Genomic DNA, 48,004 nt, shown 5'->3' on the forward strand with positions numbered 1-48,004 from the left:
CGTCTACGCCGACGCCCTCACCGGGCCCCTTGGCACACCACCTTGGTGGACGCCACTCAGGGCGAACGGGTCGAGGTCATCGGTGAGCGCACCGAGACCTCGTCGACCTGGGTCAACCCGGACGGGACGCTGACGACCGGACAGGCGCAGGCGCCGATCTGGGTGCGGACCGGCGACGGAGACGGGACGACGTCATCGGACTGGGTCGAGGTCGATCTGACCCTGGAGGTGCAGCCCGAGGGGACCGTCGCTCCGAAGGCCCATCCCGCTCATCTCGAACTGGCAGGCGGCGGGACGCCCGCGGACGGCGAACTCCTGTCCATGTCCGGTGAGGCTGGGGAGTCCGTCGGTCTCGCCTGGACGCAGCAGCTGCCCACCCCGCGCTTGGAGGGGCCCCGGGCGGTCTACCCGGAAGTCCAGCCCGGGGTCGATCTGGTGGTCGAGGCCACGCGCAGCGGCTACGAGCAGTACTACGTGCTCACGGAGCGGCCGGAGCCAGGACGGGTGCCGGACCTCTCGCTGACGGTCATCGGTGAGGGCGTCACGGCGACGGAGACCGATGACGGGGGAGTCGCCTTCACGGGGGACACCGGTGAGGTCGTGGGATCCAGCGGCGCTCCCCAGGTGTGGGACGCAGGCGTCGATGGAGAGCGCCTGCACCCCATCACGGAGCCGTGGACGGAGGAAGACGACCAGCCGCTCACCGCCCTCGCGCCCCTGCCGGACTGGGGAGCTGAGGAGGCGGCCGAGGAGCGGCCGAGCGAGCCGACCACCGCAGGCGACGCCCAGACCCTGGTCGACCTCGGTACACCGGGAGAGCCGCCGGCCTTGCCGAGTGGCAGCGAGACCGAGGTCACCGACGCCCCGGGGCAGGTCGACTCCCCGGCGTCGGCTGATGCCGGCGGCAGCACCACGCTGGTGCTGACTGATGCCGCAGTGGTCACCTCTCCGCACTCCGTGGAGGTCGCACTCACCCCGGACACGGCTTTCCTGGCGGACGCAGAGACCCAGTACCCGGTGGTCGTGGACCCGGAGTACCGCTGGGAGTGGGGATTCGACACCTGGGTGCAAACCGGGTTCAGCAGCGACCAGTCCGGCAGTACGGAACTGCGGCTCGGCACCTACGACGGAGGCGCCACCGTCGCGCGGTCGTTCATGAACTTCGACCTCTCGGGCATCCGCAACAAGACGATCCTGCAGGCCAGCCTCAACCTGTACGAATGGCACGCGTGGTCGTGCCAGGCGCGCAACTGGGAGGTCTGGGACACCGCCCCAGCCACCACCGCCGCACGCATCAACGCCCAGCCGGGCTGGTTCAACCGACAGAGCACCTCGGGCCAGACCAAGGGCGGTAACGGCTGTGATGACGGCTGGGTGGCAGCGGATCTGACCAAACTCGTGCAGACGTGGTCCAGCACCGGTTACACCACGGTGGGCGTGGGGGTGAAGGCGGAGAACGAACGGGACTCCTACGGCTGGAAGAAGTTCAACTCGGCCGAGGCGGGTTGGGGCGTCCCCACGCTGTACGTCAACTGGAACACCCCACCCGGTCCGTCCGACGGACTCGCCGTCAGCAACACGGTGAACAAGGACGGCAGGTGGACGTCGTCCGTCACGCCTCGCCTGTCGGGCACCGTCCACGACGCCGATGGGTCCACCAACGCGTTGTTCGAGCTGTGGCGGGTCGGTGGGCAGGTCATCTGGAGTCAGTGGGTCAACAACGTGCGGGACGGCCAGGTCGCCTTTGTCGACGTCCCACCGGGTGTGTTGGCGGACGGGGGTTCCTACTCGTTCCTGCTGCACACCCATGACGGTCTCCAATGGAACACCGCGACGTCGGCGTGGGCCGACTTCCGGGTCGACACGGCAGCACCGGGCGCGCCCCCGATCACGTCGACGGACTATCCGAGCGACGGCACGTGGCACAAGTCCGAGTACTCCGCGGGGATGTTCACCGCGACGCTGAAGACGTCTGATCCCAGCCTGGTCGGCTTCGAGTGGGGCCTGGACCAGGCGCCCGGACGGCGCTCACCCCTGCAACCGGCAACGTCACCACGTTCTCGGTGACCCCGACCACCAACGGGGTGCACGTCCTGCAGGTCCGCTCCGTGGACAGGGCCGGCAACCGGTCGTCCATCGTCAAGTACGCCTTCAACGTGGGCCGAGCGGGCCTGACCTCTCCTGTCGAGGGCAGCCAGGTGGTGCGCCGGGTCAAGCTCTCGGTCACGGGCGAGCAGGTGTTCGAGTACGTCAAGTTCGCCTACCGCCGGGGCCCCGACGCTGCGACGAGCCAGGACATCGCGCTGGCTGACCTGACCCGGGCGAACGGCACCCCCCTCTCCGCGCCCTGGACCAAGATCAGCGATCTGGGCGACTACGCCAGCTGGGACGTGAGTTCGACGCTCGGCCATGTCCCTGGTCCCGTCCAGGTACAGGCGATCGTCTCCGCCGATGCCGATGGAGCCGGCGCCTACAAGTCGGCCTGGGTCACCGTGACCGTGTCGCCCGATGCAGACGACGCGGCGACGACGGAGATCGGGCCCGGGTCGGCCAACCTGCTGACCGGCGACTACACCTTGTCGAGCACCGATGTCGACGAGTTCGGCTTGGCACTCGGCCGCGCGGCCTCCTCGCGGGACCCCCGGTCCGGCTTCGAGCCCCAGCAGGAGCTGCTGTCAGCAGCGCAGGAGACCATCGCTAGCGTCAGCGGTCTGAGCAGCAACGGCGTCACCCACGCACGGGTGACCGGGCGGGGGCACGGCGGTTCAGAACCCACGAAGTCGGTGCTGGACTCCTTGCGGCTGGTGACGGACGGCAGCACGGCGGATTCGTTCGTGGAGATCGCGCCCGCCAACGGGCAGCTACGCCCCGGTGCCACATACCGCGCGGACGCGTGGATCTACGTTCCTGGATCGACCGGTCTCGCCCCGGTGTCGCCACGTGGGCTGCGGGTGGTCGGTTTCTACCTGGATGCCAACAACGTCTATCGCGAGGTCCGCTCCAACGCACCCGTCAAGACCGACACCTGGCAGCAGCTGTCGGTGGACATGGAGGTCCCGGCCGACGCAAAGGGGGCACCGTTCTTCCGGTTGTACAGCGGCTTCGGGACCTCCGGCGTCGAGGTGTTCTACGACGACGTGTCCGTGCGCGAGATCTGGGCTCCGCTGGGGCCCCAGTGGAGCCTGGGCACGGCCGACGCAGCAGCGGACACCGGTTACACGCGCATCAGCCAGCCGCAGCCGGACGTGGCCACGTTGCACCTGTCCGGCGGCGGTGAGGTCTGGTTCACGGCTTCCGGCGACGGCCGGTGGTGGCCGGAGCCCGGTGCCGAGTCGCTGACCCTGACGTCCGTCGACGCGAGTACATGGCGGGTCACCGAGCTCGACGGGACCGTCAGCGAGTTCGTCCGCCAGGCCGCAGCGACCGACTGGAGCCTCGCGACCACGTCCCCGCCTGCGTCGGCCGGCCAGACACGGCTCTTGTACGGCAACGTGAACGGGCGGCTGCGGCTCACCCGTCTGATCGCCCCGATCGAGCCTGGGGTCGACGGCTAGCCGGTCAACAAGACGGCGTGTACCACCGCAGTGCCCGCGGCCGGGTGCGAGGTGATGCAGCTGGTCTACGTCGGTGACCCAGGTGCACCGGGTGCTCCCGCCACTGCGACGGCGTTCGGCAACCACGCCGACCGCCTGGTCGAGGTGAAGCTGTGGTCGACCGCCCCGGGTGCCGCCGTCACGGATGCGGTCAGCGCAGTCCGGTACGCGTATGACGACAAGGGGCGGCTCCGAGAGGTCTGGGACCCGCGGATCACTCCGGCACTGAAGACGGCATACGACTACGACCCTGACGGGCGCGTCGTCCAGCTCGGCAGTCCGGGGGAGCTGCCCTGGAAGTTCCGCTACGGCACCGGCGGAGCCAACTCGACCGTGGGCAACGGCGATCTGGTCGACCGCAGTTCCGGGCGGCTGCTCAGCGTCTCCCGTGCCTCGCTGCAGCCGGGGACCCTCGACGAGGTCGGTCCGGACACCACCAGCACTGTCGTCTACGCCGTCCCGACCACCCGTTCCGCCGGCGGCCCGTACGACCTGAACCCGGCCGCCTTGGCCACCTGGGCGCAGACCCGCGGGCCGACCGATGCCACAGCCGTGTTCGGGCCGGAGGACGTCCCCTCGGTCACGACCGCCTCGGCCACCACGCCGGGGAAGGACGGCTACCGAGCCGCCACGGTCCACTACCTCGACGCCTCTGGACGCGAGGTCAACACGGCGTCTCCGGCGGGTGCCGACGCGCCGGTGGCCGGCTTCATCGACACCTCCGAGCACGACCGTTTCGGCAACGTCGTCCGCTCGCTCGACGCCACCAACCGGCTGCTGTCGCTCGGGTTGCTCCCGTCAGCGGCAACGGACCTCGCCGCGCTGAACCTCACCCAGGCCGACACCGCGACGCGGGCGATGGCCCTCTCGTCGCTGTCCACCTACGGGCCTGAAGGGCTCGACCTCCTGCGTAGTCGTGGCCCACTGCTGCGGCTGGCGATCGGCAACGACCCGAACGACGTGCGGTTGGTGCACGACCTCAGCACCTACGTCTACGACGAGGGAAAGCCGGACGGCGCCGCATATCACCTGACGACCACCGAGACCGAGGGCGTGCTGATCGCCGGCACGGTGCCGGAGCAACTGGCCGACGTCGTGGTCACCAAGAACGTGTACGACCCGATCGACGGCAAGCCGGCTCGCGAGGGCACCTCCGGCTGGGTGCACAAGCAGCCCACCCAGGTGATCGTCGACGCCGGCCCTGGTGGCGCCAACGTCACCGCGAAGGTGCGGTACGACGCACAGGGTCGCGCCGTGGAGTCCCGTAAGGCCGGGTCCACCGGCACGGACGCCGGGACGACGCTCACCGTCTACTACTCGGCTGCTGCCAATGCGCAGTTCCCCGAGTGCGGCGGCAAGCCTGGCATCGCTGGGTTGGCGTGCCGCACCTGCAGCGCCGGCCCCGCCACCGGGCAGGACGCCGGCCGGATGGCGACGCAGCTACCGGTCAAGACGGTCAGCTACAACCGTTACGGCTCGATCGCTTCGGTCACCGAGTCCGCTGCCGGCCCGGTGAACGGCGCGTCCGTCACCCAGTCCCGCACAACCACCACGGCCTACGACGATGCCGACCGCGTGGTCTCGGTCGAGATCGCCGGCACCGGGATGAGCGCCCCGGCGCTGGGCAAGACGGTCAGCACCTACGACCCGACCAACGGCGACGTGGTGCGGATGTCCACGACGAAGCCCGACGGCTCGGTCAGCAAGGTGGAGAAGACCTTCGACCGGCTCGGCCGGATGACCCGGTACGCCGACGCCGCCGGTGGTGTGACCACCAGCGTCTTCGATCGGTTCGGCAAGCCGACCAAGGTCAGCGACAGCATCGGGACGACGACGTCCTTCACCTACGATCGGTCGATCGAGCCCCGCGGGTTCGTCACGTCGGTGCAGGACTCGGTGGCCGGCACCCTCTCGGCGGTCTACGGGCCCGACGGTCAGCTGACCAGCCAGTCGCTCCCTGGCGGGTGCGCTTGGACGTGGGGTACGACGCCAACCAGTCGCCGGTCACCCGCACGTACAAGCGGGCCAGTGACGACGTCGTCATCGCCACGTCGTCGGTGGTGGAGAACGGGGCCGGGCAGTGGATCAGCTCCACGACGTCCGCATCGACCAAGAACTACGCCTACGACCGGCTCGGTCGACTGACCGATGTCCGGGACACCACCCTGGGCGCCGGCGTCTGCACGGCCCGGCAGTACGGCTACAACGAGCGGGCCGAACGGACGTCGCTGCGTACCGCGGTGTCACCGACGTCGGCATGCGCGGACCCGGCGTCTCCGGAGGCCGCGGCGGTCACCTACGCCTACGACACCGCCGACCGCCTGGTCACCGAGTCGGTCAACGGTGGGGCATGGGTCTACGACCCGCTGGGCCGGATCACCGGCGCCCCGGTGCGGGGCAGCCCGGGCGCGCGGGTGGCCAACACCTTCTACGCCAACGACCTGGTCGCCTCGCAGACGATCGAGGGGGTGGCCCGGCAGACCTGGTCGCTGGACCCGCTGCAGCGCTTCTCCTCCTACACGTCCGAGTCCTGGGCCGCGGGTGCGGACGGGGTGCCGGCCTGGCAGCAGGCGGTCACCAAGGTCAACCACTACGACTCGGACTCGGACTCCCCGGCGTGGATCGCCGAGGACGCCTCGCTGCCCGATGCGATCACCCGATTCGTCGACGGGCTGGACGGCAACCTGGCGGTGCAGACCGGCAAGTCCGGTGCCCGGGTGCTGCAGCTGATCGACCTGCACGGCGACGTGATGACCACCGTCCCGATCCGGGACGGCGAGGGCGCCGCGGACTGGACCGGGCTGCGGCACCAGGCGGCGGACGAGTTCGGCAACGCCACCGACCTGACCACCGGTGCGGCGGTGGTCACGAACGGGGCGGCGCCGGGTAAGGACGGCCGCTACGGCTGGTTGGGTGGCAAGCAGCGATCGGCTGACGCGCTGGCCGGTGTGCTGCTCATGGGGGTGCGGCTCTACGACCCGGGGACGGGTCGGTTCTGGTCGGTCGACCCCATCCCCGGTGGCAATGCCACCGCTTACGACTACTGCACCGCTGACCCGGTCAACTGCACAGACCTGGATGGACGCTGGTCCTGGAAGGGGGTGCTGAAAAAGGTCGCCATCGTCGCCGAAGTTGCGTCCATGATCCCGGGGCCGGTCGGCTCGATAGCGGCCGGCATCTCCGCTGGCGCATACGCTGCGGCCGGCAACAGGAAGATGGCGATCGCTATGGGGATCGCGGTCGGTGCCGCCTTCGTGGGAGGTGGGGCCGCAATCGCGGTGTTAAAGTACGGTAAGCGAGCCACCGAGACCGCCGGACGCATTAACAAGTCAGCCAAGCGAGCTTATGCCAAAAAGCTGTCAGTCAGCTTGAACTCTGGTAGAGCGAGCGTTTTCAAGACGGTGGCGTCAGGACGCTGGCGGTACGACTTAGTTGGACGTGGGCATCGAGGAGTGGCCACGCCGCACAAGACGTTCGCAACAAGAAATAGTCGAGACCCCAGCGGATTTGATTCCGGTCGTGCGAGTCGTATTGCCAAGCCGATGACATGGCGGGACCTAGTCGGCGCCAGGAAGCAACTGAAGAAGCATGGACCAACTCCCAAGAGGAAGCGATGATAATGAGTCAAAGTCCTACCTTCGTTGGGATGCACCCCTGGCCGGAGAGTCAGGAAATTGTTGGCATCGTGACAGGCCCCAGCGCCGTGCACGTCGATCTGGACGACGAATACTCCGTGCAGGGGTTCTGTCGTGACTACGTGGACAGGGCCCTAGTGATCCGTTTCGCATCTCGAGGGGGTTCGACCGTCGCAAAGGAGGCCGCTTTAACCTTCGACTCGGTTGAGAACTTCACAGTCGAGCATGTCAATGAGCCAGCCGAGGAAGCGGACTCGTTCTACGGAGCCGCGTGGCAATCGGTCGGTGACAGGGCGAGCTTTCGAGTCGCTATCGGGCTCGCCATTCTCTGGTTCAACGCATCAGGTGCGTCGTGGTCGACCAGGGAGTAGCAGTAGATCTGAAAATGTCTCACCATCCTCAGGACGGCAGAATCGGCCGGCGCGTCAGTCCAAAGGATCGTTTCTGTTGTCTGACGTATTGCCGCTGTCGGCGAGCTGTCCGCCTTGGCGGCGCTCAATGCTGTGTCGATTGAGGTACAGATGGCGCGGCTGTTCAAAGCCCACGTCTACGGCTTGGGCTACTGGGTAGGTCGGGTGGGCCGGTGCCGCGTTGGGGGCGTTGGCCGCCAAGCGCGGGAAACTGGACAGTGGCTCGACTGGACCGCTAGCCCTGAAGCGGCCCCGTACCTACCCGGCGGCTGCTGGCGGTCGTGTGGAGATCGGCGGATTCACCTCTTGTTGTTGCTTCGGTATCGACGGACCGGAGCTCTGGTCGCCGCCAAAGAGCGGCGAACCCTTGGGGTCACTGGAGCATGCTCGACACGGCAGGCAAGCTGCGATGAGAAGTTGACTCGATCGAACTGGTGCCTCGACTTCCTGCGCTCGACCCCAACCGCCAGCGGTTAGGAGACACGCCCTAGGGGCGCGTTCTCGGCTGAGCGCTCGAACCCCTGCGCCTGATCAGCGAGCCGGAGGTCGGCGGGGGAGTGCGGTCGTATGCTGGCACTCGGTCCGCGCGAGTGCCAGGCACCTGCCCTGGGCAGCCACCGCCGACCACGTCGATCCGGTACGGGAGGTGTCAGCCGTGGCGCACGACGACCGGCGCCTGCGGGTGCTGCGGGCGATCGTCCAGGACTACGTCTCCACCAACGACCCGGTGGGGAGCAAGGCCCTGGCCGCCCGCTACGACCTCGGGGTGAGCCCAGCCACGATCCGCAACGACATGGCGGTGCTGGAGGAGGAGGGCTACATCACCCAGCCGCACACCAGTGCCGGCCGGGTGCCCACCGACAAGGGCTACCGCTTCTTCGTCGACCGGCTCAGCGCGATCAAGCCGCTGTCGGCCGCCGAGCGCAAGGCGATCGAGAAGTTCCTCGACGGCGCCGTCGACCTGCACGACGTGCTGGGCCGCAGCGTCCGGCTGCTGGCCCAGCTGACCCGCCAGGTCGCCGTCGTCCAGTACCCGACGCTGGCGCGCAGCGCCGTCCGGCACCTGGAGCTGGTGCCGCTGTCGACGTCCCGGCTGCTGATGGTGCTGATCACCGACACCGGCCGGGTCGAGCAGCGCGTGGTGGAGGTGCCGGTCGACACCGAGGCCGACACGGTCGCCGAGCTGCGCACCCTGCTCAACGCCGCCTTCACCGGCGCGAAGCTGGGCGAGGCCAGCGACAAGGTCGGCGACCTGGTCGACGCCTCCGCGCCGCACCTGCGCCCGCTGGTCGCCGCGGTGAGCGCGACGCTGCTGGAGACGCTGGTCGAGCCCTCGGAGGACCGGCTGGTCATCGGCGGGACGGCGAACCTCGCGCAGGGCAGCGCGCTGGACTTCCCCGGCACCTTCCGCCCGCTGCTGGAGGCGCTGGAAGAACAGGTGGTCGTCCTGCGGTTGATGGCCGAGGTGGGGCCCAGCACGGTGACGGTGAGCATCGGTGAGGAGAACGAGCACGAGGCGCTGACCGCCGCGTCGTTCGTCTCCGTGGGCTACGGGTCCGGCGACCAGGCGCTCGGTGGCCTGGGTGTCGTCGGCCCCACCCGGATGGACTACGCAGGGAACATCGCCGCGGTACGAGCCGTGGCCCGCTACGTCGGCCACCTGTTGGCCGAGAGCTGAGGACTGAGAACGCTTCATGGCAACCGACTACTACGGCGTGCTGGGCCTTGCCCAGGGAGCCAGCGACACCGAGATCAAGCGCGCCTACCGCAAGATGGCCCGCGACCTGCACCCCGACGTCAACCCGGAACCGGGCGCGAAGGAGAAGTTCGGGGAGGTCAGCCGGGCCTACGAGGCGCTGACCGACCCGGAGAAGCGGCGGATCATCGACCTGGGTGGTGACCCCTACGACACCAACGGCGGCCGGGGGGGCAGCCCCTTCGGCAACGCCGCGGGCTTCGGCGGGCTCGGCGACATCATGGACGCCTTCTTCGGCGGGGGCGCCGGCCGCGGGCCGCGGGGCCGCACCCGCGAGGGCGAGGACGCGCTGATCCGAGTCGACCTGGACCTCGACGAGACCGTCTTCGGCACCACGACGGAGGTCACCGTCGACACCGCGATCCTCTGCGACGCCTGCACCGGTGCCGGCACCGCCCCCGGCACGCACCCGGAGACCTGCTCCACCTGCAACGGCCGCGGCGAGGTGCAGAGCGTGCAGCGCTCCTTCCTCGGCCAGGTCATCGCCAGCCGCCCGTGCCCCACCTGCCAGGCCACCGGCCAGGTCATCCCCAACCCGTGCCCCAAGTGCGCCGGTGACGGGCGGGTGCGCTCCCGCCGCACCATCCCGGTCAAGGTCCCGGCCGGCGTCGAGGACGGCATGCGCATCCGGCTGGCCGGTTACGGCGAGGTCGGCCCCGGCGGCGGCCCCGCCGGTGACCTGTACGTCGAGGTGCGTGAGCGCCCGCACGACGTGTTCACCCGCGACGGCGAGGACCTGCACTGCCGGGTCACCCTGCCGATGACCGCGGCGGCGCTGGGCACCACGCTCAAGCTCGAGACCCTCGACGGCAACGAGGACCTCACCATCAAGGCCGGCACCCAGTCCGGCACCGTGCTCACGCTGCGGGCACACGGCGCCCCGCGGCTGCGCGGCACCGGCCGGGGCAACCTGCTCGTGCACCTCGACGTGCAGACGCCCACCCGGATCGACGGCCGTCAGCAGGAGCTGCTGCGCGAGCTCGCCGGGCTGCGCGGTGAGGACCTCACCGACGGCAACAGCGCGAACCACGGTGGCCTGTTCACCCGGGTGCGCGACGCCTTCAACGGCCGATGAGTCAGGCCCCGGACGCACTCGCAGCCGACGGCGCCCCCCTCTTCCTGCTCGACGAGCTGCCGGACGGCGACGTCCTCACCGTGGACGGCGCCGAGGGTCGGCACGCCGTCGACGTGCTGCGGCTCGGCGCCGGTGAGCGGGTGCGGGTGAGTGACGGGCAGGGGCTGCTGGTCGAGGGCTCCGTGCTCGCGGCCGCGGGGTCGGCGTTGCAGGTCCAGGTGCTCGCCCGGCACGACGTCCCCGCGCCGCAGCCGGAGTTCGTGCTGGTGCAGGCGCTGCCCAAGGGCGACCGGGGTCCGCTCGCCGTCGACCTGGCCACCGAGCTGGGCGTCGACCGGATCGTGCCGTGGACCGCAGCCCGCTGCGTCACCCGGTGGCGGGACGACCGGATCGACAAGGGCCTGGCCAAGTGGCGCTCGGCCGCCCGGGCCGCGACCAAGCAGGCACGCCGGCCGCGGGTGCCCGAGGTGACCGAGCCGATGAGCACCCGCCAGGTCTGCGGCATGCTCGCCGACGTCGACCTGGCCCTGGTGCTGCACGAGCAGGCCCGCCAGCCGTTCGCGCAGCTCGAGGTGCCGGCGACCGGGTCGATCGCCGTCATCGTCGGCCCCGAGGGCGGGCTGACCGACGGCGAGGTGGTCGCCTTCCGGGCGGCCGGCGCGCAGTCGGTGCGCCTGGGCGCCGAGGTGCTGCGGACGTCGACCGCCGGCGCCGCCGTGCTCGCCGCCCTGTCCGCCCGCACCCGCTGGCGGTAGCGGGCGTGTCGATCATCGGCGAATGGCTGCTCGACACGCCGAAGTGGGCAGCCGAACGCCGATGATCAACTCCTGAGGGCGGAGCGGGCGCGGGCGCTGACCAGGTCGACCGCGGCGGTCAGCAGCACGAGTGCCACCAGCACGGTGGTCACCGCGCCCCAGTCGAAGGCGGCCACCCGGCTGGCCAGCAGGGCTCCCAGCCCGCCCGCGCCCAGCAGCCCGACCAGCACGGTGTCCCGGATGGCCACCTCCCAGCGGTACAGCGCGAACGCCAGCAGCGGCCCGGTCGCCGCCGGGAGCACCCCGTACAGCCAGCCACCCACCGGCCCGGCACCCAGCGCGGTGAGCGCCGCCCGGGGCCGCGGGTCCAGCTCCTCGGTCGCCTCCGCCGCCAGCCGCCCCAGCACGCCGAGCGTGTAGACACCGAGCGCCAGCGCCCCGGGGAGGATCCCGGGCAGCAGCACGAACAGCAGCACCAGCGCCCACACCGGCGGCGGCACGGCCCGCAGCAGCAGCAGGGCGAGCCGGACGACGGACCCGGCCAGCCGACGTCCGGCTGACGCGCGGGCCGGGCGGGCGGCCACCCCGGCCAGCAGCACCGCCCCGACGGTGGCGACGGCGATCGCGATCACCGACATCTGCACCGTGTCGACCGCGGCCGACGCGACCGCGGAGAGCAGCGGCCGGTCGACGTCCGGCGGCCAGGCAGCCGCGAGCACGTAGCGCAGCTGCTCGCCGGTGCGGTCGGAGACCAGCGTGGCCGGTGAGATCGCCAGGTACCACCACGACCAGACGACTCCGGCCAACGTGCCCAGCACGGCGGCGCTCAGAGCCGGGTCCCGGCGCAGCCGGTCCCCGGACGAGCGGGGCGCGGCCACCCGGCGCCGCACCGCACGGCCGCCGACGTCGGCGAGCAGGCACAGCAGCGCCAGCGCGTACACGCAGGACCACACCTGCTCCCAGCGCAGCGAGCTGAACGACAGCAGCAACTGGTAGCCCAGCCCACCGGCGCCGATCAGCCCGAGCACCACGGCCGACCGGACCGCGCACTCCAGCCGGTAGAACGAGTACGACAGCAGCCCGCCCGACGCCGGGGGCAGCAGCCCGTACAGCGCGGCCGTCGTCCGGCCGGCACCCGCGGCGAGCAGGGCCGAGTACCCGCTGCGCGGCACCTCGTCGAGCAGGTCGGCGAAGACCTTTGCGGTCACCGCCCCGTACGGGACGCCGATCGCCAGCACCCCGACCCACGGGTCCAGCCCCAGCAGGTTGACCAGCAGCAGCCCCCACACCGCCTCGTGCAGCCCTCGCGGGACGGCGAGCGCCCCGCGGGACAGCGTCCAGCCCAGCCGGCGTCGTCCCCAGGTGGTGCGGGCGACCGCCACCGCGCCGACCGCGCCCAGCAGCACCGCCAGCGCCGCCCCGAGCGCGGCGTAGGCGACGGTGACCAGCACCGAGTCGGCGAGCACCCGGAGGAACGGGCCGTCGAGGGCGGGGGAGAGCGCGGCGGCGGCGAACCGGCCGAACTGCCCGGTGCCGGCCGGGTTGACCACGTCGCCGGCGAACGCACCCGCGCCGGCCAGTGACCACGCCACCACGGCGAGCGCACCGAGTCCCCACGCCCAGCGGGTCCGCGCCCGGTGCAGCCGGGGGGCCACCCGGGGCCGGTCCTGGACGGCGGTCACCGCGGGGCGCCGTAGAAGTCGGCCAGGTCCCCGACCGTGAGCGCGGCCGCGGGTGCGTCGAGCACCACCCGCCCCTCGACCAGCCCGACCACCCGGGTGCAGTGCCGCAGCGCCAGCGCCGGGTCGTGCAGGGAGGCGATCAGCGCGCCGCCCCGCTCGGTGGCCAGCCCGGCGAGCAGGCCGAGGGCGCGCTCGGCCAGCACCGGGTCCAGCGCCGAGGCCGGCTCGTCGGCGAGCACCAGCTCGGGCTGCTGCACCAGCAACCGGGCGAGCGCCACTCGCTGCCGCTGGCCGCCGGAGAGCCGCTCGGTGCGCTCGAACACCCGGTCGGCCAGCCCCACCCGGTCCAGCGCCGCGAGCACCTCGGGCAGCCCCTGCGGGCGCACCAGCGACCACGCCGCCCGCCACGCGGGCCAGCTGGACAGCCGCCCGGCGTTCACGTTGTGCACCACCCGCAGTTGACCGACCAGCTCCAGGTGCTGGTGGACCGTGCCGACCCGGGCCCGCAGCTGCTGCTGGGCCCGGCCGCGCAGCGCCGCGACCTCCTCCCCGAGCACCTGCACGGAGCCCGCGGTGGGCAGGACCGAGCCGTTGACCAACCCGAGCAGCGTCGACTTGCCGGCGCCGGAGGGCCCGACCAGCGCCACCCGCTGGCCGGCGTCGACGGTGAGGTCGACACCGGCCAGCGCGCGGGTGCTGCCGTAGCGGACCTCGACGCCGTCCAGCCGGAGGACGGCGCTCAGCTGATCAGCCCCAGGTCGCGGCCGACCGCCTCGATCTGGTCGTAGTTCGACGCCTCGGTCGGGATGAACGCCCCGGCGCCGAACAGCTCCAGCACCTCGTCCCCGGCGGGCAGGCCGGTGAAGTACTCGAGCAGCCGTCCGGGCAGGTCCGGGCCGAGCCGCTCCACCGCCTCCGGGCTGAGCAGCCAGTGGTAGTCGTGGTACTCCGGGGTGCGGGCGTACTGGACCACCGCCGCGGGGTCGACGGTGCCGTCCTCGACGCGGGACCGCCACACCTGCTCGTTGAGCACCCCGGCCTGGTAGCTGCCCGAGGAGACCAGCGAGATGGTCGCGTCGTGCGAGCCGGAGAACCCGGGGCCGCCGGGGAAGCCCTGTGGGTCGACGTCCTGCTCGGACAGGAAGTACGCGGGCATCAGCCGGCCGGACGTCGACGTCTCGCTGCCGTAGGTGAACCGCAGGTCGGCCAGCGGGCCGAGGTCGTCGGCCGGGGTCAGCCCGGTGCCGGTGTTGACGATGAACACCGAGGTGAACGACTCGTCGATGTCGCGCTGGGCGATCGGCTCGGCGCCGGGGGTCTGCAGCCGGGCCTGCACGCCGGTGAGCCCGCCGAACCAGACCAGGTCGAGGTCACCGGTGCGGAAGAGGGAGACGGCGGCGCCGTAGTCGGTGACCGGCTGGTGGTCGACGTCCAGGTCGAGTGCGGCGGACATCGAGTCGGCGAGCGTGCTGTACAGCCGTTGCAGGACCTCGGGGTCCTGGTCGGGGATGGCGCCGATGGTCAGCGAGCCGCGGCTGCCGGTCGAGCCCCCGGACAATGACTCGGGGGAGTCCCGGCTGCAGGCGGCGAGCCCGGCGGCGAGGACGGCGGCGCTCCCGGCGAGGAAGCCGCGCCTGTTCAGTGCGTGTTCTCCGAAGCCACCCGACCGGACGGCGCGACGACTGCTCACTACGTCCTCGGATGGGGCTGGGGTGCGGACACGGGAGACCTCCAGGGGAGAGGGACGAGGCGGACCGGCCCATCGTCGCCCACGCCGTCCTCCCGGGCCGCGCCCACCACCAGAATGGCCATTTCGGTGGTCGGGTGGCGGGGCCTAGGGTCGGGCCGGTGAGCGAGCCGAGGAACGAGTGCCTGTTCTGCCGGATGGTGGCCGGGGAGATCCCGCCGGACGTCGTCCGGGAGACCGACCGCACGCTCGCCTTCCGGGACATCAACCCGCAGGCGCCCACCCACGTGCTGGTGATCCCGAAGGAGCACCACGCCACCCTCGGTGCGCTGGCCGGCGCCGACCCCGAGCTCACCGCCGAGCTGGTCGCGGCCGCACACGCCGTCGCCGTCCAGGAGGGCCTCGTGACGGCGGACGCGCCCGAGCCCGGCTACCGCGTCGTGGCCAACACCGGGCCGCAGGCCGGGCAGACGGTCCACCACGTGCACCTGCACGTGCTCGGCGGCCGCGGCCTGGGCTGGCCGCCCGGCTGAGGCCGCTCGGGCCTGCCAGAGTGGCGGTGTGTCCGAGACCACTGCCCCCGTCCGGCTCGAGCGGGACGGCGACGTCGCCGTCGTCGTCCTGGACAACCCTCCGCTGAACCTGTTCGACCAGGCGGTGTTCGACGCCTGGGAACGGGTGACCGGCCAGCTGGTCGAGCTCACCGATCCTGCGCGGCCCGACCGGGCCCGTGCGGTGCTGGTGGAGGCGCGTGGCCGGGTCGTCTCCGCCGGTGTCGACGTGCACCTGTTCGCCGAGATCGCCGAGGGCCCGGACGCCGTCGCCCGCGGCGGGGCGCTGTGGGCCCGGCTGCTGCGCACGGTGCAGACGCTGGAGGGCCTCCCGGTGCCGACCGTCTTCGCCGCCCACGGCCTGACCCTGACCGCGGCGTTCGAGATCTCACTGGCCTGCGACGTGCTGCTCGCCGCGGAGAGCGCGTCCTTCGGTCTGGTGGAGATCGTCGTCGGGCTCACGCCGTCGATGGGCGGGCCGCAGCGGCTGGCCGAGCGGGCCGGCCCGGCGCGGGCCCGGGAGCTCGTGTTCACCGGTGAGCGCTACCCGGCCGCGGTCCTGGAGCGCTGGAACGTGGTCAACCGCGTCCTGCCCGACGACGGCTTCCCCGAGGCGGCCCGGGAGTACGCGCGCCGGATCGCCGCCGGCCCCACCGTCGCGCACGCGGCGACCAAGCGGCTGGTCGCCACGGCGGTGCGGCACGGCGTACCCGCGGCGGACGACGTCGTACCGGCCGTCTCGGGGCTGCTGTTCGGCACCGAGGACCTGCGCGGGGCCGTGGCGTCCTTCCTCACCGACGGCCCGGGGAGGGCCCGCTACACCGGCCGCTGATCCCCGGCCGATGTGGAGCCGCGCCTCAGAAGGGTCTGCGCGGGTACGCTGGACCGGGTCACAACCCCCGTCGCAGGAAGGCAGGGTCGAGCGTTCTTGCCCGACACCTCACCAGACGCCGTACCGGAGACCATCGCGTCCTCCCGTGAGCTCTCCGCGCGTGCCGCGGGAGCCGGCGTCCCGGAACCGGCCGTACCGGCCGAGGTCCGCACCTCCATCACCGTCCCCGACAGCGTCTCCATGGTGGCCCTCCTGGGCTCCGGGGACGAGCTCCTCCGCCTGGTCGAGACCGAGCTCGCCGCCGACGTGCACGTCCGCGGCAACGAGATCGGGATCACCGGCCAGCCGGCGGACAACGCCTTCGCCGTCCGGGTCTTCGACGAGCTGATCGCCCTGCTGGCGACCGGCCAGGCGCTGCGGCCGGACTCGGTCCGCCGGGTCGTCGGCATGCTCCGCGCCGGCGGCTCCGAGCGCCCCGCGGACGTGCTCAGCCTCGACATCATCAGCCGCCGGGGTCGCACCATCCGGCCGAAGACGCTGAACCAGAAGCGGTACGTCGACGCCATCGACGACCACAGCGTGATCTTCGGGATCGGCCCGGCCGGCACCGGCAAGACCTACCTGGCGATGGCCAAGGCCGTGCAGGCGCTGACCACCAAGCAGGTCAACCGGATCATCCTGACCCGTCCGGCGGTGGAGGCCGGTGAGCGGCTGGGCTACCTGCCGGGCTCGCTGTCGGAGAAGATCGACCCCTACCTGCGGCCGCTGTACGACGCGCTGCACGACATGGTCGACCCGGAGTCGATCCCGCGGCTGATGCAGGCCGGCACCATCGAGGTCGCCCCGCTGGCCTACATGCGCGGCCGCACGCTCAACGACGCGTTCGTCATCCTCGACGAGGCACAGAACACCACCGCCGAGCAGATGAAGATGTTCCTCACCCGGCTGGGGTTCGGCTCCAAGATGGTCGTCACCGGCGACGTCACCCAGGTCGACCTGCCCGGGGGTGCGCAGAGCGGCCTGCGGATCGTGCGGGAGATCCTCGAGGGCATCGACGACGTCCACTTCTCCACGCTGACCAGCTCCGACGTCGTCCGGCACCGGCTGGTCGGCGACATCGTCGACGCCTACGAGCGCTGGGACGCCACCCGGCAGCCGCCGGCGCCGGCGGCCGGCTCCCGTCCGGCCCGGCACGGCCGTCCCCAGACCCGGCAGCAGGGGAGCTGAGCGTGCCCGTCGAGGTCGCCAACGAGTCCGAGATCTCCGTCGACGAAGGAGCGCTGGCCGGCGTCTGCCGCTACGTGCTCGACGCCATGGAGGTCAGCCCGCTGGCCGAGCTGTCGGTGCTCTGCGTCGACGGCGACTACATGGCCACCCTGCACGAGCGGTGGATGGGGGAGAAGGGCCCGACCGACGTGCTGGCCTTCCCGATGGACGAGCTGGACACCGCCCGTCCCGACGACCCCGACCCCGGTCCGGCGCTCCTCGGTGACGTGGTGCTGTGCCCGGCCGTCGCCGTCCGGCAGGCCCGCGCCGCCGGTCACTCGATGGCCGACGAGCTGCTCCTGCTGGCCACCCACGGCGTGCTCCACCTGTTGGGCTACGACCACATGGAGCCCGACGAGGAGAAGGAGATGTTCGGCCTGCAGTCCAAGCTCCTCGAGGGCTGGCGCGCCACTCCGCGGGAGTCGGTGACCGGCGAGCCGATGGAGCCGGAGACCCGATGAGCTCGACCGCGATCGTCCTGCTGGGGATCGCCGTCGTCCTGGTCCTCGTCGCCGGCGTCTTCGCCGCACTGGACGCCGCGTTGCAGCGGCTGTCCAAGGCCGCGGTGGAGGAGCTGCGGCGGGACGGGACCAAGCGGGCGGGCCCGCTGGCGCAGGTCATGGAGGACCGGGCCCGGCACGTGGCCCTGCTGCTGCTGCTGCGGATCGCCTGCGAGACGGCCGCGACCGTCATCGTCGCGGTCATCCTCGACGGGTTGTTCGACGGCGTGGCACTGGGCGTGCTGACCGCCATCGCGGTGATGACGGTGGTCAGCTACGTGCTCATCGGGGTCGGCCCGCGGACGCTGGGCCGGCAGCACGCCTACAACATCGCGCTGTCCGCGGCCTCGCTGATCCGGCTGCTGGGCCGGCTGCTCGGCCCGATCGCCACGCTGCTGATCCTCATCGGCAACGCGATCACCCCCGGCAAGGGCTACCGCGACGGCCCGTTCAGCAGCGAGGTCGAGCTCCGCGAGCTGGTCGACATGGCCGAGGAGCGCGGCGTCGTCGAGTCCGGCGAGCGCAACATGATCCACGGCGTCTTCGAGCTCGGCGACACCATCGCCCGCGAGGTGATGGTGCCCCGGCCGGACGTGGTCTGGATCGAGCGCGGCAAGACCCTCCGGCAGGCGCTGGCGCTGTGCCTGCGCAGCGGCTTCAGCCGGCTCCCGGTCATCGGCGAGAACGTCGACGACATCATCGGCGTGGTCTTCCTCAAGGACCTGGTGCGTCGCACCCAGGGCTCCTCGGACGCCCGGGCCAGCGAGCCGAAGGTCGAGGACCTGCTGCGCCCGGCCACCTTCGTGCCGGAGTCCAAGCCGGTGGACGAGCTGCTCCGCGAGATGCAGGCCTCCCGGGCCCACATGGCCGTCGTCGTCGACGAGTACGGGGGCTTCGCCGGGCTGGTCACGATCGAGGACATCCTCGAGGAGATCGTCGGCGAGATCGACGACGAGCACGACACCGTCCAGCGCCCGCCGATCGAGGAGCTGGAGGACGGCTCGGTGCGGATCACCGCCCGGCTCCCCGTGGAGGACCTCGCCGACCTGTTCCGCGTCGAGCTCCCCGACGACGACGGGGTCGAGACCGTCGGCGGCCTGCTGGCCCGGGAGATCGGCATGGTGCCGATCGAGGGCTCGGCCGCCGAGGTCGGTGGCCTGCAGCTGGTCGCCGAGAGCACCGGCGGGCGGCGCAACCAGATCGACACGATCTTGGTCAACCGGGTGCCCGAGCCGAGCGCGGAGGAAGCGGACGACGAGCCCGCCCGGGAACCCGAACCGGCGGCCGTGGAAAGCTGAGAAAGGACCCTCCCGCCCCCCACCGCTCGCAAGCTCGCGTCGGGCCCCTGCGGAAGGGCCAGACCGACGGACAGGAGAGCGATCCGGTGGCTGAGCTGGACCCCGAGGACGCCAAGCTGATCACGCTGGCCCGCTCCGCCCGGAGCCGCACCGGCGCGGCCGAGGGCGCCGCGGTGCGCGACACGGACGGGCGCACCTACCTCGCCGCCACCGTGGCGCTGCCCTCGCTGCAGCTGTCCGCGCTGCAGGCCGCCGTCGCCGCCGCGGTCTCCAGCGGTGTCGACGGGCTCGAGGCGGCCGCCGTCGTCAGCGCTGCCGAGGCCGTCGAGGAGGCCGGGCTGGCCGCCGTCCACGACCTGACCGCGGCGGCGCCGGTCCTGCTCGCCGGGCCCGACGGGGTGCTCCGCACCACCACCTGACCCGGCGTCCTGGCTGGACGGATGTGTCGAAGGGTGTAGCCGAGCTACACCTTTCGGGGCGCGGAGATCGGCCCGATCTGGACCAGGGTGGGGCTGTGTCCGTGACACAGCGATCGTCCCTGCTCCGCGCCGTCCCCCTGCTCTGGGCGGAGACCCGGCCGGTGGTGCAGGCGGTCTTCGCGCTGCGGTACACCGTCGGGGCCGTCGTCGGGGTGGCCGGTGCCGGCGCACTGCGGCCGGCGGTCGTGATCGGTGCGCTGGCCTGGTCGCTGCTGGTGATGAGCATCTACCTGGTCAACGGGGTCTCCGACCTGCTCGGCGACCGGGCCAACGGCAGCACCCGGCCGCTGGCCTCCGGCCGGGTCGAGGCGCGGGTCGCGGTGCGGACGGCGTGGGCGCTGGCCGTCGCCGGCCTGCTGTTGGCGGCCTGCTCGGGCGTGCTCGCACTGCTGGCCTGCGCGGTGGCGATGACCGTGCTCGGCTGGGCGTACAGCGTCGGACCGCGGCCGCTGAAGCACAGCGTGGCCGGTACCACGGTGGCCGCGATCGGGGGCGGCCTGCTCAGCTACGGCGCCGGCGTGGCCGCGGCCGGTGGGGGCCTGTCGGCCCCGTACGCAGCGGTCTTCCTGCTCCTGTCGGCGTGGATGGCCGTCGCCGGTGCGTCCAAGGACCTCGGTGACCGGGAGGGGGACCGCCTGGCCGGGCGACGTACCTTGCCCGTCGTGGCCGGACACCGCACCGCCGTCCGGGGGATCGCCGGCGGTTCGCTGCTGCTGGGGCTGACCGCGCTCGCGTTCGCCGGGGTCTGGCCGCAGCTGCTCGCGCCGGCTGCCGCCGTGTGCCTGGGTGGCGAGGTCGTCGCCGTGCTGGCGCTGCTGACGCCGGAGGGTGGCCCGCGACCGCTCCGGCGTCGGCCCTACCGTGCCTTCATGGTCACCCAGTACCTGGCCAACCCGCTCGTCGTCGTCAGCGTGCTGCTGTGACCGCGCCGGACGTCGGCCGGATCACCGATGCCGAGCTCGACGCCGCGATCGCCGACACGGTCCTGGCCGACGCCGCCGTGGTCGCCCCCCGACTGTCGGCGGACCCCGCCCGGGCCGTCCAGCTGCACGGTCGCCTCCTCGCCGTGCTGCGGGTGACGCACGCCCGGGTCCGCGGGCTGCCGCCGGCCGCGGCCCCGGCCGCCCAGCCCGACGTCGGCGCCGACCGGGCCCGCACCGGCCTGCACCCGGCCGAGTCGCTGCGGGTCGCCAGCCTGCTGTTCCAGCGCGCGCTGCCCGCGCTCGTCGCGCAGCACCGGGACGACGCGGCGCCCGGAGCCGGGTCCACCACCGAGCAGGTCGCGCTGGTCCTGCACCAGGTGATCGACGAGCTGGTGATCCCCGCGTCGATCTCCTACGTCGACGTGCTGCTCGCCCGGATCAGCGACGCCAACCGGGACGAACGCCGCCGGGTCGCCCGCGACCTGCACGACCACACCAGCCACGGGATCGGTGCGGCGATGCAGGGCATCGACCTGGCCCTGCACCTGCACGCCACCGGCCAGCCGCTGGACGTGGAGAGGCTCCGCACCACCCGGCAGCTGCTGCTGGACACGCTCAACGACGTGCGTGGCATGGCCACCCGGCTGCGCGACGTGGTCGGGGACCGCACGCTCGGCCAGGCGCTGCAGGAGTACCTGGACTTCACCGCCCCGGTCGGGCTGGAGGTCACGCTCACCGAGGACGGCGAGGACGTGGCGCCGCTGCCCGGCCACGTCAAGGAGGAGAGCTACCTCATCGTGCGCGAGGCGATCCGCAACTCGTTCCTGCACGGCCGACGGGCGACCCGGCTCGACGTCGCCGTCCGGGTCGCCGACGGTCAGCTGACCGCCACCGTGGCCGACGACGGCTCCGGCTTCGACCCCGCGGCGGTCGACGCCACCCGCAGCGTGGGGCTCTCCTCGGTGCGCGAGCGCGCCGAGGGCCTCGGCGGCAGCGTGGCCCTCGACACCGGGCCGGGCGGCGTCCGGCTGGTGCTCACCGTGCCGGTGCCGAGGGCGTCGGCGTGACCGGCCCCGAGCGCGGTCTCCGGGTGGTCCTGGTCGACGACCACCGGCTGTTCCGCGAGAGCCTGGGCGCGCTGCTCGCCGTCCACCAGGGCATCGAGGTGGTGGCGGAGGGCGCGAACGGGGAGGAGGCGGTCCGGCTGGCCCGCCTCCACCAGCCCGACGTGGTGCTGCTGGACGTGGAGATGCCGGGTCAGTCGGTGCTGACCTCGCTGGTCGAGATCCGCAGCGCCTCGCCGTCCACCCGCATCGTCGTCCTGACCATGCACGAGAACACCCCGCTGGCCCGCCAGCTGCTGCTGCGCGGCGCCTCCGCCTACCTGATCAAGACGATCGGGCACCACGAGCTGGTCGCGGCGATCCGGGCCGCCACCGACCGTGAGCAGGACCTGATCACCCTGTCGGTGTCCCGCGGTGGGCTGGCCGGCCTCACCTCGCAGGGTGGGCCGATGCTGTCCGAACGCGAGGTGGAGGTGCTCGCCCTGGTCGGCAAGGCGCGCTCCAACGCGGCGATCGCCGCCGAGCTGCGGATCAGCGAGGGCACGGTGAAGCGGCACCTGAGCAACATCAACGCCAAGCTCGGTTCGACGTCCCGGCTGGACGCCGTGCGGCGGGCGACCCGGGCGCGGCTGCTCGCTCCCGGTCTGGGGGACGACTGACGAAGGACCCCGTCCTCCCCACCCTTCGCAGGCTCAGGGCGGTGCCCTGGACGGGGCCGTCAGGGCAGGGGGTGGCCCAGGGCGTCGGCGACCGTGGCCGGGTCGCGCACCCAGCCGGTGAACGCCTTCGGGGTCTCCCCGTCGGGGCCCAGGTGCCGGACGCTGATCCGCTGCCGGCCCGGCCACCAGCCGCCGCGCCGCTTGGCCTTCGGCCAGCCGGCCGGCGGCGCGCCCAGCACCACCTCGCGGACCAGCACCAGCGGGACCACCCCGAAGGACGACGTCTGCCGCAGCCCGGCGATGTCGGTGGAGACGGCGAAGTCGGAGACGGTGAACCGGCCGGTCGACACCACCAGCACCAGCAGGCCGAGCCCCAGGGCGATCGGCGCCTCCGCGGCGGCCGCGGCGCTGCCGTCCCGCCAGCCCAGGAACCCCAGCCAGGCCGCGACGGCGAGCACGGTCAGCGTGATGACCAGCGGCGAGGCCGGGTCGTACTGCCAGTACCGCAGCGGCCGCGGGGTCACCGTGACGTGCCGCTTGGGCCCGCGGCTGGCGAGGTAGCCGTAGCTGGTGACCTGGTTGATGTGCCGTTCACGGTCCCGGGCGGCCTGCACGACCAGGGGCTCGCCGTTGTCTCGTCGGGACCGGGATGGCATGCCCGCCATGATCGCAGGAGGGCCTCCCGTGCCGGTCGCAGCAGCGCTGTCGGTGCGCAGTGGGAGACTGGACGGCGTGACCTCCTCCGATCAGCCGCCGTACCGCAGCGGCTTCGCCTGCCTGGTCGGCCGGCCCAACGCGGGCAAGACCACGCTGACGAACGCCCTGGTCGGCGAGAAGGTCGGCATCGTCAGCAACCGGCCGCAGACCACCCGGCACGCCATCCGCGGGGTGGTGCACCGGCCGGCCGGCCAGCTGGTGCTCGTCGACACCCCGGGGCTGCACAAGCCCAAGAGCCTGCTCGGCCAGCGGCTCAACGACGTCGTCCGCGACACCCTGTCCGAGGTCGACGTCATCGTCTTCTGCATCCCCGCCGACCAGCCCGTCGGCACCGGCGACGCCTTCATCGCCCGGCAGCTCAGGGAGGTCTCCACCCCGATCGTGCTGGTGGTGACCAAGACCGACGCGGCCAGCAAGAAGGCCATCACCCAGCAGCTCGTGGCGGCCAGCAAGCTGGTCGAGGCGCGGGAGATCGTGCCGGTCAGCGCGGTGGCCGGTGACCAGGTCACGCTGCTGGAGGACCTGCTGATCGGCATGCTGCCCGAGGGGCCGCCGATGTACCCCGACGAGCAGACCACCGACGAGGACGTCGAGCGGCAGATCACCGAGCTGGTGCGCGAGGCCGCCCTGGAGAAGGTGCGCCAGGAGGTGCCGCACTCCCTCGCCGTCACCGTGGAGGAGATGCACCGCAAGCCCGACCCGCGCGACCCGGACGCGGTGTTCACCGAGATCCACGCGCTGCTGCACGTCGAGCGCCCCAGCCAGAAGCCGATGCTGCTGGGCAAGGGCGGGCAGACGATCAAGGCGATCGGCAGCGAGGCCCGGGTCGGGCTGGAGACGCTGCTCGGCGGCCGGGTGCACCTGGCCCTGCACGTCACCGTGCTGGGGGAGTGGCAGGACGACCCGAAGAAGCTCAACCGGCTCGGTTACTGAGGCGGCGGGCGAGTGAGCATCGCAGGGAGCGCCAGCGACCGAGGAGCGGAGCGATCCGTCGCCGGGGACACAGCTACTGAGGCGGCGGGCGAGTGAGCACCACCCCGCAGGCGCTCTACCGGGACGAGGGCATCGTGCTGCGCACCCAGAAGCTGGGTGAGGCCGACCGGATCGTCACCGTGCTCACCCGGCGCACCGGCAAGGTGCGCGCGGTCGCGAAGGGCGTGCGGCGCACCAAGAGCAAGTTCGGTGCGCGGCTGGAGCCGTTCAGCCACGTGGACCTGCAGCTCTACACCGGCCGCAACCTCGACATCGTCAGCCAGGCCGAGTCGATCCGGTCCTACGGCACCGAGATCGTCGGCGACTACCGCGCCTACACCGCCGGCACCGCGGTGCTGGAGACGGCCGACCGGCTGACGGTGGAGGAGAAGGAGCCGTCGCTGCGGATGTTCCTGCTGGTCGTCGGGGCGCTGCGCACGCTGGCCGAGGGGGTCAAGCCGGCCCCGCTCGTGCTGGACGCGTTCCTGCTCCGGGCGATGTCGGTCGCCGGCTGGGAGCCCGCGCTGGGCGACTGCGCCCGCTGCGGCGAGGCCGGCCCGCACCGGCACTTCTCCGTCCCGGCCGGGGGCACGGTCTGCCCGTCCTGCCGGCCCACCGGCTCGGCGATGCCCAGCCCGGTCACCATCGAACTGCTGGAGGCGCTGTTGTCCGGGGACTGGGGGCGGGCCGAGGCCAGCCTGGGCACCAACCGGCGGGAGGGCAGCGGCCTGGTCGCAGCCCTGCTGCAGTGGCACCTGGAGCGTGGCCTGCGCTCGCTGCCGCTGGTGGACCGAACGTGAGCGGAGAGGGTCGTGAGCATCGCAGCGAGGAACGAGCGAGGAGCGGAGCGATCCGCGGGAGCGAACCGGTGACGTGGTGAAGCGCGAGGTGAAGGCTCCCAACCCGCACCCCTCGGGCGTCACCCCGCCGGACATCCCGGACGACAAGGTGCCGCACCACGTGGCGATCGTGATGGACGGCAACGGCCGCTGGGCGAAGCAGCGCGGGCTGCCGCGCACCGCCGGGCACGAGGCGGGGGAGACCTCGCTGTTCGACTGCGTCGAGGGCGCCATCGAGCTGGGCATCGGGGCGATCAGCGCCTACGCGTTCTCCACGGAGAACTGGCGGCGCAGCCCGGACGAGGTCCGTTTCCTGATGGGCTTCAACCGCGACGTCATCCGCCGCCGCCGCGACGAGATGCACGAGCTCGGGGTGCGGGTGCGCTGGGCCGGGCGGCGTCCCAAGCTCTGGCGCAGCGTCATCAAGGAGCTCGAGGTCGCCGAGGAGCTGACGCAGGACAACGACGTCCTGACCCTCACCATGTGCGTCAACTACGGCGGCCGGGCAGAGATCGCCGACGCCGCGGCCGCGATCGCCCGCGAGGTGGCCGCCGGCCGGATCAAGCCGGAGAAGGTCACCGAGGAAACGGTCGCCCGGTTCCTCGACGAGCCGGACATGCCCGACGTCGACCTGTTCGTGCGCAGTTCGGGGGAGAACCGCACCAGCAACTTCCTGCTGTGGCAGGCCGCCTACGCCGAGCTGGTCTTCCTGGACACGCTGTGGCCGGACTTCGACCGCCGGCACCTGTGGCAGGCCTGCGAGGAGTACGCCAGCCGCCAGCGTCGTTTCGGCAGCGCCTGAAGGAGCTGCTTCAAGCGGGGTCGGTGGACTCGGTGGCGTGGCCGGCGTGGGCGAGGGCGTCGCGGACGATGTGGGCCACGTGCCCGTCGACCAGGCGGTAGTCGACCTCGCGGTGCCGGCGGACGCCGGTCACCAGACCGGCGCCGCGCAGCACCCGCAGGTGCTGGGAGACCAGCGGCTGTGGCACGCCCAGCGCGTCGACCAGCTGGTGCACGCAGCGGGAGCCGTGCTCGTCCAGCAGGGTCACGATCGACATCCGCAGCGGCGAGGCGAGCGCGGCCAGCAGCTCGCTGGCGGCCTGGACGTCGGCGGGGACGCTCCGGGACCCGGGCCGGGAGGACGGGGTCACGGACGTGGACATGGCACCATGGTCCGAGCGCCTGAGAACGGTTGTCAACTCTTGTCGCATCGAGGAGGGAGGTGCCCGGTGTTCGCCGTGACCCGCCTGCGCGTCGCAGATGACGACGTCCCCGCCTTCCTGGCCGCCGCTGACGAGCTGCTCGCCGCCCTGCGGGCCCGCCCCGGCTTCCTCGGTGGCGAGCTGGGCCGCGCCGCCGACGACCCGCAGCTGTTCGCCCTCTGCACCCGCTGGGACGGCGTCGGCGCCTACCGCCGAGGCCTGTCCGCGGCCGAGGTGAAGATCGCCGGCGCCCCGGTGTGGGTGCACGCCCTCGACGAGCCCGGCGTCTACCTCACCGACTGACCGGAGAGGCACACCGCACCGGCCTGGGCGCCTGCCGCGGCAACCGCGCGCCGCCCGCACGAGGCGCGGCATGAGCGGGCGTCTGGGCGCCGGAGCCTAGCCGCTGACCGACTCCAGCACCGTGGCGAGTTCCGCCGGTCGGCTGATCATCGGCCAGTGCCACGTCGGAAGTTCGACGTAGGTCCAGTCGCCGTCGACCATGTGCGCGAACACCGGTGCGTGGGGTGCCATCTGCTGCAGTTGCTCGAGGCTGAAGCTGCACAGCACGCCCGTCCGTGGCACGCGCTCCCAGGAGCCAGTGAGCGCGACCGGCTGGGTGGCGGTGAGCCAGGGCTGCGGCTGCGAGCCCTCGACCAGCGCTGCGACGGCAGCGTCGTCGACCCCGGGTACCGCGGCGGCGAGTGCGGCCCAGGGCGGCGGCGGGAGCTTCCAGCCCTGGCCGTGGGTCATGACCAGATCGTCGTTGGCCGCGCGCGCCTCGGGTCCCTCGAAGTCGGCCTGTGCCATGCCGTCCGGCAGTGGGCCCGAGTCGACGTAGACCAGGCGCGCCACGCGCTCAGGCATGCGGTCCGCCGCACCGGTCGTCACGAGGGCGCCGTAGCTGTGCCCTACGAGCACGACGTCGTGCAGGTCCTGCTGCTCGAGCAAGCGCACGACGTCGTCGATGTGAGCAGTCAGGTCGGTCTCGGGCGAGGCGAGGTGGACGCGCTCGCCCATGCCTGAGAGGTCGACGGCGTGCACGACATGGCCGCGCTCACGCAGCGAGTCTGCGACAGGCCGCCAGACCCAGGCCCCGAGCCAGAAGCCGGGGACGAGGACGTAGGTGGTGGTGTTCATGGCGACGACGCTAGGCTGGAATGCGGGCAGATTCCGCCCGGTATGCAGCGTCGGCACACAGATCGTCCCCAGCACCGCCGAGGAGGGCCGTGACCCGCCCGACCGCTCGCGTGCTGGCCATGCTGGAGCTGCTCCAGACGGGCGGGCAGCGCACCGTCGGCGATCTCGCCGCTCGGCTCGGGGTCGATGAGCGCACGGTCCGGCGCTATGCCGAGCACCTCGCCGACCTCGGCATCCCCGTCCAGGCGCAGCGGGGCAGGTACGGCGGCTACCGGCTCTCGCCGGGCTACAAGCTGCCGCCGCTGATGCTCACCGACGACGAGGCCATCGCCGTCGTCCTGGGCCTCAGGGCCGCGGAACGCGCTGGGCTTGCCACCACCGACCACGCAGCGGCGGCGAGCGCACTGGCCAAGGTGTCGCGTGTACTGCCGCGGGCCCTGGGCCAGCGGCTCGACAGCCTGCTGTCGACCGCACAGTTCACGACCCCGGTGCGCGCGACCGCTCCCGCCGGCGCCGGCGCGCTGCTCGGTCTCGCCTCGGCTGTGCAAGCGCGGCGCACCGTCGTGATCGCGTACACCGCCTGGGACGGGCGGGAGTCGCAGCGTGAGCTCGACGTCTACGGCCTGGTCTTCCACTCCGGCCGGTGGTACGTCACCGGACGCGACCACGGCCGTGATGACCTGCGGACCTTCCGACTCGACCGCATCGCCTCGGTCGAGCAGGGCGAGGGCTCCTACCTCGTGCCCGCTGACTTCGACGCCACGACGCAGGTCGTGTCGGGCATCGCCGCGGTCAGGTGGTCGCACGAGGTCTCCGTCGTGCTGCAGACCACCCTTGCGGATGCGGGCGACCGACTGCCCCGGAGCGTGGGACGGCTGAGCGAGCACGCCGACGGTGTGCTCCTGGAGACGCGCGCCGAGCGCCTCGACGGCATGGCCCGCATGCTGGCCGGGCTCGGCTGGGACTTCGAGGTGATCACCCCGGACGCCCTGCGCGACGAGGTCCTCGCCCTGGCCGACCGCCTCCGACTCAGCGCGGTGCGCGGCGTCGCCGGCACACCGGCGACGCCGCAGAGTCCCTGAGCGACACCATCCGCCCGCCCAGCGTCATGTCCGGGGGAGCGTCGGTCAGTCGCCGGACGCGACCCGGTCGGGTCACTCGCGTGCGCCAGCCAGCAGCCCATGCGGGTCGTGCAGCGTTCGGTGACCCTCACCGAGCAAGCGACATGTACTGGGGTCGGTGCGCGTCGAGCCCAGGCCGCGGAGGCCGATCCGAGCCCCGCGTCCACTGACCGACTGCCCTCAGGGCAGCTGGAAGCGGGCGACCAGCTCGCGCAGGTCCCCGGTGACCGTGGCCAGCGCCGCCGCCGTCTCCCGGGTCGACTCGGGCGAGCCGGCGGTGGACCGGGCCGCCTCGGTCACCGAGCGGACGTTCGCCGGTCGATCTTGTGGATCGTCGACCGTGCCTCGCTCTGCAGCAGCGCCCCCGGAGGGAGCGCAGGTGCAGGGCGGTGGCCAGGCGGTTGCCGGTCATGGGTGGCCTCTCGGAGGTGCGCTCCTGCCCGCGTGTGCCGCGCGCGTGTGTGCGCCCCCGAGATCGGCAGGGCGGGACCGTCCTGTGACCACCGCCGGGGAGTAGTCGGACCGCGGCCGGGGCAGGGAGCGGCCCGTGGACGTGTTGGCGGCAGAAGAAGCGACCGGGTTCCCGCACTCCTTCCTCTCGGAGGAGCTGCTGCGGAGCTACGTGAACCTGTTCATCCGGCTGGTCGAGGCCGCCGGGGCGATCGTGATCTTCGTCGGTGCGGTGATCGCCGCCGTCCAGTTCGTCCGTGCGGCCGTGCGGGGCCGGCACCGCGACGAGTTCGTCCGGGTGCGGCTGGGGCTGGCCCGCTACCTGCTGCTCGGCCTGGAGTTCCAGCTGGCCAGCGACGTCCTGCGCACCGCCATCGCGCCGTCCTTCGCCGAGATCGGCAAGCTCGCCGCGATCGCGGCCATCCGGACCGCGCTGAACTACTTCCTGGGCAAGGAGATCGCCGAGGAACGGGAAGAGGTCGAGAAGAACGAGGAGCGGCAACGCGACGGCGGTGACCGGACGTGACCCGGGGCGAGCCGGCATGAGCCCGTTGCTGGAGGATGCCGCACTGCTGGTGGCCGTGCTCGGCCTGGTCTCCGGCCTGATCACGCTGGTGCGGCTGCGCGACGTCCTGCTGGCGTTCGGTGTCCTGCTGGACTTCCTGGTCGCCGCCGGTCTGATCCGGCTCGCCGGCGAGCTCACGTTCCACGGCCTGCTGGGCGTCGCCCTGGTGATCGCCGTCCGGAAGCTGGTGATGCATGCACTGCGCGCCGACCAGCGGGTGCCGGACGGTCCGTCGCCCGCGGGCGCACGTGCCCGCAGCCCCCAGCGCCGGCGGCCCGTCCGGCCGTGACCTGAGTCCGTCGCTGACCTGCGCATCGACGGTCGAGGGGCGGGGTCAGCGGCGACTCGTCAGCGAACGCAGACCAGTGAGCTCCTGGTCGAGCCGTGCCCGGAGGACGGCGGCGGTCTCCCGACCCGGCGCGGCGTCCAGCTCGGCCAGGTGGCCGGCGGCTGCGACGGTGAGTGCCCGCGCCCGCTCGGCGTCCGGGTCGTCCGCGCCGGAGGCAGACAGCCGCAGCTGCCAGGCCCGCAGCTCCAGCCGGGCGGCAGCGGTCGCGAGCACGTCGTCCACCACCGGGCCGGAACCGGCCTGCTGGGTCGCCCGGTCCATCTCCACCGCCAGCTCGCCCAGCCCTCGGTCCAGGTCGGCGGTGTAGGCGGCCCACGCGGCGGTGTCGGCCTCCTGGCAGCGCACGTGCAACCGGTGCAGCCGGTCGCGCAGCGGGGCCAGCACGCCGCGCACCACCGGGGCGAGGGCGGGGTGTGCGGCGCAGAGTCCAGCGGTGGTCCGGGCCAGCCGCTGGTCGAGGGTCGCGGGGGCAGGCGGAACCGCCTGGGAGGTCGTGGCCGTCATGAGCCGGAACCTAGGGACGGCGTGTGTCGGCCCCACCGGTTCCCGGTGAACACCGTGTGGCGGGACGGGCGCTGGGGCCACGTGCCCGGCGACTACCGTCTGGGGGTCACTCGCCGACACCCCAGCCGGATGGAGCCCCCGTGCCCAGCGACACCGCCCCCGCCCGTACCGCCGACCCCGCTCGCCTGGAGAAGGTGGTCAACCTCTGCAAGCGCCGGGGGTTCGTCTTCCCGTCCGGTGAGATCTACGGCGGCACCCGCTCGGCCTGGGACTACGGGCCGTTGGGCGTGGAGCTGAAGGAGAACATCAAGAAGCAGTGGTGGCGCACCGTCGTCCAGAGCCGGGACGACGTCGTGGGCCTGGACTCCTCGGTGATCCTGCCCCGCCAGACCTGGGTCGCCTCCGGTCACGTCGGCGTCTTCACCGACCCGCTGACCGAGTGCCAGAACTGCCACAAGCGGTTCCGCGCCGACCACCTCGAGGAGGAGTTCGAGGAGAAGAAGGGGCGGCTGCCGGAGAACGGCCTGGCCGACATCTCCTGCCCGAACTGCGGCGTGAAGGGCTCCTGGACCGAGCCGCGCGACTTCAACATGATGCTGAAGACCCACCTCGGCCCGGTCGAGGACGAGTCGGGGCTGCACTACCTGCGCCCGGAGACCGCCCAGGGCATCTTCGTGAACTTCGCCAACGTCATGGGCGCCGCGCGCAAGAAGCCGCCCTTCGGCATCGGCCAGATCGGCAAGTCCTTCCGCAACGAGATCACCCCGGGCAACTTCATCTTCCGCACCCGGGAGTTCGAGCAGATGGAGATGGAGTTCTTCGTCGAGCCCGGCAGCGACGAGGAGTGGCACCAGTACTGGATCGACGCCCGCACCGCCTGGTACACCGACCTGGGCATCTCCGCGGACAACCTGCGGCACTACGAGCACCCGAAGGAGAAGCTGAGCCACTACTCGACGCGCACCGTCGACATCGAGTACCGGTTCGGGTTCACCGGCTCGGAGTGGGGCGAGCTCGAGGGCATCGCCAACCGCACCGACTTCGACCTGAAGACCCACTCGGAGCACTCCGGCACCGACCTGTCCTACTTCGACCAGGCCTCCGGTGCGCGCTGGACGCCGTACGTCATCGAGCCGGCGGCCGGGCTCACCCGCTCGCTGATGGCCTTCCTGGTCGAGGCGTACACCGAGGACGAGGCGCCCAACGCCAAGGGCGGCGTCGACACCCGCACGGTGCTCAAGCTCGACCCGCGGCTGGCGCCGGTGAAGGCCGCCGTCCTGCCGCTGTCCCGCAACGCCGACCTCTCGCCCAAGGCCCGCGACCTGGCGGCGACGCTGCGGCGCAACTGGAACGTCGACTTCGACGACGCCGGCGCGATCGGCCGCCGCTACCGCCGGCAGGACGAGATCGGCACCCCGTTCTGCCTCACGGTCGACTTCGACACCCTCGAGGACGACGCGGTGACCATCCGGGAGCGCGACTCGATGGCCCAGGAGCGCATCGGCCTGGACGCCGTCCCCGGCTACCTCGCCGCCCGCCTCCCCGGCTGCTGACGCCGCGCGCATCCGGTCGAGACCGGGCCGGTGGCTGTCTCCTCCGCGAGGAGGCAGCCACCGGCCCGATCTCGGAGACCCGGCCGTGAGCCCGGGCACACAGCCGAGCCACCTACCCTGGACGTCGTGACCAGCACCCTCGAGCGCGCGCCGGCGCTGCAGCTGGGGTCGCTGACGGTCGACCCCGCGGTGGTGCTGGCGCCGATGGCCGGGATCACCAACCCGGCGTTCCGCACGCTGTGCCGGGAGTTCGGGGCAGGTCTGTACGTCTGCGAGATGATCACCACCCGGGCGCTGGTCGAGCGCAACGCCAAGACGCTGAAGATGGTGCAGGCCGCCCCGGGGGAGGCCGACGCGTTCAGCGTGCAGCTGTACGGCGTCGACCCGGCCACCGTCGGGCGGGCGGTGGAGATGCTCGTCGACGAGCAGGTCGCCGGCACCCGCCCGGCGCACATCGACCTCAACTTCGGCTGCCCGGTCCCCAAGGTGACCCGCAAGGGCGGCGGTTCGGCGCTGCCGTGGCGCCGCCGGCTGTTCGGCAACATCGTGCGGGCCGCGGTGCAGGCCGCCGGCGACGTCCCGGTGACGGTGAAGACGCGGGTGGGCATCGACGCCGAGCACGTCACCTACCTGGACGCCGGCCGGATCGCGCAGGACGAGGGCGCCGCGGCGATCACCCTGCACGGGCGCACCGCCGACCAGCTCTACAGCGGCACCGCCGACTGGTCGCACATCGCCCGGCTGGTCGAGGAGGTCTCCATCCCGGTGCTGGGCAACGGCGACCTCTGGGAGGCCGACGACGCACTGCGGATGGTGGCCGAGACGGGCTGTGCCGGCGTCGTGGTGGGCCGGGGCTGCCTGGGCCGGCCGTGGCTGTTCGGCGACCTGGCCGCTGCGTTCGCCGGTTCGCCGCACCGCACGCTGCCCACCTTCCGACAGGTGGCCGAGGTCATGCACCGGCACGCCACTCTGCTCGCCGCCGACCAGGGCGAGGTGCACGGCTGCAGCGACTTCCGCAAGCACGTCGCCTGGTACCTCAAGGGCTTCTCCGTCCCCTCCGACGTGCGCCGCGCACTGGCCATGGTCTCCGGGCTCGACGAGCTGGCCGGCCTGCTCGACGGGATCCCTGATCAGCCCTACCCCGAGGGCGTGCTCGGTGCCCCGCGCGGGCGCACCACGCCGCCGCGGCCGGTCGCCCTCCCCGAGGGCTGGCTCGCCGACCGGGACGACCCCCGGCCCCCGGCCGGCGCCGAGCTGCTGGTCGGCGGCGGATGAGCACCACGACAGGAGCACAGCGGTGACCCAGGGGCCCTTCCTCTACGACGACGACCCGGCGCCGCTGCACACGGGTACCCCCAAGAACCACAACAAGCTCCTGGTGCTCATCTTCGGCGGCACGGTGCTGCTCGCGGTGGCCATGGTCGCGCTGATGCCGTTCTTCAAGGGGTCCGGGGAGGATCAGGCTCGCCAGGTGGCCGGGGTGTTCGCCGCCGCGCTGAGCCAGGGCGACCTGGAGACGTCCCACGGCCTCCTGTGCGACGCGGAGCGCGCCCGGGTGGCCCCCGCCGACCTGGCCGCCGAGTACCTCCAGCCGGGCACGCCGCAGGTGACCGGGGCACGCAGCAGCGAGGTCGACGGCGTGCCGGTGCAGCTGGTCGACGTCCGCTGGGACGACGACGGCGCGGTCACCACCACGACGCTGACGGTCGTGCCCGAGGGCGGGACGAAGGTCTGCGGCACCAGCACCGCGGGATGAGCCCGGCAGCGGTCGGCACACCGTCCCCAGGGGTGTCACCGGCGTCGGCCGGCCGTGGTACCCATGACGGGTGGCAGCGGTGGCGGGGCGACTGGGCGTCCGGGTGCTCGGGGCGGCGGTGACGGCGGCCCTGCTGCTGGCCGCGTCCACGGCCACGGCCATCTGGTGGATCGCCCGGCAGGACGCCCGCCCCGCCTCCGACGCGATCGTGGTGCTCGGCTCGGCGCAGTACAACGGCGTCCCGTCCTCGATCTTCGAGGCCCGGCTGGAGCACGCGCGGGAGCTGTACGACGAAGGGGTGGCCCCGGTGATCGTGACGGTGGGCGGCAAGGCGACCGGCGACACGTTCACCGAGGCCGAGGCGGGGCGGGACTACCTGGCGCAGAACGGCGTGCCGGAGGACGCACTGCTGGCCGTGCCCGAGGGCGTCGACACCCTGGAGAGCGTGCGCGCGGTGGCCGCCGAGTTCGCCGACCGGGACTGGAATAGCGCCGTCCTGGTCAGCGACCCGTGGCACGCGATGCGCGCCGAGCGGATGGCCGAGGACGCCGGGCTGGACGCCGCGAGCTCACCCACCCGACAGGGGCCAGCCGTGCAGACCCGCACGACGCAGCTCCGGTACATCCTGCGGGAGACCGCCGCCTACCTGCTCTACCGCGCGACCGGCGAGAGCGTCGCCGGAGCGCCCGGGATCGGCTGAGGAGCACCGTGCTGGAGCTGGGCAAGAGCGGGTCGCACGGCACCGAGCGGGGCACCGTCCCGGTGCTCGCCGACGGTGCCGTGGTCGCGACGCTGCGCGCGGCCAACTGGAAAGAAGCCGCTACCGCGGAGGTGGGGGACCGGCACTGGGCCTTCCGGCGGCAGGGCAACCGTGAGCTGGTCGGGCGCTGGGCCCAGGAGCCGGCGGAGAGCGTGCGGCTGCGCGCCCACCAGATCTCGGTCTGGAAGAGCAGCTGGACGATGGAGCTCGACGGCCTGGCCGTCGACGTGGCCGCGACGTCGATGTGGAAGGGCACCCACCGCTACAGCAGCGCGGGCCGGCCGCTGGCCGATAGCGGGACCACCGGCGGCTGGTCGCCGCGGCCCACGCTGACCACCGAGCCCGGCCTGCCGCTGGACTCGGCCGTCTTCCTGCTGTGGTTCGAGTTCGTGCTGAGCCGGCGGCGCATGGTCGCTGCGGGGGCGAGCTGATGGCCGGGCGGGGGCGCATCCGCGCCGCGGACATCGCGCTCGTCCGTGAGCGGACCAAGATCGACGAGATCATCGGCGAGCACCTGCAGCTGAAGCGCGCCGGTGGCGGCAGCCTCAAGGGCCTCTGCCCGTTCCACGACGAGAAGTCGCCGTCCTTCCAGGTCACCCCCTCGCGAGGCCTGTACCACTGCCTGGCCGGCGAGACGGGGGTGCTCACCGAGGACGGCACCGTCCCCATCCGCGAGCTGGCGGGCAAGACCGTCCGCGTGCTGAACGGCGACGGCGGCTGGGTCGAGGCGCCCTTTCGCAGCTACGGCATCCAGCGACTCATGCGCCTCACCCTGAGCCGCAACGGGCGCACCAAGGTCGTGCACGCCACCGACGAGCACCGCTGGTTTGTACCCTCGGGAGCTCTTCGCCAGCAGCGCCGCGAGAAGCTCACCAAGGACCTCAAGCCCGGTGACTGGCTGTCACATTCGTTCCCGGTCAGCCGGGTGCTCAACCCGGCGACCCGGCCCTCACCGTTCGGCATCGCACGGGGGCTCGTCTACGGCGACGGCACCCGCGATGGCCGAGGTTCGATCGCCGTCCTCTACGGCGAGAAGGACGCTCAGCTGGCCCACCTCTTCGACGGGTGCCGCTCGTGGTCGGACGAGCGGGGGACACGCTTCTACGGACTGCCTGCCCACTTCAAGGACGAGCGCCCGTCCCTGGACGATGACACCTCTTACCTGCTCGGCTGGCTGGCCGGCTACTTCGCCGCCGATGGATGTGTCGCCGAGGACGGCGACGCCATCCTCAACTCCGCCGACATCGAGGACCTGGAGTACGTGCGGCGGCTCTGCACGCGCCTGGGCATCGGCACGTTCAGCATCGCGAAGCAGAACCGGGTGGGTATCGACGGCGTCCCGAGCGACATCTTCAACCTGCGGTTCATGACCAAGGGGCTGCCCGAGTCCTTCTTCCTCATCGCTCAGCACCGGGAACGGCACCTGGCGAGGGACAAGAAGTACGAGCGCAAGAACTGGGTGGTCCAGTCGGTCGAGTGGAGCGACCGGGTGGAGGAGGTGTTCTGCGCGGAGGTGCCCGGCACGCACGCCTTCACGCTCGAGGACAACCTGCTCACCGGCAACTGTTTCGGTTGTGGGGTGGGTGGCGACGTCATCCGGTTCGTGCAGGAGATCGACCACCTCTCCTTCGCCGAGGCGGTTGAGCTGCTCGCCGGCCGGGCCGGGGTGCAGCTGCAGTACGAGGACGACGGCGGCCGGGCCACCGCCGGCCCGGACCGCGCGCACGCTGGCCAGCGGGCCCGGCTGGTGGCGGCCAACACCGCCGCCGCGGAGTTCTACGCGAGCCAGCTGATGACGCCGGAGGCCGCACCGGCCCGGTCGTTCCTCGCCGACCGCGGCTTCGACCGGCAGGTGGCCCTGGACTTCAACTGCGGCTACGCCCCCGGCGGCTGGGACACCCTGACCCGGCACCTGCGCGGCCTCGGCTACACCCAGAGCGAGCTGGTCACCGGCGGGCTGGCCAAGGAGTCCTCCCGCGGCACGCTGATCGACCGGTTCCACCGCCGGCTCCTCTGGCCGATCCGCGACCTCACCGGCGACGTCATCGGCTTCGGCGCCCGCAAGCTGATGGACGACGACCCCGGCCCCAAGTACCTGAACACCCCGGAGACCCCGCTCTACAAGAAGAGCTCGGTGCTCTACGGCGTGGAGCGGGCCAAGCGCGACATCGCTCGCAACCACCAGGCCGTCGTCGTCGAGGGCTACACCGACGTGATGGCCTGCCACGTCGCCGGGGTGACCACGGCGGTGGCCTCCTGCGGCACCGCGTTCGGGCCCGAGCACATCAACGTCCTGCGCCGGCTGCTGATGGACCAGGACGAGTTCCGCGGGGAGGTCGTCTACACCTTCGACGGCGACGCGGCCGGCCAGGCGGCGGCGATGAAGTCGTTCAAGGAGGACCAGCGCTTCGTCGCGCAGACCTTCGTCGCGGTGGAGCAGGAGGGCCGTGACCCGTGCGAGCTGCGCCAGGCGCACGGGGACGCCGCCGTCCGTGACCTGATCGGCCGGCGCACGCCGCTGATCGAGTTCGTGCTGCGGACCCATCTGGCCGAGTACGACCTGGACACCGTCGAGGGCCGGCTGGCTGCCCTGGACAAGACGGCGCCGCTGCTCGCCCAGATCAAGGACCACGCGCTGCGCCCGGCGTACGCCCGTCGGCTGGCCGGCCTGCTCGGCCTGCCCGACGAGACCGAGGTCGTGGCGCGCGTGCGTCAGCTGGCCGGGGAGAACGGCGGCGAGCGGCCGAGGTCCCGCCCGCGCACGCCGCAGCGGACGCCGGACGACGCGGCGATCGAGGTCGAGCGGGAGGCGGTGAAGGCCGCGCTGCAGTGCCCGGAGATCGCCGGACCGCAGTTCGACGCGGTCGAGCCGAGCTCCTACACGCACTCCGACTACGCCGCGGTCGCCGCCGCGGTGTCGGCCGCCGGGGGAGCGGCTGGGGCGACGACGTCCGGGGCGGCGTGGCTGGAGGAGGTGACGGCGCACTGCGACCGGGACACCGCGAAGGCGATGCTGACCGCGCTGGCGGTCGAGCCGTTGCACGCGGTGGGGGAGAACGACCCGACCTACGTGAACGCGCTGATGGCCCGGCTGCACGAGATGGCCACCGTCCGGGAGATCGCCGCGCTCAAGGGCAAGCTGCAGCGCACCAACCCGATCGAGGCGCAGGACGAGTACATGCGGGCGTTCAAGAAGCTGATGGACCTCGAGCAGCTGGCCATCTCGCTGCGCAAGCGTGCGTCCGGCGGGCTGACCCCGTGAGCCTGATCGAGCGCGTGCGCGGGAGGTTCGCCCGCCCGCCGGAGCCGGTGCGCGCGGCGCTCGACGTGGAGGCTGAGGAGCGGGCGCTGGCGTGGGGAGAGCGGGTCGACGGGGGCTGGACCGTGGCCACCTCGCGCGGCCTGCGCGTCGTCCCGGCCGACTCGGGCGAGACCTCGACCCTGCTGGCGTGGCACGAGATCGGCACCGCGCGGTGGAGCGCGGCCGGTGCGGGCGGCACCTTCGTGGTGACGCCGCTGGTCGAGGTGGAGCCCGGGGTGCAGGCCCGCCAGGCGCCGCAGCGGCACGTGCTGCGCGAGGCGGGCGGGCTGCCCGGCGTGCTGCGCACCCGGGTCGACCGCACCGTGGTGACCAGCCAGCGGCACCCGCTTCCCACCGGGGGAGGGGTGCTGCTGGTGGCCCGCCGGGTGCCCGGTCAGGCGGCGCGGGAGTGGACCGTGGTCTTCGACGACGACGCCGACCGGGACGACCCGGTGGCCCGCCAGGTCGCCCGCGACCGCCTGGCCGCCGCGGTGGACGCGGACGACCCCAGCCGCTGACCCGAGGTCAGTTGCTGCCGGTCTCGTTCCCCAGCCGGTGCTTCACCGAGTCGACGGCGGCGTCGGCGCGTGCCTGGGCCACGCCGGCGGCGGTCTGCAGGCGCGGGTCGTCCTTGGCGTGGTTGTAGACGCGGCGGATCTGCTCGTAGCGCTCACGGCCGGCCTTGGCACCGAGGACGTAACCGGCACCGAAGCCGGCGAGGAAGGACAGCTTGGCCACGGGGGACCTCCTGTGTTGGGGCGGAAGTGATCACGCTACCGGCCCAGCGGGGTTCCGACCCGTCGAGCTCAGGAGGTCGGGCTCAGCTCGCGCGGGCGGTCGGCGGCGTAGGCGATCCGGTCCCGACCTGCCCGCTTGGCCTCGTACAGCGCCCGGTCGGCGGTGCTGAGCAGGGAGAGGACCGCGTCGACCGGGCTGTGGCCAGGCGGCGGCTCCGAGGTGACCACCCCGATGCTGACGGTGACCGGAGGTACGTCGGGCACCGACAGGTCGCGCACGGCGGTGAGCAGGCGTTCCGCGGCCCGCGCGACCTCCTCCGGGCCGGGGAAGTGGGCGACCCAGCCCAGCTCCTCCCCGCCGAGGCGCACGAGCAGGTCGTCGGCGCGGGCGCCGCGAGTCATCGCGCCGGCGACCTCGGTCAGCACCCGGTCGCCGACGGCGTGCCCATGGGTGTCGTTCACCGTCTTGAAGTGGTCGAGGTCCAACACCATCACGGTCACCGGTTCACCGGCTGCCGCTGCGGCGGCCAGGATGGAGCCGGCGCGGGCCTCGATGCCGCGGCGGTTGGACAGCCCGGTCAGCGGGTCGGTCACGGCCAGGGTGCGGGCCAGGTCGCGGGCGGCCTGCATGCGGCGTACCAGGATCGTGACCACGGTGATGGGGGCCAGCACCATGACGGACATCGTCAGCGCGGAGTAGACCCGAAGCAGTGGTGGGGTGGGCAGCGTCAGGCTGATCGCGACCACGCCGGTCACCGCGACGGCCGTGGTGACGACGACCGCCCAGCTCCGGAGCAGCATCGCGGCGGCCACTGGCACCACAACCAGCGCCGCAGCGCACAGCCAGCGGATGGTGAGCTCCTGCTGGCAGAGGCCCTCGACGATCATGATCGTGCTCGCCGCGCCGATGATGACGGCGCCGTCCCGAGGCCCCAGCCGACGACGGATCGCCACGTAGCCGGCCATGCAACCCCAGATCGAGGCGCCCAGAGCGGCGAGCCGGGCATCGGCGTGCGCGCCGACCGACCGCTGGAAGCCGCTGACCACGAACAGCGGGATGCTGCCGGTCAGGCAGATGGCGAGGAGCGTGACGGCGCGCCACTCGATGTGGCGGCCTATGCCCGCCACCGCCCGCTCACCCAGCTCCCTCATGCACACAGGTTTGGCAGCGGTCACGCGCGGCTTGACCGCCCTCACCCGGTCGGGCGCCGGGGACGCGACCCGCCGGGAGCCACCCCCGGCCCGAGACGGGCTCGGGCGTGGGGTAATCTCTCAGGGCGCGCGGGCACCACCCGCCGATCCCCCGTAGCTCAATTGGCAGAGCATGCGACTGTTAATCGCAGGGTTATAGGTTCAAGTCCTATCGGGGGAGCAAGCCGAGGCCCTGACCAGCGGAGACGCCGGTCAGGGCCTTTACTTTTGCCTCGTCGGAGGTCTGATCCCCCTGTAACCCCCCGCTTTGCCTTGCGTTAGCTCCCCACTGTCAGCAGTTCGGCTGCGCGGTCGGAGATCGTGTGACGGCTCATGTAGACGTCCTGGGTCATGCTCGCGTGCTTGTGCCCGAGGTGGTTGGCGATCTCCCGCGCCGACAGGCCCGCCAGGTCCAGCGTCGTGGCGACGGTGTGCCGGAACGTGTGGGCGGTCGCCCACGGGTACCCGGCGGCGGTCAGCATCGCGCTCACGTCGCCGCACGTGTTGCTGGTGTCCCGAAGGTGGCCACGGGGCGAGGTGAACACGACGTCCCACTCGTTGCCGACCGCGTTCACCTGGCGGGCCATGAGTCGGGCCACCAGGTCGGCGGGCAGCTTGATCGTCCGCGTGCTGGTGTCGGTCTTGCCGTCGTCCTGCACGTGGAGTCCCTTGCCCTTCTCTCGGACGACCACCGGCCCGAGCTTGGCGGTTCCTTCGGCCAGGTCTAGAGCAGACCAGCGCAGCCCGCACGCCTCGCCGATGCGGGCACCCGTGCCCGCCAGGAAGGCCAGCAGGTCGACCAGGTCCCGGCGCTGGGCCACCTTGTCGTCTGCCGCGTAGGCGAGCACCGCAGCCTGTTCCTCGGGGGTAAATGCTCGTTCAGTGTCCCGAGCACCCTTCTTCACCGTCTTGACCTTGATGGGACCAGCGGAGCGAACCGGGTTGAGCGCGATGGCGTCATGCTTGGTCGCCATGTCCAGCACCCCGCGCAGGACGGTGCGCGTCATCTTGGCCGCACCCTTGCCGCTGGTCTTGGCGATCTCGGTCAGTGCCCGCTCGACACCCCCGGCGGTCACCTCCCGCACCGTCAGGTTGGCCAGGGCAGCGGGGGCCTTCTCGGTGCCGATGACGTGCTTGTGGCAGGTGGACGTGTAGACCTGCCGCGTGTTCACCGAGCGGTCGGAGTCGGCCAGCTCGGTCAGCCACACGCGGGCGGCGTCCTTCACCTTCGTCGTCGGCTTGACGGCGGCGTGCTCGGGGGCCGGCTGCACGCGCTCGCGCAGCTTCTCGGTCAGTGTGCGGCGGGCGGACGCCTCGGTGCCCGCCCAGCTCTCCACGTCGCGAACCTTGCCGTCCAGGTCGCGGACCTTGGCCCGCGCCCGCCACGTGTCGGCCTTCCGCGACCCCCTGGGGATGCTGCGGGCCTTGCCGTCTTCGCCGTACTTGTGGGGAGTGGTGGCGATGTTGCCCCACTCGCCCACCTTCATCATCGGTCGCGCCATTCGTCGTTCCCTCGCCTTAGCTCGTGGGCGGGTCGGGCGTTCCGCCCCGCGCTCCGTTCCAGACTAGCGGAGTTTCCGGGGGGTAGCTAGTTGGTTCTCAACCAGCTGTCGGTAGTTCATCGGACCTGTAGCCCGCGTTCAGATGGAGTGCGGTGGCAGTGCGGAGGGAGCGGGGCAGCGTCCCTGTGCCAGCCCGCCGACGCCGCCCATGGTGCAGTCCACAGCCCCTCCGGGTGTCCCTCGGGCGGCCGCGCTCGTGGACCGCACCCAGGGGGCAATAGGGAGGGTGGGGGGCTGACCCTCTCGGCCTCTAGAAGGGGACCGTCCCGTGATAGCAGCCCCGATCCTGCCCGGGTTGGGAGGTCGGCGGGCAGGCGGACTGGCCAGCAGGGATAACCGCGCGACCTGCGGATAACCCGTCCAACTGCTCGGCAGGAAGCGCTCTATAGGGCTTGGAACGCTGTATATCGGGAGAAACGCTCGATATGCGGGTGACGGAAGACGACACGCTTGTCAGGGCTTTCTCACCCTACATACGCATGGGATGCTTGTCCGCGAGTGAAGACGGCCTGTAAGCCGTTCTGCGGAAACGCAGAACGGCCCCCGCTGCCAGGCGGAGGCCGTTCCGACTCTCATCGCAGGGGCATCTACGAGAGGAGCGTCGTACGTGGACAACATACGCAATCAGGACAACAGCGACAAGAGCGACATCAGCAACAACGGTGACAGTGACGACAAGGGTGACAGCCGGGGCAAGGTCACGGCACAGTCGCTGACCTGGCGGCACATCCTGGCCTTGGCCATCGTCGCGGCCATGGTTGTTGTCGTCGTCGTCGAGACCGGGTCGACAGAAGTCCTCGTGATCGCGCTACCCATGCTCGGCTGGTTGAGCACGGGGCGCGTGCGGGACGGCAGCTAACTAGCTGCGGACCACTGGCGGGCGGTGCACGTGGGTGCGCTGCCCGCCAGTGGCGTCTTCTTCGGTGCGTCCCTGGTCAGTGCGGCCGGTAGGTGAGGATGAATCGCGTCCTCACTGTCCACGCTTGCTGTGCGAAGTCCGGCCGGGCGAGGTCGGGCATCGTGATGCTGAGTGCCCCGGCGGCGACCACGCGGCCGACACCGTCAGCGACCTGACCGTCCATCTGCCCCACGGCCTGGCGCAACCGCTCGTTCGCGTAGCCGTCAGGCAGCCCGGCCCCGGGAGTGACTTCGTGGGTGGTCTCCACGGTGACACGGACCTCGCCATCGTCGCCAGGGACGGACGACACGACCCGGCGGCCGGTCAGCTTGCTGGACGCTCGGCGGGCTACCGGCTCACCAGTGATCGCGGGCGGCTTGCTGGCCGTTCGCACCGACTGCTGTAGGTCGCCGTTGACCGTGAGCGCGAAGTCGCGCACCGCGTCACCGCTCGGCGCGGCCGACAGGATCGGCACCGGGTAGGACGCCCGGTGGACGGTGAGCCGCAGCCCGTCGCGGTGCATCTTCCCGGCAGGGGAGGTGCCGAGCTGGTGCGGCTGCACTGTGTAGCCGAGTGCCCAGCACTGCTGCTCCACCTTGCCGACGTCCAGCGGCGCGAACAGGTCGGGCCGGAAGAACACCAGCTCCACCATGCCGGAGAGGACACCGCCCGCAGTGTGCGTCGGCTTGGGCTGCACGATGAACAGCAGCGGGTCACCGTCGTTGCCGGGCTTGGCTTCGGCGGGGATGCCGGTCACGACGACGGGCACGCGACCGCCGTAGACGTCGGCCAGGATCGGGCGGAACAGCTCGGCGAGCTCGGTGTCATCGTTGAGCTGCGCCCGCTCGGCTGCCTTGACCTTGGCCTCGGCAGCCTTGACCAGCAGGCCGGTCCGCTTGGCTGCGTAGTCGGCCAGGGACAGGTCCGCAGCGGTCGGGGTGTCGTCACCCCTGACCAGACGGGCGACCAGTTCCTCGGCGGTCTCACGAGCTTGCCGGTCCGCCTCCTGTCGGATGGCGAACCGCTCCCGCGCCTCGGTCACGGCCATGCGCGACAGCTCAGCGGCGGTCGGGGTGGTGGTCTTCATCTTGGTCTTGCTGGGGTTGGTGCTCACTGGTGTCGATCTCCTTGGGTTGTCGGCCTTGCCCTGATGGCTTGGCCGGTTCGCGGGCATGGCTGATGACGGACCCTCCGGGTCCGATCTCTGGTCTGCCGTTGGTGTTGACCTGATGGGGCGGACGGAGTCCGCCAGGTCAGTCCTGCCAGCTCTGCCGGTGGCTGGCCCCTCCGGGGCCAATCTCGGCTAGCTGCTCTGCTGTGTTGCTGTGTAGGTGGTGGAGGGGGGATTACAAGGGGGGAGAACCCACCACCACCAGTCCTCGCCGTGGCTAGCCCTTGTGCTCCCAACGGGTCTCGTTCCAGCACACGAGGCTTCCGAGCCGGGTGCGCACGTAGTCCTCGCTCATGCCGACCGATGCCGCGTAGTGGCGTGCCAGTCCCCGCGCCGTCATCACGCCCGGGGGTTGTTCCTGCACCACTCGCTCGGCCAGCGCATCCCACATGTCACCGGCCGTCGCCTTCGTCTCCTCCTGCTGCCCCGGACCGCCGTCGCCCGTCCCCGGGGTCCAGACCGGCGCTTCCCCCACGACGTCCAGACGGGCGTCCACGGTCACCGGCTCGCCGTCGTTGTTGTGGGCCTTGATCTGCCTCCGGCCGTCCTTCTCCCGAGCGGTCAGCGTCGCCTTCACCCGGGCCGGAACGCTCCACGTCCGGGCACCGATGGCCGCATTCACCCCCTGAGCCGGCCCCGTGGGGCCGGGCTTCCCGGTGTGGGTCAGCAGCAGGACCGCCGTGCCCTGCTGCGTGAGTCGCAGCAGGGGTGCGGTGACCCGCTTGGCCTCGCCGTTGTCGTTGACGTCGTCCACGAGGCCCAGCACGTTGTCCACCACCAGCAGCCCCGGTGCCAAGTCGGCCACGGCGTCCGTGAGCGCGGTCCACTCGGTTTCCCCTGCCCCGGTGTAGTCGACCAACCGGACCCGCTTGCTGCCCGGTGTGGCGACCAGCGGAGCGATGCGGCGGCGAACCGATGCCGCGCCGTCTGCGTCGGTGCAGATGAACGCCACCGAGTCCAGCTCCCCGGACAGCTCCCGCCCCAGGAACGTCCGCTCACCGTTGAGTAGGGCGGCTGCCATGCCGACCGCCAGGTGCGTCTTCCCAGCAGTCGGGGCACCCGCCAGCACGGTCAGCGTGGTGGACAGCAGGCCGGACACGAGGTGCGTGGGGCGTTCCCGCTCCGGCCAGTCGGCCGGGTCGAACGGGTCCAGCCACCGCAGCCCCGCCCCCGTGCGAGCCGCCAGGACGGTCACGAGGTGCCATCCGCGTCGACGGGCACGCGGGGCGCAGTCCACAGGCCCGCCAGGGCTTCACTCGGGATGGCCCTGCGGGTGTTCAGCGTCCAGCCGCCAGCACCCCTGATGAGGGTCAGGTGCACCGATGGCGAGAGCGCCACCGCTCGCCGGGTGCCTTCCGGCATCGCCTCCAGCTCACCGGGTGCCAGCTGGCCCCAGTCGTGCACCGTGGTGAACCGCTGGTGTCCCGGGCGAGGCCGCACGATGCGTCGGTGGAACCGAGAGGCGGTCGGGACCGGAGCTTGACCGTCGCCGGTCGGCTTCACTGGCTCGGCCGTCTCCACCCGATCTCGGCGCACCCGGCGCACTACTTGGGCACCCACCAGGCACCGCAGCGGGAAGCCCTGCCGGGTGTGCACGGCGAACTTGCCCTCACTGACCTTGGGCAGCGAGAGGGTGACGGCTTCCTCGGCGTCACCGAAGCGCACCGGCACCTCCACGACGTCACCGACCGCTAGGGCGGACAGCAGTTCATCGGTCGCCCTGATGGGCACGGCATCCGGCGGCGTCAGCCATCGGGGACGGTCGGCCTGTCGGTTGGTCTGGTCGTTCACGGTCGTTGTTCTCCTGGTAGGCATGACTGGTCAGGGCGTAACGGATGACGACCGAAACGCCCTGGTCAGCAGGGGGTACGGATGCCGCTGTGGGCCATCCGTGGGTGGTTGCTTGCAGACCCCGGAAACGGGGGTGTAGCCATTACGCTGCGAGCAGCGTTGCCCGGCGGTGAGTACGCACCCGGCACGCTGTCGAGCAGTACCGGGCATCGCTGCGCAGGCTGACGAAGCCGACGCCGCACGCGGCACACGCTCGCTGCTTGCGGGTGGCCGGTGCCTCGGTGAGCGAGCGCAGCACGTCGGCGGGGATGCGTCTGTGCGAGTTGACCTCGTAGGACCCCCGGGCGAAGCCGGGAGCCTTCATGCGGGCACGGCGGTACCGGCGCAGGGTGGCCGCGTCCTCATCGGACGCCGACTCGTCTTCGACGGCGTCGAACTCCTCGGCGATGTGCCGGTCACCCTGGTACAGCTCGCAGTGACGCAGCAGCGCGGCGAGCGGTTCGCCCCGACCGCGTCGGCGAGGTGAGGTGGTCATGCGGCAGTTCGGGCGGGAAGCACGAGCGCAGCAGCCTCGGCCGCCAGGACGTCATCCATCCGGTACACCACGCGCCCACCGGAGAACAGCTTCAGGTAGGGAATGGACGTACCGGCCGAGCGGGCGTTGGCGAGGTAGCCGGGTGAGCACTTCCATCGGCTGGCCAGCTCAGCGGTGCTGAGCGTGGCCCCGAGATCGCCTGGCGGCGGGGAGTGTCGGGGGACATGAAAGGGGAACTCCTTGGTCGTCGGCATGGGTGGGGCAGAGGGCGGAACTTGCTGACGTAACACACGCGGATCGCGTCGTGTTGGCCGCAGTTAGGAGCCTGCACCAGAACCCTGCCCCGAGCTTGGTTCAGCCACTTATCATGGAAACGTGCACCTGAGCGAAGCGCTGGCGTCCGGTACCGAGGGGGTCCTCTCGTCCGGGGGAGACGACGTCGTGGTCGTGGTGCCGCACGAGGGGTGGCGGGTGGGATTCCGCCTCGCCGCCCGTGGTCGGCGGGCCGTGGAGGTCAGCTTCCTGCCTCCCGACCCCCTCCCCGGGCTGGATCAACTCCGAACGCTGCCTTTGGGCAGATTGCTGACACAAGCGCGCCGCCTGGCCGCCGCGCCGCCCCCCAGCCCCTTCACGTCCATCACCGAGCTGAACCTCTCCGGCTGGAAGAACGAGGGCAGGGGACCGCAAGGACGCCCCCTCCGCGACTGGGCCTGGCTGGCCTGGGAGTACGTGGCCCGCAAGGAGGCGGGGGAAGCGAACCCAGCGCGGGAGATCAGTGAGCGGTTCGGGCACGGGTCGCCCAAGGTGTGGAGCAACCGGATCGCCCGTGCGCGGGAACTCGGCATGTGGGAGGACGACCACGGGACGCCTTGCATCACCGGACGTGCCGACCGACTCCTGGGGTCTGCCGCCAACGACCCCACGGATGATGAGCTGCGCGAGATGGAGCGCCGAAGCTCCCCCCGTTTACCCCCCGGTTTCCGGGTGAAGCCACAGGGGTCTGGATGATGCCAGTTAGCGATGAACCGGGACTGACCTGCACATTTGGGGATCGGATGATCCACGATTAGGGGTGACGACCTAATCGCAGGGTTATAGGTTCAAGTCCTATCGGGGGAGCACAGCAAGCCCCTGGCCAGCGGAGACGCGGGTCAGGGGCTTTCTCGTGTCCGGGACTGGTGTACGGGTCCGTCACCGTTCCCCCTCGGGAGAGAGCGGTGACGCAGCCGGCGGCGAGCTCCCGCGATCGGTGGCCTTGCCGGGGGAGTGCCCACGCTCGCCGGATCATCCGGCGCCTTCTGGTCGATCCGGGGTTGGGGGCGTGCAGTCCTGTCCGGCGAGGGTCAGGCGGTAGCGGAGCTGTCGGACTCGCGGGGGACCTCGACGAGCGGCTGGCTCTGCCAGTGCGCCCACTCGGCGCTGACGTCGCCGGCCGTGCGCTGCAGCAATGGCAGGTGGTGGGACAGGAGCTCGTCGATCGAGGTCTCCGCCGCGTGCACGGTGACGTTCATGGCGGCGCGTACCGCCCCGGTCCCGTCGCGTACCGGGACGGCGACCGACCGGATGCCAGGTGCGAGCTCTTCGTCGGCCAGGGCCCATCCTCGCGCCCGGATCTCGGTCAGCTGATCCCGCAACTGCTCGACCGAACGACCGATGAACGGCGGGAGTCCGGCCCGGCTGGGCTCGGCGAGCGTGGCGTCCAGCTCCTTGGGGGACAGCGCAGCCAGCAGCACCTTGCCCTGCGAGGTCTGGGCCGCGGGGAAACGGGTCCCGACCGCCACACGGAGGGTGATCAGCTTTGGCACCGAGACGCGGGCGACGTAGACGATGTCGGAGCCGTCCAACTGGGACATCGACGATGACTCGCCGGTCCGCCCGACCAGCTCTTCCATGTGCGGTCGGGCGATGTCCCACAGACCCAGTGCGTTGATGTAGGCCATCCCCAGGGTCAGCACCTTGGGGGTCAGCTCGAACGACGTGCCGACGGATCGGACGAAGCCGAGCTCCTCGAGCGTGAGGAGCAGTCGGCGGGCGGTCGGCCGCGCCAGGTCTGCCGCAGTCGCCACCTCGGTGAGGGACATGCTGCGGCGGGCAGGGCGAAAGCACGCCAGCACGTCGAGCCCGCGTGCCAGTGCTTCCACGAAGTCAGGTCCTGCTCCACGACCGGCCATGTGCTCCCTCACTCCCCGACCTGGCGGCCGACCGGAACGGTGGGCGCACTGAACTGTGGCAGCACGCCTCTCCGCTGTGCTTCGGCGCACCGGACGTCGACGTCCATGGCCCCGCGGTCCCTGGAGGGATCGTCGGGGTGGTGACCCGACTGTGCATGTTCGTCATCGCCCTCCCCGGAGTCGGACCTTCGTCCGCATGCCGGTTCCGCATGGTCGATGCTTAGACGATCGACGCACCGAGGGGGCCGTGTCAAGGGCGGGTGACCCCGTCTCTTCGGGACGAATCGGACCTCTTGACTCTCTCTGAATGTGACGGAAGACTCATCTGATGGCTACGGACCGTCGTCCGTCTGTCGGTCGAGGAAGGGGGACGGTACGACGATGGCCGGGCCCCGAACCGTGTCCGCACCAGGAGGCACGCGGGCGCTACCCGCTCTGCCGGCGGCCGGCGCCGCGGGGATCCTGGCCCGGCCCGCTACCTGCCCGAGCCGAAGACCAACGGAGACAGTCATGGCTGAACTGGCCGCGGTGATCGCGTCCACCCATCACCCCTT

The 48,004-nt window shown here is 71.9% G+C and carries 49 protein-coding genes and 1 tRNA gene; 34 read left to right on the forward strand and 16 right to left on the reverse strand.

The features are described from left to right. Positions 1 to 624 precede the first annotated feature (624 nt). The 8 genes from IN07_RS03430 (at position 625) to IN07_RS03465 (ending at position 11,224) form a co-directional block, all read left to right on the forward strand. Positions 625 to 2,067, forward strand: coding sequence for a DNRLRE domain-containing protein (locus IN07_RS03430; protein ID WP_197058339.1), 1,443 nt, complete (start codon positions 625 to 627; stop codon positions 2,065 to 2,067). Between the two features lie 131 nt (positions 2,068 to 2,198). Next, a complete protein-coding gene (locus tag IN07_RS03435) occupies positions 2,199 to 3,554 on the forward strand; it encodes a hypothetical protein (RefSeq protein WP_156119014.1) in 1,356 nt (451 codons plus the stop codon). 54 nt (positions 3,555 to 3,608) lie between these two features. Continuing rightward, on the forward strand, positions 3,609 to 5,738 hold the full coding sequence (locus IN07_RS25580; protein WP_036333657.1) for an RHS repeat domain-containing protein: 2,130 nt from the start codon (positions 3,609 to 3,611) through the stop codon (positions 5,736 to 5,738). Next, positions 5,654 to 7,210, forward strand: coding sequence for an RHS repeat-associated core domain-containing protein (locus IN07_RS03445; protein WP_197058340.1), 1,557 nt, complete (start codon positions 5,654 to 5,656; stop codon positions 7,208 to 7,210). Before IN07_RS25580 ends, IN07_RS03445 begins: the two co-directional genes overlap by 85 nt. A gap of 29 nt (positions 7,211 to 7,239) precedes the next feature. Continuing rightward, positions 7,240 to 7,599 (forward strand): hypothetical protein, encoded by a 360-nt coding sequence (locus tag IN07_RS03450; RefSeq protein WP_156119016.1) that lies wholly within the window; start codon positions 7,240 to 7,242, stop codon positions 7,597 to 7,599. Between the two features lie 694 nt (positions 7,600 to 8,293). After that, the gene (gene hrcA / locus IN07_RS03455) at positions 8,294 to 9,316 is read left to right on the forward strand and encodes a heat-inducible transcriptional repressor HrcA (protein WP_036333663.1); all 1,023 of its coding nucleotides are present in this window, start codon (positions 8,294 to 8,296) and stop codon (positions 9,314 to 9,316) included. A 16-nt stretch (positions 9,317 to 9,332) separates the two neighbouring features. Beyond that, complete coding sequence (dnaJ, locus tag IN07_RS03460) at positions 9,333 to 10,469, forward strand: molecular chaperone DnaJ (RefSeq protein ID WP_036333665.1); 1,137 nt, start codon at positions 9,333 to 9,335, stop codon at positions 10,467 to 10,469. Further along, positions 10,466 to 11,224, forward strand: a complete 759-nt coding sequence (locus tag IN07_RS03465) for a 16S rRNA (uracil(1498)-N(3))-methyltransferase (RefSeq protein ID WP_052090669.1) — start codon at positions 10,466 to 10,468, stop codon at positions 11,222 to 11,224. Before dnaJ ends, IN07_RS03465 begins: the two co-directional genes overlap by 4 nt. 65 nt (positions 11,225 to 11,289) lie before the next feature. Here IN07_RS03465 and IN07_RS03470 read toward each other — a convergent pair whose 3' ends face one another. The 3 genes from IN07_RS03470 to IN07_RS03480 are packed head-to-tail and all read right to left on the reverse strand — an operon-like array spanning position 11,290 to position 14,596. Continuing rightward, positions 11,290 to 12,906 carry a PhnE/PtxC family ABC transporter permease gene (locus tag IN07_RS03470; protein WP_036333667.1) on the reverse strand — a complete coding sequence of 539 codons (1,617 nt, stop codon included), beginning with the start codon at positions 12,904 to 12,906 and terminating at the stop codon, positions 11,290 to 11,292. Continuing rightward, a complete protein-coding gene (locus tag IN07_RS03475) occupies positions 12,903 to 13,649 on the reverse strand; it encodes a phosphonate ABC transporter ATP-binding protein (protein WP_052090695.1) in 747 nt (248 codons plus the stop codon). Before IN07_RS03475 ends, IN07_RS03470 begins: the two co-directional genes overlap by 4 nt. After that, positions 13,646 to 14,596, reverse strand: coding sequence for a putative selenate ABC transporter substrate-binding protein (locus IN07_RS03480; protein ID WP_036333669.1), 951 nt, complete (start codon positions 14,594 to 14,596; stop codon positions 13,646 to 13,648). The genes IN07_RS03475 and IN07_RS03480 overlap by 4 nt, the downstream gene beginning before the upstream one ends. Before the next feature lie 158 nt (positions 14,597 to 14,754). Between IN07_RS03480 and IN07_RS24490 the strand changes: the two genes are divergently transcribed. From IN07_RS24490 to IN07_RS03525, 9 genes are all read left to right on the forward strand, one after another. Beyond that, positions 14,755 to 15,126 carry a histidine triad nucleotide-binding protein gene (locus IN07_RS24490; protein WP_036333671.1) on the forward strand — a complete coding sequence of 124 codons (372 nt, stop codon included), beginning with the start codon at positions 14,755 to 14,757 and terminating at the stop codon, positions 15,124 to 15,126. Between the two features lie 28 nt (positions 15,127 to 15,154). Continuing rightward, positions 15,155 to 15,976, forward strand: a complete 822-nt coding sequence (locus tag IN07_RS03490) for an enoyl-CoA hydratase/isomerase family protein (RefSeq protein WP_036333673.1) — start codon at positions 15,155 to 15,157, stop codon at positions 15,974 to 15,976. Positions 15,977 to 16,072: 96 nt separating this feature from the next. Further along, on the forward strand, positions 16,073 to 17,203 hold the full coding sequence (locus tag IN07_RS03495; protein ID WP_052090674.1) for a PhoH family protein: 1,131 nt from the start codon (positions 16,073 to 16,075) through the stop codon (positions 17,201 to 17,203). 2 nt (positions 17,204 to 17,205) lie between these two features. Continuing rightward, entirely contained in the window at positions 17,206 to 17,703 is a 498-nt protein-coding gene (gene ybeY / locus IN07_RS03500; RefSeq protein WP_036333675.1) for an rRNA maturation RNase YbeY, read from the forward strand. Next, the gene (locus IN07_RS03505) at positions 17,700 to 19,040 is read left to right on the forward strand and encodes a hemolysin family protein (RefSeq protein ID WP_036333677.1); all 1,341 of its coding nucleotides are present in this window, start codon (positions 17,700 to 17,702) and stop codon (positions 19,038 to 19,040) included. Before ybeY ends, IN07_RS03505 begins: the two co-directional genes overlap by 4 nt. An 86-nt stretch (positions 19,041 to 19,126) precedes the next feature. Next, entirely contained in the window at positions 19,127 to 19,459 is a 333-nt protein-coding gene (locus IN07_RS03510) for a hypothetical protein (RefSeq protein ID WP_036333679.1), read from the forward strand. Between the two features lie 101 nt (positions 19,460 to 19,560). After that, the gene (locus IN07_RS03515) at positions 19,561 to 20,442 is read left to right on the forward strand and encodes a UbiA family prenyltransferase (RefSeq protein WP_197058341.1); all 882 of its coding nucleotides are present in this window, start codon (positions 19,561 to 19,563) and stop codon (positions 20,440 to 20,442) included. After that, the gene (locus IN07_RS03520) at positions 20,439 to 21,509 is read left to right on the forward strand and encodes a sensor histidine kinase (RefSeq protein WP_052090678.1); all 1,071 of its coding nucleotides are present in this window, start codon (positions 20,439 to 20,441) and stop codon (positions 21,507 to 21,509) included. The genes IN07_RS03515 and IN07_RS03520 overlap by 4 nt, the downstream gene beginning before the upstream one ends. Further along, positions 21,506 to 22,165 (forward strand): response regulator transcription factor, encoded by a 660-nt coding sequence (locus IN07_RS03525; RefSeq protein ID WP_036333681.1) that lies wholly within the window; start codon positions 21,506 to 21,508, stop codon positions 22,163 to 22,165. Before IN07_RS03520 ends, IN07_RS03525 begins: the two co-directional genes overlap by 4 nt. A 59-nt stretch (positions 22,166 to 22,224) precedes the next feature. On the opposite strand, the gene IN07_RS03530 is transcribed toward IN07_RS03525, so the two are convergent. Further along, entirely contained in the window at positions 22,225 to 22,821 is a 597-nt protein-coding gene (locus tag IN07_RS03530; RefSeq protein ID WP_156119017.1) for a hypothetical protein, read from the reverse strand. Between the two features lie 76 nt (positions 22,822 to 22,897). On the opposite strand from IN07_RS03530, the gene era reads away from it, so the two are divergent. The 3 genes from era (at position 22,898) to IN07_RS03545 (ending at position 25,495) form a co-directional block, all read left to right on the forward strand. After that, positions 22,898 to 23,815 (forward strand): GTPase Era, encoded by a 918-nt coding sequence (gene era / locus IN07_RS03535; RefSeq protein ID WP_036333726.1) that lies wholly within the window; start codon positions 22,898 to 22,900, stop codon positions 23,813 to 23,815. 92 nt (positions 23,816 to 23,907) lie between these two features. Then, positions 23,908 to 24,654 carry a DNA repair protein RecO gene (gene recO, locus IN07_RS03540; protein ID WP_036333685.1) on the forward strand — a complete coding sequence of 249 codons (747 nt, stop codon included), beginning with the start codon at positions 23,908 to 23,910 and terminating at the stop codon, positions 24,652 to 24,654. Positions 24,655 to 24,742: 88 nt separating this feature from the next. Continuing rightward, complete coding sequence (locus IN07_RS03545; protein WP_231557976.1) at positions 24,743 to 25,495, forward strand: isoprenyl transferase; 753 nt, start codon at positions 24,743 to 24,745, stop codon at positions 25,493 to 25,495. A 10-nt stretch (positions 25,496 to 25,505) separates the two neighbouring features. Here IN07_RS03545 and IN07_RS03550 read toward each other — a convergent pair whose 3' ends face one another. Then, positions 25,506 to 25,856 (reverse strand): ArsR/SmtB family transcription factor, encoded by a 351-nt coding sequence (locus IN07_RS03550; RefSeq protein ID WP_052090680.1) that lies wholly within the window; start codon positions 25,854 to 25,856, stop codon positions 25,506 to 25,508. Between the two features lie 66 nt (positions 25,857 to 25,922). Here IN07_RS03550 and IN07_RS03555 point away from each other — a divergent pair, with 66 nt between their 5' ends. Next, on the forward strand, positions 25,923 to 26,198 hold the full coding sequence (locus IN07_RS03555; protein ID WP_052090682.1) for an antibiotic biosynthesis monooxygenase: 276 nt from the start codon (positions 25,923 to 25,925) through the stop codon (positions 26,196 to 26,198). A 96-nt stretch (positions 26,199 to 26,294) separates the two neighbouring features. Here IN07_RS03555 and IN07_RS03560 read toward each other — a convergent pair whose 3' ends face one another. After that, positions 26,295 to 27,110, reverse strand: a complete 816-nt coding sequence (locus IN07_RS03560) for an alpha/beta fold hydrolase (protein WP_197058342.1) — start codon at positions 27,108 to 27,110, stop codon at positions 26,295 to 26,297. A gap of 14 nt (positions 27,111 to 27,124) precedes the next feature. Here IN07_RS03560 and IN07_RS03565 point away from each other — a divergent pair, with 14 nt between their 5' ends. The 3 genes from IN07_RS03565 to IN07_RS03575 all read left to right on the forward strand — a co-directional run bounded on the left by IN07_RS03565 (position 27,125) and on the right by IN07_RS03575 (position 29,460). After that, on the forward strand, positions 27,125 to 28,117 hold the full coding sequence (locus IN07_RS03565) for a helix-turn-helix transcriptional regulator (protein WP_052090684.1): 993 nt from the start codon (positions 27,125 to 27,127) through the stop codon (positions 28,115 to 28,117). 586 nt (positions 28,118 to 28,703) lie between these two features. Beyond that, positions 28,704 to 29,132, forward strand: coding sequence for a DUF1622 domain-containing protein (locus IN07_RS03570; RefSeq protein WP_231557977.1), 429 nt, complete (start codon positions 28,704 to 28,706; stop codon positions 29,130 to 29,132). A gap of 16 nt (positions 29,133 to 29,148) precedes the next feature. Next, positions 29,149 to 29,460, forward strand: coding sequence for a hypothetical protein (locus IN07_RS03575; RefSeq protein ID WP_052090686.1), 312 nt, complete (start codon positions 29,149 to 29,151; stop codon positions 29,458 to 29,460). 45 nt (positions 29,461 to 29,505) lie between these two features. Here IN07_RS03575 and IN07_RS03580 read toward each other — a convergent pair whose 3' ends face one another. After that, the gene (locus IN07_RS03580) at positions 29,506 to 30,024 is read right to left on the reverse strand and encodes a hypothetical protein (RefSeq protein ID WP_036333689.1); all 519 of its coding nucleotides are present in this window, start codon (positions 30,022 to 30,024) and stop codon (positions 29,506 to 29,508) included. Between the two features lie 140 nt (positions 30,025 to 30,164). On the opposite strand from IN07_RS03580, the gene IN07_RS03585 reads away from it, so the two are divergent. The 7 genes from IN07_RS03585 to IN07_RS03615 all read left to right on the forward strand — a co-directional run bounded on the left by IN07_RS03585 (position 30,165) and on the right by IN07_RS03615 (position 37,912). Continuing rightward, positions 30,165 to 31,577 (forward strand): glycine--tRNA ligase, encoded by a 1,413-nt coding sequence (locus tag IN07_RS03585; RefSeq protein ID WP_036333691.1) that lies wholly within the window; start codon positions 30,165 to 30,167, stop codon positions 31,575 to 31,577. Positions 31,578 to 31,703: 126 nt separating this feature from the next. Continuing rightward, positions 31,704 to 32,852, forward strand: a complete 1,149-nt coding sequence (gene dusB / locus IN07_RS03590; RefSeq protein ID WP_036333693.1) for a tRNA dihydrouridine synthase DusB — start codon at positions 31,704 to 31,706, stop codon at positions 32,850 to 32,852. Positions 32,853 to 32,874: 22 nt separating this feature from the next. Continuing rightward, positions 32,875 to 33,333, forward strand: a complete 459-nt coding sequence (locus IN07_RS03595) for an Rv0361 family membrane protein (RefSeq protein WP_036333695.1) — start codon at positions 32,875 to 32,877, stop codon at positions 33,331 to 33,333. Positions 33,334 to 33,403: 70 nt separating this feature from the next. Further along, positions 33,404 to 34,033: a YdcF family protein gene (locus tag IN07_RS03600; protein ID WP_156119018.1), complete on the forward strand. Its 630-nt coding sequence runs from the start codon at positions 33,404 to 33,406 to the stop codon at positions 34,031 to 34,033. Positions 34,034 to 34,041: 8 nt separating this feature from the next. Further along, positions 34,042 to 34,524 carry a hypothetical protein gene (locus tag IN07_RS03605; RefSeq protein ID WP_036333696.1) on the forward strand — a complete coding sequence of 161 codons (483 nt, stop codon included), beginning with the start codon at positions 34,042 to 34,044 and terminating at the stop codon, positions 34,522 to 34,524. Continuing rightward, a complete protein-coding gene (gene dnaG, locus IN07_RS26180) occupies positions 34,524 to 37,355 on the forward strand; it encodes a DNA primase (RefSeq protein ID WP_036333698.1) in 2,832 nt (943 codons plus the stop codon). Before IN07_RS03605 ends, dnaG begins: the two co-directional genes overlap by 1 nt. Beyond that, entirely contained in the window at positions 37,352 to 37,912 is a 561-nt protein-coding gene (locus IN07_RS03615; protein ID WP_052090689.1) for a hypothetical protein, read from the forward strand. The genes dnaG and IN07_RS03615 overlap by 4 nt, the downstream gene beginning before the upstream one ends. A gap of 7 nt (positions 37,913 to 37,919) precedes the next feature. On the opposite strand, the gene IN07_RS03620 is transcribed toward IN07_RS03615, so the two are convergent. Further along, positions 37,920 to 38,132 carry a hypothetical protein gene (locus IN07_RS03620; RefSeq protein WP_036333700.1) on the reverse strand — a complete coding sequence of 71 codons (213 nt, stop codon included), beginning with the start codon at positions 38,130 to 38,132 and terminating at the stop codon, positions 37,920 to 37,922. A 68-nt stretch (positions 38,133 to 38,200) separates the two neighbouring features. Continuing rightward, a complete protein-coding gene (locus IN07_RS23755) occupies positions 38,201 to 39,283 on the reverse strand; it encodes a GGDEF domain-containing protein (protein WP_052090691.1) in 1,083 nt (360 codons plus the stop codon). Between the two features lie 147 nt (positions 39,284 to 39,430). Here IN07_RS23755 and IN07_RS03630 point away from each other — a divergent pair. Beyond that, positions 39,431 to 39,503: transfer RNA gene (locus tag IN07_RS03630), tRNA-Asn, on the forward strand. 97 nt (positions 39,504 to 39,600) lie between these two features. On the opposite strand, the gene IN07_RS03635 is transcribed toward IN07_RS03630, so the two are convergent. Further along, the gene (locus tag IN07_RS03635) at positions 39,601 to 40,824 is read right to left on the reverse strand and encodes a site-specific integrase (RefSeq protein WP_081975155.1); all 1,224 of its coding nucleotides are present in this window, start codon (positions 40,822 to 40,824) and stop codon (positions 39,601 to 39,603) included. Between the two features lie 667 nt (positions 40,825 to 41,491). On the opposite strand from IN07_RS03635, the gene IN07_RS03640 reads away from it, so the two are divergent. Beyond that, positions 41,492 to 41,743, forward strand: coding sequence for a hypothetical protein (locus tag IN07_RS03640; protein WP_036333702.1), 252 nt, complete (start codon positions 41,492 to 41,494; stop codon positions 41,741 to 41,743). A gap of 76 nt (positions 41,744 to 41,819) precedes the next feature. Here the strand turns inward: IN07_RS03640 and IN07_RS03645 are convergent, their stop codons facing one another. The 5 genes from IN07_RS03645 to IN07_RS25055 all read right to left on the reverse strand — a co-directional run bounded on the left by IN07_RS03645 (position 41,820) and on the right by IN07_RS25055 (position 45,533). Then, positions 41,820 to 43,079, reverse strand: coding sequence for a hypothetical protein (locus IN07_RS03645; RefSeq protein ID WP_156119019.1), 1,260 nt, complete (start codon positions 43,077 to 43,079; stop codon positions 41,820 to 41,822). 91 nt (positions 43,080 to 43,170) lie between these two features. After that, entirely contained in the window at positions 43,171 to 44,148 is a 978-nt protein-coding gene (locus IN07_RS03650; RefSeq protein WP_036333706.1) for an AAA family ATPase, read from the reverse strand. Beyond that, positions 44,145 to 44,744 carry a hypothetical protein gene (locus IN07_RS03655; RefSeq protein WP_036333708.1) on the reverse strand — a complete coding sequence of 200 codons (600 nt, stop codon included), beginning with the start codon at positions 44,742 to 44,744 and terminating at the stop codon, positions 44,145 to 44,147. Before IN07_RS03655 ends, IN07_RS03650 begins: the two co-directional genes overlap by 4 nt. Positions 44,745 to 44,886: 142 nt before the next feature. After that, positions 44,887 to 45,279, reverse strand: a complete 393-nt coding sequence (locus IN07_RS03660; protein WP_036333710.1) for a hypothetical protein — start codon at positions 45,277 to 45,279, stop codon at positions 44,887 to 44,889. Next, positions 45,276 to 45,533 (reverse strand): hypothetical protein, encoded by a 258-nt coding sequence (locus IN07_RS25055; RefSeq protein WP_156119020.1) that lies wholly within the window; start codon positions 45,531 to 45,533, stop codon positions 45,276 to 45,278. The genes IN07_RS03660 and IN07_RS25055 overlap by 4 nt, the downstream gene beginning before the upstream one ends. Before the next feature lie 121 nt (positions 45,534 to 45,654). On the opposite strand from IN07_RS25055, the gene IN07_RS03665 reads away from it, so the two are divergent. After that, positions 45,655 to 46,287: a hypothetical protein gene (locus IN07_RS03665; RefSeq protein WP_036333712.1), complete on the forward strand. Its 633-nt coding sequence runs from the start codon at positions 45,655 to 45,657 to the stop codon at positions 46,285 to 46,287. 335 nt (positions 46,288 to 46,622) lie between these two features. On the opposite strand, the gene IN07_RS03670 is transcribed toward IN07_RS03665, so the two are convergent. Then, the gene (locus tag IN07_RS03670; protein ID WP_231557978.1) at positions 46,623 to 47,420 is read right to left on the reverse strand and encodes an IclR family transcriptional regulator domain-containing protein; all 798 of its coding nucleotides are present in this window, start codon (positions 47,418 to 47,420) and stop codon (positions 46,623 to 46,625) included. Positions 47,421 to 48,004: the final 584 nt, after the last annotated feature.

Origin of the sequence: Modestobacter caceresii (assembly GCF_000761485.1) — a bacterium.
GTDB lineage: Bacteria > Actinomycetota > Actinomycetes > Mycobacteriales > Geodermatophilaceae > Modestobacter > Modestobacter caceresii.

Coding starts and splice junctions, on each gene's coding strand:
- dnaG (WP_036333698.1), top strand. CDS start 34,524: ATGGCCGGGCGGGGGCGCATCCGCGCCGCGGACATCGCGCTCGTCCGT.
- dnaJ (WP_036333665.1), top strand. CDS start 9,333: ATGGCAACCGACTACTACGGCGTGCTGGGCCTTGCCCAGGGAGCCAGC.
- IN07_RS03450 (WP_156119016.1), top strand. CDS start 7,240: ATGCACCCCTGGCCGGAGAGTCAGGAAATTGTTGGCATCGTGACAGGC.
- IN07_RS03580 (WP_036333689.1), bottom strand. CDS start 30,024: ATGACGGCCACGACCTCCCAGGCGGTTCCGCCTGCCCCCGCGACCCTC.
- IN07_RS03575 (WP_052090686.1), top strand. CDS start 29,149: ATGAGCCCGTTGCTGGAGGATGCCGCACTGCTGGTGGCCGTGCTCGGC.
- IN07_RS23755 (WP_052090691.1), bottom strand. CDS start 39,283: ATGAGGGAGCTGGGTGAGCGGGCGGTGGCGGGCATAGGCCGCCACATC.
- IN07_RS25055 (WP_156119020.1), bottom strand. CDS start 45,533: ATGCCGACGACCAAGGAGTTCCCCTTTCATGTCCCCCGACACTCCCCG.
- IN07_RS03660 (WP_036333710.1), bottom strand. CDS start 45,279: ATGACCACCTCACCTCGCCGACGCGGTCGGGGCGAACCGCTCGCCGCG.
- IN07_RS03530 (WP_156119017.1), bottom strand. CDS start 22,821: ATGCCATCCCGGTCCCGACGAGACAACGGCGAGCCCCTGGTCGTGCAG.
- IN07_RS03635 (WP_081975155.1), bottom strand. CDS start 40,824: ATGGCGCGACCGATGATGAAGGTGGGCGAGTGGGGCAACATCGCCACC.
- IN07_RS25580 (WP_036333657.1), top strand. CDS start 3,609: ATGCAGCTGGTCTACGTCGGTGACCCAGGTGCACCGGGTGCTCCCGCC.
- IN07_RS03550 (WP_052090680.1), bottom strand. CDS start 25,856: ATGTCCACGTCCGTGACCCCGTCCTCCCGGCCCGGGTCCCGGAGCGTC.
- IN07_RS03505 (WP_036333677.1), top strand. CDS start 17,700: ATGAGCTCGACCGCGATCGTCCTGCTGGGGATCGCCGTCGTCCTGGTC.
- IN07_RS03465 (WP_052090669.1), top strand. CDS start 10,466: ATGAGTCAGGCCCCGGACGCACTCGCAGCCGACGGCGCCCCCCTCTTC.